The organism is Eubacterium pyruvativorans (assembly GCF_900102225.1).
GTDB lineage: Bacteria > Bacillota > Clostridia > Peptostreptococcales > Anaerovoracaceae > Aminicella > Aminicella pyruvativorans.
Genome location: NZ_FNBF01000017.1, coordinates 1 through 43,499, shown reverse-complemented (window position 1 = coordinate 43,499; position 43,499 = coordinate 1). Strand labels below are relative to the sequence as shown.

General features: G+C 50.3%; 53 protein-coding genes. 47 read left to right on the top strand and 6 right to left on the bottom strand.

Translation table 11 applies throughout. From position 1 onward, the window contains the following. Positions 1–161 precede the first annotated feature (161 nt). The 6 genes from BLQ24_RS06835 to BLQ24_RS06810 form a co-directional block, all read right to left on the bottom strand. A complete protein-coding gene (locus BLQ24_RS06835) occupies positions 162–1,208 on the bottom strand; it encodes a site-specific integrase (protein ID WP_176755881.1) in 1,047 nt (348 codons plus the stop codon). Between the two features lie 134 nt (positions 1,209–1,342). Then, complete coding sequence (locus BLQ24_RS06830; protein WP_090164002.1) at positions 1,343–2,137, bottom strand: dCTP deaminase domain-containing protein; 795 nt, start codon at positions 2,135–2,137, stop codon at positions 1,343–1,345. Between the two features lie 141 nt (positions 2,138–2,278). Next, complete coding sequence (locus BLQ24_RS06825; protein WP_143004271.1) at positions 2,279–2,587, bottom strand: hypothetical protein; 309 nt, start codon at positions 2,585–2,587, stop codon at positions 2,279–2,281. 126 nt (positions 2,588–2,713) lie between these two features. Beyond that, the gene (locus tag BLQ24_RS06820; protein WP_090163998.1) at positions 2,714–3,385 is read right to left on the bottom strand and encodes an NYN domain-containing protein; all 672 of its coding nucleotides are present in this window, start codon (positions 3,383–3,385) and stop codon (positions 2,714–2,716) included. Between the two features lie 488 nt (positions 3,386–3,873). Continuing rightward, positions 3,874–4,524 carry an ImmA/IrrE family metallo-endopeptidase gene (locus tag BLQ24_RS06815; protein WP_090163995.1) on the bottom strand — a complete coding sequence of 217 codons (651 nt, stop codon included), beginning with the start codon at positions 4,522–4,524 and terminating at the stop codon, positions 3,874–3,876. Beyond that, positions 4,521–5,012 (bottom strand): helix-turn-helix domain-containing protein, encoded by a 492-nt coding sequence (locus tag BLQ24_RS06810; RefSeq protein ID WP_090163993.1) that lies wholly within the window; start codon positions 5,010–5,012, stop codon positions 4,521–4,523. The genes BLQ24_RS06815 and BLQ24_RS06810 overlap by 4 nt, the downstream gene beginning before the upstream one ends. Before the next feature lie 185 nt (positions 5,013–5,197). Here BLQ24_RS06810 and BLQ24_RS06805 point away from each other — a divergent pair, with 185 nt between their 5' ends. The 47 genes from BLQ24_RS06805 to BLQ24_RS06565 all read left to right on the top strand — a co-directional run bounded on the left by BLQ24_RS06805 (position 5,198) and on the right by BLQ24_RS06565 (position 43,227). After that, on the top strand, positions 5,198–5,416 hold the full coding sequence (locus BLQ24_RS06805; protein WP_090163991.1) for a DUF739 family protein: 219 nt from the start codon (positions 5,198–5,200) through the stop codon (positions 5,414–5,416). A gap of 25 nt (positions 5,417–5,441) precedes the next feature. Next, on the top strand, positions 5,442–6,227 hold the full coding sequence (locus BLQ24_RS06800) for a phage antirepressor (RefSeq protein WP_090164014.1): 786 nt from the start codon (positions 5,442–5,444) through the stop codon (positions 6,225–6,227). 88 nt (positions 6,228–6,315) lie between these two features. Then, a complete protein-coding gene (locus BLQ24_RS06795) occupies positions 6,316–6,516 on the top strand; it encodes a hypothetical protein (RefSeq protein ID WP_090163989.1) in 201 nt (66 codons plus the stop codon). Positions 6,517–6,975: 459 nt separating this feature from the next. Next, positions 6,976–7,248 (top strand): hypothetical protein, encoded by a 273-nt coding sequence (locus BLQ24_RS06790; RefSeq protein WP_090163987.1) that lies wholly within the window; start codon positions 6,976–6,978, stop codon positions 7,246–7,248. A gap of 54 nt (positions 7,249–7,302) precedes the next feature. Further along, positions 7,303–7,713: a hypothetical protein gene (locus BLQ24_RS06785; protein WP_090163985.1), complete on the top strand. Its 411-nt coding sequence runs from the start codon at positions 7,303–7,305 to the stop codon at positions 7,711–7,713. Continuing rightward, a complete protein-coding gene (locus BLQ24_RS06780) occupies positions 7,710–8,882 on the top strand; it encodes a DUF2800 domain-containing protein (protein ID WP_090163981.1) in 1,173 nt (390 codons plus the stop codon). The genes BLQ24_RS06785 and BLQ24_RS06780 overlap by 4 nt, the downstream gene beginning before the upstream one ends. Before the next feature lie 16 nt (positions 8,883–8,898). Further along, positions 8,899–9,504: a DUF2815 family protein gene (locus BLQ24_RS06775; RefSeq protein WP_336433274.1), complete on the top strand. Its 606-nt coding sequence runs from the start codon at positions 8,899–8,901 to the stop codon at positions 9,502–9,504. An 11-nt stretch (positions 9,505–9,515) separates the two neighbouring features. After that, complete coding sequence (locus BLQ24_RS06770; protein ID WP_090163979.1) at positions 9,516–11,474, top strand: DNA polymerase; 1,959 nt, start codon at positions 9,516–9,518, stop codon at positions 11,472–11,474. A 3-nt stretch (positions 11,475–11,477) separates the two neighbouring features. Beyond that, the gene (locus BLQ24_RS06765) at positions 11,478–13,874 is read left to right on the top strand and encodes a virulence-associated E family protein (RefSeq protein ID WP_090163977.1); all 2,397 of its coding nucleotides are present in this window, start codon (positions 11,478–11,480) and stop codon (positions 13,872–13,874) included. A gap of 264 nt (positions 13,875–14,138) precedes the next feature. Then, entirely contained in the window at positions 14,139–14,468 is a 330-nt protein-coding gene (locus tag BLQ24_RS06760; protein WP_090163975.1) for a VRR-NUC domain-containing protein, read from the top strand. 7 nt (positions 14,469–14,475) lie between these two features. Further along, the gene (locus BLQ24_RS06755) at positions 14,476–15,864 is read left to right on the top strand and encodes an SNF2-related protein (protein WP_176755880.1); all 1,389 of its coding nucleotides are present in this window, start codon (positions 14,476–14,478) and stop codon (positions 15,862–15,864) included. Positions 15,865–15,932: 68 nt separating this feature from the next. Further along, a complete protein-coding gene (locus tag BLQ24_RS06750) occupies positions 15,933–16,130 on the top strand; it encodes a hypothetical protein (RefSeq protein WP_090163973.1) in 198 nt (65 codons plus the stop codon). A 38-nt stretch (positions 16,131–16,168) separates the two neighbouring features. Continuing rightward, the gene (locus BLQ24_RS06745) at positions 16,169–16,582 is read left to right on the top strand and encodes a DUF3310 domain-containing protein (protein WP_090164009.1); all 414 of its coding nucleotides are present in this window, start codon (positions 16,169–16,171) and stop codon (positions 16,580–16,582) included. Between the two features lie 206 nt (positions 16,583–16,788). Then, complete coding sequence (locus tag BLQ24_RS06735; protein WP_090163969.1) at positions 16,789–17,211, top strand: RNA polymerase sigma factor sigma-70 region 4 domain-containing protein; 423 nt, start codon at positions 16,789–16,791, stop codon at positions 17,209–17,211. A 292-nt stretch (positions 17,212–17,503) separates the two neighbouring features. Then, a complete protein-coding gene (locus BLQ24_RS06730; RefSeq protein ID WP_090163967.1) occupies positions 17,504–18,007 on the top strand; it encodes a hypothetical protein in 504 nt (167 codons plus the stop codon). A gap of 40 nt (positions 18,008–18,047) precedes the next feature. Beyond that, positions 18,048–19,262 (top strand): PBSX family phage terminase large subunit, encoded by a 1,215-nt coding sequence (locus BLQ24_RS06725; protein WP_336433273.1) that lies wholly within the window; start codon positions 18,048–18,050, stop codon positions 19,260–19,262. 9 nt (positions 19,263–19,271) lie between these two features. Continuing rightward, positions 19,272–20,678 (top strand): phage portal protein, encoded by a 1,407-nt coding sequence (locus BLQ24_RS06720; RefSeq protein ID WP_090163963.1) that lies wholly within the window; start codon positions 19,272–19,274, stop codon positions 20,676–20,678. Continuing rightward, positions 20,653–22,206, top strand: a complete 1,554-nt coding sequence (locus BLQ24_RS06715) for a minor capsid protein (RefSeq protein ID WP_176755879.1) — start codon at positions 20,653–20,655, stop codon at positions 22,204–22,206. The genes BLQ24_RS06720 and BLQ24_RS06715 overlap by 26 nt, the downstream gene beginning before the upstream one ends. Beyond that, positions 22,203–22,400: a hypothetical protein gene (locus BLQ24_RS06710; RefSeq protein ID WP_090163959.1), complete on the top strand. Its 198-nt coding sequence runs from the start codon at positions 22,203–22,205 to the stop codon at positions 22,398–22,400. Before BLQ24_RS06715 ends, BLQ24_RS06710 begins: the two co-directional genes overlap by 4 nt. Before the next feature lie 12 nt (positions 22,401–22,412). Beyond that, positions 22,413–22,769 (top strand): YjcQ family protein, encoded by a 357-nt coding sequence (locus BLQ24_RS06705; RefSeq protein WP_090163958.1) that lies wholly within the window; start codon positions 22,413–22,415, stop codon positions 22,767–22,769. Positions 22,770–22,946: 177 nt separating this feature from the next. Further along, a complete protein-coding gene (locus BLQ24_RS06700) occupies positions 22,947–23,594 on the top strand; it encodes a phage scaffolding protein (RefSeq protein ID WP_176755878.1) in 648 nt (215 codons plus the stop codon). Between the two features lie 14 nt (positions 23,595–23,608). After that, positions 23,609–24,595: a major capsid protein gene (locus BLQ24_RS06695; protein WP_090163954.1), complete on the top strand. Its 987-nt coding sequence runs from the start codon at positions 23,609–23,611 to the stop codon at positions 24,593–24,595. A 9-nt stretch (positions 24,596–24,604) separates the two neighbouring features. Further along, positions 24,605–24,946, top strand: a complete 342-nt coding sequence (locus BLQ24_RS06690; RefSeq protein ID WP_090163952.1) for a phage head-tail connector protein — start codon at positions 24,605–24,607, stop codon at positions 24,944–24,946. 355 nt (positions 24,947–25,301) lie between these two features. Beyond that, positions 25,302–25,763: an HK97 gp10 family phage protein gene (locus BLQ24_RS06680; protein ID WP_090163948.1), complete on the top strand. Its 462-nt coding sequence runs from the start codon at positions 25,302–25,304 to the stop codon at positions 25,761–25,763. Further along, a complete protein-coding gene (locus tag BLQ24_RS06675; RefSeq protein WP_143004269.1) occupies positions 25,741–26,184 on the top strand; it encodes a phage tail terminator family protein in 444 nt (147 codons plus the stop codon). Before BLQ24_RS06680 ends, BLQ24_RS06675 begins: the two co-directional genes overlap by 23 nt. Continuing rightward, complete coding sequence (locus tag BLQ24_RS06670; protein ID WP_090163942.1) at positions 26,174–26,353, top strand: hypothetical protein; 180 nt, start codon at positions 26,174–26,176, stop codon at positions 26,351–26,353. Before BLQ24_RS06675 ends, BLQ24_RS06670 begins: the two co-directional genes overlap by 11 nt. Further along, complete coding sequence (locus tag BLQ24_RS06665) at positions 26,353–27,654, top strand: phage tail sheath C-terminal domain-containing protein (RefSeq protein ID WP_090163940.1); 1,302 nt, start codon at positions 26,353–26,355, stop codon at positions 27,652–27,654. The genes BLQ24_RS06670 and BLQ24_RS06665 overlap by 1 nt, the downstream gene beginning before the upstream one ends. Positions 27,655–27,667: 13 nt before the next feature. After that, on the top strand, positions 27,668–28,156 hold the full coding sequence (locus tag BLQ24_RS06660) for a phage tail tube protein (protein ID WP_090163938.1): 489 nt from the start codon (positions 27,668–27,670) through the stop codon (positions 28,154–28,156). Between the two features lie 3 nt (positions 28,157–28,159). Further along, positions 28,160–28,636: a phage tail assembly chaperone gene (locus BLQ24_RS06655; protein ID WP_336433272.1), complete on the top strand. Its 477-nt coding sequence runs from the start codon at positions 28,160–28,162 to the stop codon at positions 28,634–28,636. A 177-nt stretch (positions 28,637–28,813) separates the two neighbouring features. Beyond that, a complete protein-coding gene (locus BLQ24_RS06650; RefSeq protein WP_090163934.1) occupies positions 28,814–30,886 on the top strand; it encodes a tape measure protein in 2,073 nt (690 codons plus the stop codon). Further along, positions 30,886–31,773: a hypothetical protein gene (locus tag BLQ24_RS06645; RefSeq protein ID WP_090163931.1), complete on the top strand. Its 888-nt coding sequence runs from the start codon at positions 30,886–30,888 to the stop codon at positions 31,771–31,773. The genes BLQ24_RS06650 and BLQ24_RS06645 overlap by 1 nt, the downstream gene beginning before the upstream one ends. Positions 31,774–31,782: 9 nt before the next feature. Further along, the gene (locus BLQ24_RS06640) at positions 31,783–33,348 is read left to right on the top strand and encodes a M23 family metallopeptidase (RefSeq protein WP_090163929.1); all 1,566 of its coding nucleotides are present in this window, start codon (positions 31,783–31,785) and stop codon (positions 33,346–33,348) included. After that, positions 33,341–33,673, top strand: a complete 333-nt coding sequence (locus BLQ24_RS06635) for a DUF2577 family protein (RefSeq protein WP_090163927.1) — start codon at positions 33,341–33,343, stop codon at positions 33,671–33,673. Before BLQ24_RS06640 ends, BLQ24_RS06635 begins: the two co-directional genes overlap by 8 nt. Then, positions 33,670–34,116, top strand: coding sequence for a DUF2634 domain-containing protein (locus BLQ24_RS06630; RefSeq protein ID WP_090163925.1), 447 nt, complete (start codon positions 33,670–33,672; stop codon positions 34,114–34,116). Before BLQ24_RS06635 ends, BLQ24_RS06630 begins: the two co-directional genes overlap by 4 nt. Beyond that, entirely contained in the window at positions 34,100–35,272 is a 1,173-nt protein-coding gene (locus BLQ24_RS06625) for a baseplate J/gp47 family protein (protein WP_090163923.1), read from the top strand. The genes BLQ24_RS06630 and BLQ24_RS06625 overlap by 17 nt, the downstream gene beginning before the upstream one ends. Then, on the top strand, positions 35,272–35,820 hold the full coding sequence (locus tag BLQ24_RS06620; RefSeq protein WP_090163921.1) for a putative phage tail protein: 549 nt from the start codon (positions 35,272–35,274) through the stop codon (positions 35,818–35,820). Before BLQ24_RS06625 ends, BLQ24_RS06620 begins: the two co-directional genes overlap by 1 nt. A gap of 1 nt (position 35,821) precedes the next feature. After that, on the top strand, positions 35,822–36,214 hold the full coding sequence (locus tag BLQ24_RS06615; RefSeq protein ID WP_090163919.1) for a hypothetical protein: 393 nt from the start codon (positions 35,822–35,824) through the stop codon (positions 36,212–36,214). A 224-nt stretch (positions 36,215–36,438) separates the two neighbouring features. After that, positions 36,439–36,771: a hypothetical protein gene (locus BLQ24_RS06610; protein WP_176755877.1), complete on the top strand. Its 333-nt coding sequence runs from the start codon at positions 36,439–36,441 to the stop codon at positions 36,769–36,771. A gap of 4 nt (positions 36,772–36,775) precedes the next feature. After that, a complete protein-coding gene (locus BLQ24_RS06605) occupies positions 36,776–37,036 on the top strand; it encodes a hypothetical protein (protein ID WP_090163916.1) in 261 nt (86 codons plus the stop codon). A gap of 13 nt (positions 37,037–37,049) precedes the next feature. After that, the gene (locus BLQ24_RS06600) at positions 37,050–37,721 is read left to right on the top strand and encodes a hypothetical protein (RefSeq protein WP_090163913.1); all 672 of its coding nucleotides are present in this window, start codon (positions 37,050–37,052) and stop codon (positions 37,719–37,721) included. 12 nt (positions 37,722–37,733) lie between these two features. Next, entirely contained in the window at positions 37,734–38,993 is a 1,260-nt protein-coding gene (locus BLQ24_RS10215) for a hypothetical protein (protein WP_090163911.1), read from the top strand. A 1,029-nt stretch (positions 38,994–40,022) separates the two neighbouring features. Beyond that, positions 40,023–40,325: a hypothetical protein gene (locus tag BLQ24_RS06590; protein WP_090163909.1), complete on the top strand. Its 303-nt coding sequence runs from the start codon at positions 40,023–40,025 to the stop codon at positions 40,323–40,325. A gap of 10 nt (positions 40,326–40,335) precedes the next feature. Continuing rightward, positions 40,336–40,692, top strand: a complete 357-nt coding sequence (locus tag BLQ24_RS06585) for a hypothetical protein (RefSeq protein ID WP_090163907.1) — start codon at positions 40,336–40,338, stop codon at positions 40,690–40,692. Between the two features lie 20 nt (positions 40,693–40,712). Continuing rightward, positions 40,713–41,993, top strand: a complete 1,281-nt coding sequence (locus BLQ24_RS06580; RefSeq protein ID WP_090163905.1) for a radical SAM peptide maturase, CXXX-repeat target family — start codon at positions 40,713–40,715, stop codon at positions 41,991–41,993. Next, positions 41,994–42,362, top strand: a complete 369-nt coding sequence (locus tag BLQ24_RS06575; protein ID WP_090163903.1) for a hypothetical protein — start codon at positions 41,994–41,996, stop codon at positions 42,360–42,362. It begins immediately after the preceding gene. Between the two features lie 3 nt (positions 42,363–42,365). Continuing rightward, positions 42,366–42,683 (top strand): holin, encoded by a 318-nt coding sequence (locus BLQ24_RS10500; protein ID WP_336433271.1) that lies wholly within the window; start codon positions 42,366–42,368, stop codon positions 42,681–42,683. After that, positions 42,676–43,227, top strand: a complete 552-nt coding sequence (locus BLQ24_RS06565) for an N-acetylmuramoyl-L-alanine amidase family protein (protein ID WP_090163901.1) — start codon at positions 42,676–42,678, stop codon at positions 43,225–43,227. Before BLQ24_RS10500 ends, BLQ24_RS06565 begins: the two co-directional genes overlap by 8 nt. Positions 43,228–43,499 lie beyond the last annotated feature (272 nt).

The window sequence follows — 43,499 nt, the reverse complement described above, 5'->3', positions numbered from 1 at the left end:
AGAAACCCCGCAAAGCACTGAATTTCAATGCCTTGCGGGGTTTCAAACGTTGGTACCGCCACCGGGACTCGAACCCGAGATTCAGCCGTGAGAGGAGCGAGCCGAACGGCTTGATTTCAAGGGTTACAGAGGATGGTAGCACAGGGGTACGCACAGGCGGTTTATTCCGCTACCCGTTTGCTCTGGTATACTTTCATCTTCTCTGCGGCATCGTCGATCTGGGAAGAATCGATGTGTGTATAAATATTCGCCGTGATCGAGATGTTGGCGTGCCCCATCAGTTTCTGGGCGGTCCGGATGTCCACGCCGGCACGGCACAGGTCTGAGCAGTATGTGTGCCGCAGGCAGTAGGGTGTCAGGTCGTCTGCGATCGGGTACGGCGGGATCAGCTGGTTCCGGTACACCCTGCATCCGGCCGTGATGTTCAGCTGCCTGAGGAAGGCCGTCCACCATCTCCGGCGGTTGCTGGTGGTGAGCTTGTGACCGGAAACCGTGAAAAGGTAGTCGAATGGTCCAGCATCCGGGATTCTGGAAATCAAATATTCGGGTATCGGCACGATGCGGTCCGCCGCCGCGGTCTTCGTGCCCCGGACGTGCAGCCGGTCGCCCTGGATATCCATTCCTTTCAGCTCCGCCGCTTCGGACGGGCGCAGGCCGCAGAGCAGCTGGAACAAAAAGTAGACCCAGCGCGGATCCGTGTCCGCGGTCTCGAGGATGTAGTGCCGTTCTTCCTCTGTGACAGCCCGGCGGTGACCGGTCGTGCCCTTCGGCACTGTCAGATGCTCTGACGGATCCTTGATGATGAGTTCGTTGGCTTCTGCCCGTGAGAAGACGAACCGCATCAGACCGCGTATCTTGCCGATGTAATCGGCGCTCATTCCCTCCATCGAGTTCAAAATCTTCTGAAGGTGCAACGGTTTCACATCCCGCACTCGCATATTTCCGATCGGCTCAATGATATACTTTTTCGCCCGGATCCACGTATTCTCCATGGCGATGTCGCTGAGATGTGGCGCCTTGTAAGTCTCGATGCATTCCTTCGTCCAATCGGACACCTTCGTGCTTCCGTTCAGAATAATTCTTCCTTCTTCCAGGTCCCGGCGCTTCAGTGTGGCCTTCTCGATCACTTCGGCCTCGGTGTCGCCATAGACGCTGTACCGGCTGCCGTCGAAGGTAAAGGTTTTTCTGTACTTGTATTTCTTCGGCATGGAAACACCTCCTTTACTTTGCATAGAAAAAGGACCGCCATTTCTGGCAGTCCTTTCTTATCTGGCGGATATTCTTCGCCGTCCACCGCGGACGATTCTTTTTTCATCCCCGCTTAGTGGAGGGGGATCTCCAATCAAACGATTACCAGCGCAATAAGTAGCGCAATCAGTAACGTTATATAAATAAATATGGCGGCTTTACTCTTCACTTCACGATGATTGATGAATAGAAGTATTGCACCAAGCATCAGTGTTATGGCGAAGCCAAGAGACAGGTTCAGATGAACAAGGCTGCTTCCCGTCGCCAGCCGTTTACTGGAAAAGTTCACCATAATCAGTGAAAAAATTGATACGAATATGCCCATCAAAGTAATGATATTAGCATAAATTCGATTTTCCTTTTCGTTTAAGTCCTCCTCCATATCTTTCATTTTCTTCATCCGCTTTTCGTATGCGGACTTATATTTCCCAAATCCTGAGTAATTCGTTTCGTTATTAAAGGACGCATCTGCGCGTTGACTGTAATCCTTTTCTGGCCGATCCTTGAGCTCTTCAAAGAAGATTTGAGCAATGGAATCGCCAGATTCGATTTCGATGGCGTACGAGGAGCAGTTGAAAACCCGCAGGATAATGCGGGTCTTATGCCCTGGGAAATAATGAGGGCCACTAACCAGAAGGCCCTGCCGGATCCGTGAATTTTTCTCTCCGATTCGGCCGAGAAGATCTACGGGCATCTGAATCACCTGGTTGGTGTTGACCATTGCCATTTCGCCGGGCTGTAGCGTGTAGTCATCAACTGTCTTGCCATCCCCCGCTATGATATTCTGTATAGTGAGATCGTGTGAGACGGGGCCAGTCATCTCCGGGTCATAACCGCTGACGAAAATTTCGCTGGCGCGTTCCTTGATATTCTTATCTACGTACAACATCGGTAAATCTCCTTCACTCCATGTAATTATAGCACTATGGAAAACCGAAATCCAACTGCACTGAAAATAAGACAAGGCTGCTTTCTATTGTTCAGTTGTCTAGGTACACCGCAGGGGCGGACTGCCCTGACTATCTAATTATCATATCCTAATAAATTGGAATACGGCATACTCCTTCGGAGTCTCCACGCCGGCGCCGCGGGCGGCATCCGCGAGAGATTTGTTATGTTCCTTCATCTCCTGCCGGATCGCCAGCCGCTTCTGGTTCTCCGACAGGTTATCGTAGTCATCGATCAGTTCCTGCTGGCGGGTCTTCACTGCGAAATAGGTCTGTCCCAGAGCGATGACCTCTTTCCGTGGGTCGCCATTCATGACGATCAGGTAGCAGGCATAGCGGGAAAGCTGATACTCGGTCACGCTTCGTTCTGCCCCGGACCCGATAGGGACCATTTCCGCGAGGTCACGAAAATGGTCGGAGACTATATTCCCGGCCTGGTTGCAAGATGCTATTGCTCGGTCAGAGAATAATATTCTGCTCGAATCTGTTCGAAATGATTAAAGAGAATTTTGACCATGTCAATCAGATTGTGTTGTTAGTTGTTTTGGAACCTTCGTTCGCACACCATCGATATGTTCGAATAAATCGTCTTTGATTGCCATTCGCATCGGGTCAAGAATGAAATCGACACCCTCTCTTCTTGCCTGTTTAGCAGCTGGAACGAAATCACTATCTCCAGATATAAGGATGATCCGGTCGACCTGCTTCTTGAATGCGAGAGAGGAAATATCGCAGGCGATTCTCATATCGACGCCCTTTTGACGTATCGAAAGAAAGAAGTCATTTTCAGTTAATTCATTAACCGAAATCCGGCCATCAAGGAGTTTTTTCGTGGAGTCAGGTTTTAGGTTGTAAACGGCCTGTTCTTCCGCAAGTCTCCCTAATCGAAGTGCGAATTTGCGCTGGTGTTTCAGTTCTTCGAAGAATTTCAACGCCCAAGTATAATCAGGTGTATTCTTCAAATTAACGGTGCGTTTTAAGAGTGGATGGAATACCCGTTTTGTGGACGGCGGGCAGTCATAGTAGAAAACACGATAGAGATATGAATTGTATTTTCGTTCTTCCACGATGTGTCTGCGACAATAATCTGAGAGTTCTTTGGCTCTTTTGTCCGGTGAGACATCTCCATAAAAGTGGAATGCCCTTTTTCTGTAAAAGGCCCCGTCAACAAGGATTGCTGTTCTTAGCATATGTTTCCTCCATAAAAAATATCCCAAGTTTCGTCACACCCCTTATGGTGGGGGGAGTACTCCTTGGGATACGCTTTCAATTTAACCGCACTAGCGGTATCTTTAATTTACCCTAAATAGGGCAGATTGTAAACCCTAGGAATATTTTTATTATATTATATTTTTCTATCCGTTAAGAAATATGAACTATAAGTTATTCTGAGAAATGCTTTCTGTTCGAATTAATTAAGTTTCAAAAACTTGCGACCAGGTTGCAACTAAATTTCTATAAGGTTGCAAGTTAGTTGATTTTTCTTCTCGAATAAATGGATTTTCAACAGGATAAAGCCACCATCACATCAGCCCGTACGCCTGCAGCGCATCCCGGAGGAACTGCTCGTCAACGTCCAGATAGTCGGCGATTACAAATAATTATGTACAGCTTTTATTAGTTGGTCACGAAATTGATAAATGTCATTTAATGAATCCAGTTCATATCGTGCGATTCTCTATCTATCAGTGCTGACCAGTGCGATCAGGTCAGACATCTGCACCCGGTCCATGTCGATCCCGCGTCTCTGCAGTGCCGTCCGTGACTGGAGGTACTTGCTGCTGATCTGGCCAGTGGAACAGTACATTGCGATCTCAAACTTCAGGCTGTGGACCCGGAAGCTGATCTGTGTCGTCGTGGCAGCATATCTCTTTGCCAGGGTGTGGAGGACAAGGTCTTCGCACCCCTGGCAGCGCTGGAAGGCAGACACATAGTCCGGGATGAAAATCCGGTAAGGCATTAGCAGCTCTGCCGCCGATTCGTTCGCCTCCCACTCGTAGAAGGCGTTCTGGCACTGGCTCGGATCATCGTAACAGGAAAGAGCAGTGTGGTGTTTTCCGATATGTCGGATGCAGTGTGTCATTTCATGAATTGCGACGAAGCCGTTCTCTGTTTCACCTCTTCGGCTGTTCAGGATGATAGCGCCGGCCCAGCCTTCCAGTGGGGCTGCCATGCCCCGGAGCCCAGGGGTCCGGAAAGGGGAGTATTCCACAAGATAGCCCAGAGACTGGGCGAAACAGATCGGATGTGTGAGAATATCATGGCCTGTAATATCGTGTTCCCGCCGGAAGCGGTCAATGTCATCGTATAATTCTTTCTTCGTCGTCATTTTCTGTTCTTCTTCAGGATATTGATCACGTCCCGGATATCATCCGGATCGATGCCGTTTGCCTGGGCTTCCTTCGCAAAGTTAAGGTACACGTCTTGAAGACCATACAAATTCTTATGTGGTTCTATATGAGGGTCTTCATCCCATAAATGATCATAAGCCTCTTTCGCTGCAGCAAGATCCCCGTTATTTGCCTCCACTAAAGCATCCCATTGAGCGCCGCAATATTCATCAAGTCGATGCTGCGGGTCATTTTCATAATCGTATTCTTCTTCATAAGGGTCGTCAGTCCACCCCATTAAATACGCCGGCGTTGTATCCAAAGCGTTTGCGAATGAAACCACCTTACTTTGTGGTATATCATTTACGCCGGCCTCAATTTTAGCGATGGTTGTTTTGCTTTTGTATCCTAGTCTTTCAGCTAAGTCGGATTGGGTAAGATGCTGAGCTAAACGGCGCTCTCTTATACGATCCCCAATTTCTGTCATAGTACAACCTGCTTTCTATCGAATGAAATATCAATATAAGTGTAGTTAAAGTATATCTTTCTGTAGATTAAAAATCAATTATTATTGAAAAAAAGAAAAATAATAGTTGACGCAAAATCACTAGGGTGATAACCTATCGGTGGATGATTTATAATCATCAATAAAAAGGAAGGAGGTGGAATAGTATGACGGACACGAATCTGCTTCGCAAATACATCGAAGAAAAAGGCTATAAACTCAAGTATGTTGCCGCATATTTAGGGCTTTCTGGGTATGGTCTTTCGTTGAAATTGAATAATGTCAACGAATTCAAGACATCTGAAATTAATAAGCTTTGCAAACTGCTTGGCATACAGTCTCTCCAGGATAAAGAAGCTATTTTTTTTAAGGAAAAAGATGATTAAAAATCATCTTGGGAAGGAGGAAAGCATGAACAACATCAAAACATTTACCAATGAAAAGTTTGGAAAGATCCGGACGACCGTGATTAATGGGGAACCGTGGTTTGTGGGAAAGGACATCACCGATAGGCTCGGGTACCGAAACGGTAGTCGAGATATCAAACGGCATTGTGCGGAATCCGATAGAAGAAAACTAATGATCTTCGACGGGAAGCAGAACAAGGGCTCCCTTGTCATCAACGAATCCGGCCTTTACAGCCTGGTGCTCTCCAGCAAGCTGCCGTCGGCGAAGGAGTTCAAGCACTGGGTGACGTCGGAGGTCCTGCCGGCCATCCGGAGAGACGGGGTGTACATGACCGATGAAAAGGCGTTCGAGGTTGTGCATAACCCGGACGGGCTGGCGGATCTGCTGCAACAGGCGGCGGAGCAGCTGAGGGAGAAGGATATCGAGATCGAAAGGATGCGGCCGAAGGAGATCTTCAGTGATGCCATCACCGCATCCAACACATCCATCCTGGTAGGCGATCTGGCGAAGATCCTGAAAGGGAATGGCGTGGATATCGGACAGAAGCGCCTGTTCAACTGGATGCGGGAGCACGGATATCTCATCAAAGGGCAGCGGTCCGACCGGAACATGCCGACGCAGCGTTCGATGGACATGGGTCTGTTCGAGATCAAGGAATCGTCCTACATTTCCGGAGACGGCGTGAACCACATCACGAAGACACCGAAAGTAACCGGAAAAGGTCAGAAGTACTTCGTCAACAAGTTCCTGGCCATGCAGGAAGCAGAAGAGGAGGAGATAGCGGAATGATCAGTAGGCCTGACAAACAAGCCAGAAAAGAAGGACTGAAGCCATCACCGCTATTCGAGGTGACTGTAGTACGAAGGAAGGAGGGCGTATGAGCAGGAAAAGTACACTGACGAATATGCTGCGGCAGGAGGCTGGCGCAGTCGTGATGACCCGTAGCCAGCTTGCCAGGGCGCTCGGTTATGAGGATCCGCACAGAATCGATAAATACATCCGACATCTCACGCCGGTAGTCGGAAAGAAGTACCTGATCTCAGAGCTGGCTGAAGAGATCATCAGAATAAGGAGGTAGAGGGCTATGTGTTGCGCACAGATTTAGAAAAGGAGGAAAGGAGGAATGCGAATTGAGAGCACAAAAAAGGCCCTGTCAGAGCCCGCAGGCTGCGGTGCCCCAATAAGGCCAAAAACCTATCACTATTATTGTACCACATGAGGTGATGAAAATGCTTAACAAAATACGACGCCTCGTAGTAAAAGCCATAACCTACCTTGCTGGGGCTGCTTTATTCTGCTGTTTGTGTGCAGATCCGGAGAGAAGCGATCCACTGGCAGTGGTAATGATCTTGCTTGTGTCGGGTGGGTGGCTACTGGTGGTCGCCTGGGGAAATGGCTGGCTGCTGGGGACTAAGGCCTGGCAGGAAAGAGAAAGTGAGGGACGCAATGACTTGTGTTGATTGCATCTACAAAAACACCTGCCCCGAGCGGTCAAGGAATTACTGCTGCACCAATTTCAAATTAAAGGAGAAAGATCATGGAAACCATAAACCTCGAAGAAATGTACCAGGAGAAACGAAACTACGTAGAACGTAATCTTTTATTCGCATTGATCCCGCTGGGCATGGATGTCGCATTCCTCGTGTATGACAGGGATGAAAAAACAAAATCCGAAGTGGTGATCATTCACTACTTTGGTGGACATGAGGACCGAATTAATGTGACTTGCAACTCGCTATCCGCTATCTGCATGGAGACGGTAAGACAAGTGATTACCCACGACGCTCGAGGATATATTCCCGAGAAATAATGGGCAACTGCTAAGGCTATCAATGGAATCAAATAAGCACAAAGGAGGTGCACCATGAAATTAATTATTGAAATGACTGCGGCTGAAGCGGATGAAGCCATGAGCCAGAATTTAATTCAAGCTCTGGTATACCCGTTTTCTTCCAGGGAAACGGTCCGGCAGCACACTGCTAAGAACACAGAAAAATCGGAGAGAGCACCGGAGTCGGCACCAGTAACTCAGGCCCTGGAGGACCCGGCGGTGCCGACGACAGAACAGTCACCCGCTCAGGCTGTGCCAACCTCGACGGTAACTTACACAGCAGCTGACCTGCAGAAAGCTGCTGTCAGTCTGATGGATCAGGGAAGGCAGGAGGATCTGCTTAACCTGCTGCAGCAGTTCGGGGTCCCGTCACTACCAGCCCTGCCACAGGAGCAGTACGGCAGATTCGCACTGGGGCTGAGAAAACTGGGGGCAAGGATATGAAAACAGTAGAGCATCAGGATAGAGCCCATGCCTTGCTGTCGGCCTCCGGGGCGCATAGATGGATGCACTGCACTCCATCGGCAAGGCTTGAAGCACAGTTTCCAGATTCATCATCAGAAGCTGCGAAGGAAGGCACACTGGCACATGAGATCGCCGAAGCTAAAACACTTAACTACTTCAACCCTGAGGAATACAACAAGGAATGGCTTAACAAACGCCTTGCTGAACTGAAGGTGGGGGAACTTTATTCACCGGAGATGGATGGTTTCACTGATGCGTACAGGGACTACTGCCGGGCGTCAGCTCTCGAGTGGGAGAATGCACCGCATGTAGGTGTGGAGCAGAAACTGGATCTTTCGACATTCGTCCCAGGAGGCTTTGGGACGGCCGACTGCATCATGATCGGCGACCAGAAACTAAGGGTTATCGATCTTAAGTATGGCAAAGGAGTTCCCGTGGAGGCAGAAGCAAATCCGCAGCTCATGCTCTATGCTCTGGGTGCATATGAGCACTACAAAATGCTCTACGACATCCAGGAGGTGGAAATCTCCATCTTCCAGCCAAGGATTGACAACACATCGAGCTGGAAAATGCACCTTAGCACCCTCCTTGACTTCGGAGGTGTTGTCAGGGAAAGGGCGGCGCTCGCCATCAAGGGCAAAGGAGATGCAACCCCTGGGAATTGGTGTCGCTTCTGCAGGGCAAGGGCTCAGTGCAGGGCAAGGGCGGAGAAAAACGTGGCGTTTGCCTTTAAGTCGCACGACTCCCCGGAGCTCATGACGCTTGATGAGATAGGCGGATACCTGGAAAGAGGCGAGGACGTGGCCAGATGGCTTAAGGACCTGCAGGAGTACGCTCTCAGTCAGTGCCTTGCAGGTCATGAGGTGGCCGGCTGGAAAGCCGTCGAGGGAAGAGGATCCAGAGACTGGACCGACCAGGAAAAGGCTTTCAGACGTCTCGAGGAGCATGGCATCGATGAGGCGATGCTCTACGAGAGGAAGCCACTCAGCCTGGCGCAGACTGAGAAACTCGTAGGAAAAAAAGACTTTGCTGACACCGTAGGCGACCTGGTAGTCAAGAAGCCTGGCAAGCCGACACTTGTACCCGAATCGGATAAGAGAACCGCAATAACTAACGTTACAACAGCCGCAGAGGCTTTTAAGAACTAATCAAGGAGGACTAATTATGTCAATCGGAGATATCACAAATGTTACAACTGGTGAAGTAAGACTCAGCTTCGTGCATCTTTTTAAGCCTTATGCCTTCCAGGCGGGGCAGGAAGAAAAGTACAGTACAACGGTCCTGCTCCCGAAGACAGATATATCTACCAAGCAGCGTATCGACGCCGCCATTAATGCCGCTAAGCAGAAAGGTGCGAACGGGAACTGGAACGGCGTGGTCCCGCCGGTGTGTGCAGATCCTATCTGGGATGGTGATGGAGTAAAGCAGGACGGAACGCCGTTCGGGCCTGAGTGCAAAGGACACTGGGTATTCACGGCAAGATCTTCCGAGAGCTATCCTCCGGAGGTCGTGGACAAGGTGGGGAATCCTATCATCAATCAAACCGATGTCTACAGCGGCTGCTATGCGCGGGTCAATGTCGAGTTTTACCCATACAACTTCAACGGTAAAAAGGGCGTCGGTTGCTCACTGGGCCCGGTCCAGAAACTGAGAGACGGAGAAGCCCTCGGCGGAGCCGCGCCGACAGCGGCTCAGGCCTTCGGAACTCCTGCGCCGAGCGTAGCAGTTGACCCTATCACAGGCCTTCCTGTTGGTAATACCCCGTTCTAAGGCGGTGCGCCATGAAGCATTTAAGTATCGACATAGAAACCTACAGCAGTGTTGACATTGGGAAGGCTGGCGCATACAGATATGCGGAGGGCGAGGACTTTGAAGTCCTCCTCTTCGCATATAAGATGGATGACGCACCAACGGAAGTCATTGACCTCGCATCCGGTGAGGCTGTGCCGGATGCGATAGTACAGGCACTCAGGGATCCGGAGGTTATCAAGCACGCATATAATGCGGCGTTTGAGTGGTGGTGCCTTAACCACGCCGGCTATGACACACCTATAGACCAGTGGCAGTGCACCATGATCCATGGCATGTACTGCGGGTATCCAGCAGGTTTGGAAGCAATCGGCGAAGCGTTAGGTCTGCCGGAGGACAAGAAGAAACTTGCTACGGGTAAGGCACTGATCAGATATTTCTGCGTCCCTTGCAAAGCCACGAAGTCGAACGGGGGCCGTACGAGGAACCTCCCTATGCATGATCCAGAAAAGTGGCAACTCTTCATCACCTACAACCGGCAGGACGTAGAGACGGAGTATGCAATCTCTCAGAGGCTTGATGACTGGCCTGTACCGGATCAGATCTGGACACAGTGGAGGCATGATATCGAACTCAATGCCCGTGGAGTAGCGGTTGACAAAGATCTCATCTCTGGCGCGCTTTACCTGAGCTCAAGAAGAACAGCTGAGCTGATGGGAAGAGCGAGGGAGATAACAGGGCTGGATAATCCTAATTCCAATGCACAAGCCCTTCGTTGGATGCAGGAGCGGGGTATTGGGATCAATAACATGCAGAAGGCCACAGTCAGTGATCTTCTGGAAAAGGATCTCCCTGGGGATGTCAGGGAGTTACTGGAGATAAAGCAGCAGCTCGGCAAGACATCGGTTTCGAAGTACGAGGCAATGGACAGAGCTGTCTGCGATGATGGGAGAATCCGCGGTCTGCTGCAGTTCTACGGAGCGAACCGATCCGGAAGATGGGCCGGAAGGCTGGTGCAGGTACAGAATCTGCCGCGAAACTATCTGCCTACACTTGACAGCGCAAGGGAAATGGTGAAGAAGCGGAATTATACCTGCATACAGGCCATCTATGGAAATATCCCTGATACGCTCTCACAGCTGATCCGGACGGCCTTTGTGCCGGCTCCGGGGAATAAGTTTATTGTGTCTGACTTTTCCGCAATCGAGGCGAGAGTGATCGCTTGGTTGGCGGGAGAGGATTGGGTGCTGGACGTATTCAAAGAAGGTGGTGATATCTACTGCGCTACAGCCAGTCAAATGTTCGGCGTCCCCGTCGAAAAACATGGAGTCAATGGGGATCTTAGGCAGAAGGGTAAGGTGGCAACGCTGGCCCTCGGATACCAGGGAGGCCCGCAGGCTCTCATCTCGATGGGCGCCTTAAAAATGGGCATCACGGAAGATGAGTTGCCGGGGATTGTAGACAAATGGCGCACAGCTAACCCGAACATCGTCAGCCTCTGGGGCCGGGTTGACAAGCTGGTGAAGCACACAGTAGAGACCGCACAGCCCACCTATCTCGGACGTGTTACCTTCCGGCTTGAAGGTGCCGCGAACGATCAGAGGGCGCTCACGATAGAGCTGCCTTCCGGAAGGAAGCTTTTCTATCAGGCACCGTATCTCGGAAAGAATCGTTTCGGGCATGATGCGCTCCATTACAAAGGAGTTAACCAGACAACGCGCAAGTGGGAAGACCACGAAACTTACGGTGGGAAGCTCACGGAGAACATCGTGCAGGCCATTGCAAGGGACTGCCTGGCGGTTACTCTTGAGAGAGTCATTGCGGCCGGGTATAAGCCGGTAATGCATATCCATGACGAGATCGTCATAGACGCTGCGCAGGATCAACATCTGGACGACGTGAATGCGATATTCTCTCAGCCGATTGACTGGGCACCGGGACTCCCGCTTAAGGGTGACGGCTTCGAAGCGGAGTATTACAAGAAGGATTAAGTTATGCTAAATGACAGACAGCTTACAATTACAACCGCCAGCAGCCGCAGATCCGTCAATTGGGAGCGCTCTACCATCATGTGGTCTGAACTCTGTGAACGCCTCAAGACGCCAGTGAGATCCACGGAGACATTGCAGGAGTACCTGGGCTATAAAAAGGCACGGCAGGATGATCTGAAGGATGTGGGAGGCTTCGTGGGTGGAAGTCTCTCTGGCCGCCGGAGGAAAGCCGATGCGGTGACGGGAAGAGACCTCGTCACCATCGACCTCGACACAATACCTCGCGCCGGAACGACCGACATCCTGAAGCGTGTCGGATCTCTCGGATGCGCTGCAGCTGTCTACAGCACGCGCAAGCATTCCGAATATGCGCCGAGACTCAGAATTGTTCTGCCGCTTAACAGGACGGTCACACCGGACGAGTATGAACCGATCGCCCGCAAACTGGCGGAGATGATCGGCATAGAATTCGCCGATCCGACTACCTTTGAGGCTGTTCGGCTTATGTACTGGCCGTCCTGCTCATCTGACAGTGAATATGTCTATGAGATCTATGACAACCCATTCTGCGATGCTGACGGCATCCTGGGACTATATGACGACTGGACTAATATTGCTTCCTGGCCGCAGGTTCCGGGCGCTGAGGCGCTGCAAAAAAAACGTTTGGCGAAGCAGGAGGACCCGCTGACCAAGAAAGGCCTTGTGGGAGCCTTCTGCCGGACCTACTCGATCACAGAAGCAATGGAAGCATTTATCCCCGGGATCTACGAAGCAACAACCTCTCGGGGAAGGTACACCTATTCCGGAGGATCCACCGCTGGAGGAGCTATTGTCTACGACAATGATCTCTTCCTATACTCTCATCACGCAACGGATCCGTGCAGCGGGCAATTGGTTAACGCTTTCGACATGGTCAGACTGCACAAGTTCGGAGACAGAGACGACACGGCAAGGGAAGGTACTCCGGTTAGTCGTATGCCATCTTTTTTAGCCATGAAAGAGCTTGCGGCAACTGATAAAAGTGTAACTGACCTTTTAGCCAAAGAGCGCATTGAAGAGGCTAATAAGGCCTTTTTAGAGGACATCCCACAGGAGGTATCGAAGGAAGAGTTATCCTGGGTATCCAAGTTAGCAGTAGACGGCAACGGCGCCATAAAAAAGACCATAAACAACGCCGTTCTGGTGCTGGAAAATGACCCGCTCATAAAGGGCAGGATCGCCGTCGATGATTTCGCCAACCAAGGCGTGGCTACTGGTCCGCTCCCATGGAATCCATGCGAGAGCCAGCGCCCATGGAGTGATGAGGACGACGCCAATTATGCTAACTACATGGAATCCTACTATGGGATAAAAGGCCGTGACCTGCTGAGCCAGGCGCTCACGATTGTTTCGGGCAGACATCGTTTCAACCACGTGAGGGACTATCTGCGTGGACTCAAATGGGACGGAAAGAAACGACTCGAATTGCTTCTCGTCGACTATCTCGGTGCGGAAGACAATCCATACACACGGGCGGTCATGCGGAAGTCACTTTGTGCGGCAGTAACCCGGGCGATGGAAGACTACGTCAAGTACGATTATATGCCGATCCTCACCGGGCCGCAGGGCATTGGTAAGAGTACCTTCCTCAGGATTCTCGGCAAAGATTGGTTCAGCGATTCCCTGACCACCTTTGAGGGGAAAGACGCGGCTGAAATGATACAAGGCGTCTGGATCAACGAGATCGGGGAGTTGACTGCGATGAATAAGCAGGAAACGTCAGCAGTCAAGCAGTTCCTGTCGAAGGTTGATGATATCTATAGGGCACCATACGGACGGAGGACTGCAAGATATCCCCGGCGATGCGTTTTCTTCGGGACATCTAATGAGTCAGAATTCCTGCGGGATATGACCGGAAACCGGCGTTTTTGGCCGGTCGATGTGGCAGTCAATGATCCGGTAAAGAATGTCTGGAATGATCTTCCGCAGGAGGTCGACCAGATATGGGCGGAGGCATACTTCTATTATGCGATGGGCGAAGCCCTGTATCTCCCCAAGGATATCGAGGCAATGGCTGAGTGCGCACAGAATGATCACAGCGAGGGCGGTGTACTCTTGGGCATTGTTCAGCAGTATGTGGATACCCCCGTGCCGGAGAACTGGCAGCAGATGGATATCCAGCAGCGGAGACTTTTCATGCACGGGAATATGCCTGTAGATGGGCCGCTTGTGCCTATGGACCGCATCTGCATAGCGGAGATCTGGACTGTAGCGCTTGGTGGTGATCTTAAGTATATAAAGCCGCAAAACAGGAATGAAATCAGTGCTGCTTTAAAGCAGCTTCCGGGCTGGGAACGAACGAATTCTACGATGCGATGCGGCCCCTTTGGGGTTCAAAAAGGGTACCAGAGGAAAGCCTGAATGTGGTTTACAAAAGTGTAAACCGCAAAAAAACCGGTTTACAACAGGTGTAAACCGCAAAAAATCGGTTTACATATTCGGTTTACACCGCAAAACGTTGAAAAATCAATAGGTATAGTAATTATGTAAACTGTAAACCAATACTATATAGAGTAAAAAAAATAAGAAAAAATAAGGCCCATATACGTCTTAAATCCTTAATGCGCCTTAATTTATAACTCTATACGCGTGCGCGAGGTTTGCGGTTTACTTTGGAGGGTGCACATGAAAGAACGAGATATAGAAAAAGTCCTTGTGGACGAGGTCAGGAAGGCCGGAGGCAGGGCCTATAAATTCACATCACCAGGCAACGACGGCGTGCCGGATCGGATAGTGCTTTTACCGAGTGGGCTGGTCATCTTCGTGGAACTTAAGACCGAGGTCGGCCGACTTACCCGGCTGCAACGGATCCAGTGCGAGCGGATCAGAGATCTCGGCCAGAAGGTCAGAGTACTGCACGGGCTGGATGAGGTAGCGGACTTCTTCCAGGAATTTGAGCTGACCGATGCCTCCGAAAGAATCCGCAAGCGAGCCGATAAGGCGGAGAGGAGGTGATGAGGTCTTGGAGTTTAAGCCTCATGAGTACCAGCGTTATTGCATCAGTCGGATAGTGGATACCCCGAAGCTGGGTCTCTTCCTGGATATGGGCTTGGGCAAAACAGCCATAGTTCTCTCCGCTGTGAAGGAACTCAAGTACGAGCGGTTCGCCGTCCGGAAGGTCCTTGTCATCGCACCGAAGAAGGTGGCCGAAGGTACCTGGACGAAGGAGAAGGATAAATGGGATCACACGAAGTGCCTGAGGATCTCGAGGGTACTCGGAAGCGAAAAAAAACGCATTATGGCCCTTCTGGAGACAGCCGATGTTTATATCATCAACCGGGAGAACACGGTGTGGCTGGTAGATTTTTTCAAGAATGACTGGCCGTTTGACATGGTGGTCATAGACGAGTCATCGAGTTTTAAGAGCCACAGGGCGAAGCGGTTCAGGGCGCTGTCTGCAGAGCTTCCGCATATCAAGCGGCTGGTGGAACTGACCGGAACGCCATCGCCGAATGGCCTTGCGGATCTTTGGTCACAGATTTACCTGCTGGATGGGGGGAAACGTCTGGGGGAGAGATACTCCGGCTTCCGTGAGAGGTATTTTGACGCTGGGCCGAGGCATAATGGCGTGGTCTATAAGTACACGGCAAAAGACGGCGCAGAACCTGCGATCCTGTCGGCCATTTCCGACATCTGTGTCAGCATGAAGGCGGATGACTACCTGCAGCTTCCTGATATCGTCATGGACGAGATTCCGGTGGTGCTTGATCCTAAGGGGGCGAAAGCCTATCAGGAGATGGAGCGGGATATGGTGCTGCAGATGCCGGAAGATGATGAGGACATTAGCGTCACCTCTGCGGCGGCACTGTCCAATAAGCTTCTGCAGCTTGCGAACGGAGCTATCTACGACGACGGCCATGAGATTCATGAGATCCACCGGTGCAAGATCGAGGCGCTTATGGAGCTGATCGAGAGTCTGCAGGGGAAGAGTGTGCTGCTGTTTTATAATTACCAGCACGACAGGACGAGGATCCTGAAAGAGTTGGCGAAGACTGACTTGAGAGTCAGGGAGCTGAAGACCACGCAGGATGAGGACGACTGGAATGCTGGTGAGATCGATATATTGCTTACACATCCGGCGTCCAGTGCCTACGGACTGAACCTGCAGCAGGGAGGGAATCATGTCATCTGGTTTGGCCTAAGCTGGAACTACGAGCTGTACACGCAGGCGAATAAGAGACTTCACCGGCAAGGCCAGAAGGAGAAGGTGATCATCCACCACTTGGTGTGTGAAGGAACGCGGGACGAAGACGTGATGGAAGCACTACAGCGGAAGGATGATGTGCAGCGGTATGTGATGGAAAGCCTCAAGGCACGGATAAAGAAAATCAGGGAGAGGAGCATTGGTTAACATCATGCCGACGTGAGGCCAATGCAAGAATATACGCATTTAATGTGTTAGGCGTGAAGGGAGGAAACATGAAAAGAGAAGATCTGCGAGACGGAGACGAGGTGTTCGTGCGTTGCACTTACTACAGCAAGGACAATACGGCTTTTAAGTCGGGGCGTATCATTAGGCTGCGGCATGGCGGGCGGATCATCGTGGACGCCACAGCGGAGGAATGCTATCTTGGAGAATCGCACTGTGACGGAAACAGCGGAAGAAAGAACGATTAAAACAGACTTATGCACAGGAGGATCACATGGAGGATCACATGGAGGATAGAGTAAATCATCCGGCGCATTATACGCTGCCGGGGTTGGGGGTTGAGAGTATTGACGTTATTAAGGCCGTGCTGGGTCCGGAAGGCTTCCGGAAATTCTGCCGAGGTTGCGCGCTGAAGTATCTGATCCGGGCAGACAAAAAAGGCGGAGCCGAGGATCTCCAGAAGGCGAGGGTCTATATCACCTGGGAGATCGAGACGGCTGGAGAAAAAGAAAAATCGAAAGATGCTGTGAACGAACCGAAACCTACATGGGATGCTGGAAAAGCCATCGCACTCTGGAATGCAGGGTGGATCGTTGATGCAATCCTGGATGAACTCCGATTGGACGGCAAGGCTCCGACGAAGGCGCAGTTCGTGGCATATATGGTGCAGCACCCGGAGAAATTCCAGGAGCGGAGGTAACAGATGCACAAGATTGCGCCGTGCAAGGGGTGCACATGGTGGCTGGGGAAACGGATCAGTCCCAACTGCCACGACACATGCCAAAGATTTTTGGATTGGCAGATGACGGTTCGAAAGGATCGAAGGCACCGGGAAGAAATTGACGAATACATTTCCGACGAAATCCGGAAAAAGATCCGACACCGGAATTTGAGAGGAGGGGCGAAGTGAATGAGGAAGAACTCAGGAAGATCCCAGGACTAGGGAGGGACATCCTGCGAAAGATTGAGCGCTTGTCTTACCTGAAGGCCAAGGCGGAAACCATCCCGGCGGTTGTCCCGAAGGAACGTGTGCAGTGTTCCCCGGTCGACCGGGGAAACCTTGCCGCCGACCTTGCGATTGACCTAAGTCGGGGAATTGCAAAGGAGCAGGAGACGCTTAGAGAGCTACAGAGTAGGGCAGAGGAGATATTCCAAGGGTCGTCCTCCTTGGACTTTGATGAGCAGCAGCTACTAAAGCTACGGTACCTGTACTGCATGAACTGGGAGGAGGTATCCGGGTATATGTACATGACTAACAGAGGCGTTAGAAAAATGCATGCGAGAGCACTTCAGAAAATTTTCCACGCACACGAAAAGTGTTCCTCATAGTTCCACCTGTTTCTGTGTTACTATGTATACTGGAAAATGCGAGAGACGGTGAGGGAAGTCTTTCGCACGATCTCCTCCTTCCAAACAGATAGCCAGCAGTATAGCGGGAGACTGACGCAACGTAATGCGTCAGTCTCCCGTTGTCGTTGATGGTTAGATACTTAGGGGCTCCATTTTACCTGGAGCCCTTTTGTTATACCCCGGCCGCCCCGATCAACGATACAGGGTACGTGGGTGATTAAAGGCGTGCATGCGAGCGGCCGGAAATAATTAGATAAGCAGTGGTGAGGTAATGGCGAATGAGAAAAACTTAATACCCTTCACATCTGACCAGAGCCGAGAAAAAGCCGTGAAGAACGGCAGGAAGGGCGGAATAGCTTCAGGGAAAGCAAGAAGACGTGCAAAGTCGATCCAGGAGATGACGAGGCTTGTGCTGCAGCAACCGCTTAGCAGTGAGGGGAAACTGAGGGTCAAGAACGGAGATCTGGATCTATCGGACATCGACGAAGATGATGTCGTCGGGCTGCTGAGCGTGGTTGTAGGATTATTTTCTGCCGCTTCTGAAGGCAGCAGTCAGGCAGCGGAGACACTCCGAAAATGGTATGACGGTAACCGGGTGCGGAAGAAGGAACGCCTTGAACAGGAAAAGATGGAAGCAGAAATTGATGCACTGAAAGCAAAAATAAGAGCCCTTGAAGGCACAGAGGATGACACCTCAGATGACGGCTTCCTGGAGGCTCTTAGAGGCTCCACAGAGGATGACTGGAAGGATGATGACGATGACCCTCCGGCATAATTCGACTTTTCGGTTTCGATCCTTTTCCCGGCGGCAGCGTATGGTCCTGAACTGGTGGATGGCCGATCGGTACAAGGAGCAGAACGGGATCATAGCGGACGGAGCGATCAGGTCGGGAAAGACGGTATGCATGTCGTTATCCTTCGTCATGTGGGCGATGGAGCAGTTCGACAATGCAAATTTTGCCTTGTGCGGAAAGACGATCGGATCGCTCCGGCGGAACGTGCTAATGATCCTAAAGCTCATGCTCCGGGGAAGGGGGTATCTTGTTGAGGATCACAGGGCTGACAATCTGCTTACAATAAAACGCAGTGGTAAGCAGAATTATTTCTACCTCTTCGGCGGAAAGGATGAACGCTCGCAGGATCTGATCCAGGGCATAACATTGGCGGGGGCTTTCTTTGACGAGGTCGCTCTGATGCCGGAGTCTTTTGTCAACCAGGCTACAGCGAGGTGCTCCGTGGAAGGGTCGAAGTGGTGGTTCAACTGCAACCCCTCGGGGCCGCATCATTTTTTTAAGCAGAACTGGATCGATCAGCGGAGACAGAAGCACCTAATCTACCTGCATTTCACGATGGATGACAATTTGTCGTTGTCGGAAGAGATTAAGAATCGGTACCGGGGTATGTATTCTGGCGTCTTCTACAAGCGTTACATTCTCGGCATGTGGGTGGCTGCAGAAGGATTGATCTACGACATGTTCGATGAGGCACGGCATGTTGTGCCGGCCAAATATGCTACACCGCAGGGGACGATGCACGTATCTTGCGACTATGGTACCCAGAACCCGACTGTGTTCTTGCTGTGGGCTAAGGTCGATGGCAAGTGGATGGCCATTCGGGAATATTATTATGACGGTCGGAACAACAAGAGGCAGAAGACAGATAGCGAATATGCGGAGGATCTGAGCACCTGGCTCGGAGGCATTGCACCTGTGAGCATCGTAGTCGACCCGTCCGCTGCCTCTTTTATAACGGAGCTAAGAAAGCACGGGTATGCAGTGAAGAAAGCACGGAACGACGTGCTGGACGGCATCCGGTATGTGGCTACGCTGCTGAATGAAGACGAGATCGCGTTCTCTGACAGCTGCACGAATCTGATCCGGGAGTTCCGCTCTTATGTGTGGGACGAGAAAGCGGTCGAGCGTGGGGAGGATAAGCCGATCAAGCAGTTCGACCATGCGATGGATGCAATGAGATATTTCTGCTATACGATCATCCGGAAGAGCTCCGGATCAGTATCTGTTTTGAAATAGGAGACAGCAATGGAACTTAGTGTAATGAAAAGTGTCATACAGCGCTATGAACCTTTCCAGGCGGAATTCATCCGCAGGGCGCAGGTCTGTGAGCGCTACTATCTGAATGATACAGACATCATGCACAAAGCAAAGAATGATGATGGGAAAGACGGAGAAGAGTCTCCGCTCCGTAATGCGGACAACAGGATCCCGCGGAATTTCCACGGCCTGCTGGTGAATCAGAAGGCGGCATACGCTTTCACGACCCCTCCAGCATTCGATGTCGGCAATCAGTCGCAGAACAGGCTGATCGCGGACACACTGGGCGACCGGTACGCGAAGAACTGCATGGATCTCTGTATCAACGCGGCTAATACAAGCGTCGGCTGGGTGCACTACTGGATCAGTCCGGAAGAGGGCTTCAATTGGGCGGTCGTTGATTCGAAGCAGGTCTATCCGATCTTCAATGGCGACCTGGATGAGAAGCTGCTGGCAGTGCTTCGTGTCTATAAGCTGTTGGATGAGAATGACGGACAGACTTATGTCGTCTATGAGTACTGGACAGACACTGAATGCCAGGCATTCCGCAGGAGAGCGGCAGACACCGTGGACGAAGGCCTTATGATGTATGACATGTTCGCGGATCCGATGACTGGAGACCCGACAGATGAGTACCAGCACGGGCTCGGAGCTGTGCCGTTCATCCCGTTCTTCAATAACAACACGCATACGGATGACCTGGCTAATACCAAGGACTTGATAGACGTTTACGACAAAGTGTATTCCGGGTTCATCAATGACCTTGACGACATTCAGGAGCTTATTTTCGTGCTCTCAGGGTACGGTGGAACAGACCTTGCTGGATTCCTTAGTGATTTGAAAAAGTATAAGACGATCAAACTGGATGACACGGAAGGCTCTCCGGGGGTATCGACGATCTCGATCGAGATCCCGATCGAAGCACGCAGCTCTGTACTGGATGCCACCAGAAAGGCGATCTTTGAGCAGGGACTCGGCTTTGATCCTCGTCCGGAGACGTTCGGCAACCAGTCAGGCGTGGCTCTGAAATTCATGTACGCTTTGCTGGAGATGAAGGTCGGATTCATGCAGACAGAGTTCATGATCGGCTTCAATATGCTGGTACGCGCTATCCTTGCAGCGCATGATCAGAGTGCTGGGGCTATCCATCAGACATGGCGGCGCACTGCTATCCAGAATGACCAGGAGACCGCGGCGATCTGCAAGGAATCTGTCGGAGTGATCAGCACGCGCACAATCGTGGCCAACCATCCATTCGTTACAGACGCGGAAGCAGAACTGAAGCAGATGGAGAAGGAAAAGCAGGAAGCCATGGATCAGTATGCGGAGGCGTTCCCTCAGAACAATAATCCGGTAAAGGATGATGGCGATGACGACGAAGAAGGCGAAGAATAGAAGCGCAGACTACTGGAAGAAGCGGTCCATCGAGTTGGAAAATGCGTCTCACCAGCGCGCTGTGAGCACTTATAAAGAGATCGAAAAAGCCTTTCAGTCCGCACAGGCGGACCTGGAAGAGAGCATCAGCAAGTGGATCGTGCGTATCGCCCGGAACAACGAGATCTCTATTACCGATGCTAAGCGGCTGCTCGACGCTGATGAGCTTGAGGAATTCCACTGGACGGTAGAGGAGTACATCAAGCGCGGCGAAGAAAACGCCGTAACGCAGCAGTGGATAAAGCAGCTGGAAAACGCATCGGCGAAGGTGCACATCCAGAGGCTGGAGGCATTGAAGATTGATACGCAGAACGCGCTGGAGAACGCCTATGCGATCTATAACTCCTCTGTGGACGATATGGCCCGCAAGGTGTACGAAGACGGCTATTATAAGACAGCCTACATGCTGGAAAAGGGGACCGGCCTCGGCAGGAAGATTTCTACGATTGACCAGCGTAAACTGAGCAACGTGATCGTGAAACCCTGGGCCGTGGATGGAAAGAATTTCTCCACGCGGATCTGGGAAGATAAGTCCCGGACGATCAACGGGCTGCATCAGGCGCTCACGCAGGCGGCGATCAAAGGCGGAAAACCGGACGACGCCATCAAGGCGCTGACGCCGCTTGTCAGAGATACCGTAAAGAAAAAGAAATTTGCAGCAGGCCGTTTGGTTCAGACCGAACAGGCCTATTTTCATGCACGCTCTTCGCTGGACTGCTTCAGCGAACTGGGCGTCGATAAATTGGAATTCATCGCCACACTGGATAGCAGGACCTCTGAGATATGTCAGAGCATGGACGGTGTGGTGTTTGCGGCGAAAGATGCAGAGATCGGCGTAAACGTGCCGCCGCTCCATCCGAACTGCAGATCCGTCACGGCTCCATACTTTGAAGACGATGCGGGCCAGGGCATGCGTGCCGCGCGTGATCCGGAGACAGGGAAGACCTACTATGTGCCGGACAACATAGCCTATAAGCAGTGGCGAGGGGAATACGTTGGCGAACCAGAAGATCCTCTTATTGCTAAATATGGGGAAACAAGAGAAATCTTAGGAGAAAATACTCCGAGTATTGAAGAGTATCGTAGGATTCAATATAATAAAAATAGAAAGTCAAGCTTCGATTCGTACAAGCGAATGATAAGGAGCGGAGAGCTCACGCCATTGGCAACATTTGAATTATTTGAGAAAACCGAGAAGCAACTTCGAAAAGAATTGAAGAATCTAACGACATCAAATGGCATCGCAATAACTGGATATTCCAAACATTGCGTGGCGAGAGTAGTAGGATCAGTTGAACAACGGAGAAACGGCGTAGAAGTATCAGATCTGGTTGAGGCATTAAAATCTAAAGAATCGAAAATAGGAAAAGTGAAGACGCGAAAAGACGGTAATAAAAGCCAGAGATTTATATCGCATTCGGCGATGGTCACTGTCAATCCGGATACTGGGATTGTTATTCAGGTGAACCCGTATAGGAGAAGGAAATGATAAAAGCTTCGGATAAGCAGAAAACTATGGTGTCCAAGTACTTAGGAACCGAATACCAGGACATAGATACTCTGCTTGAGGATTTGGATGAAAAAATAACAGAAATTGGGTTTGACGAAAATTTTGAATTCCTCAATGAGACAGGAATCCAGCTGCAAACTCTGTTCGATCAGTTACTAATGCAGAATTCTTAGTGGGGAGCAGATATGGCTAAAGATGATATGTTCGTCATTATGTATAAGATTCTTGCCTACTTGTACGAATGTATGAAACGGGGGAAGAAGGCAAACCCTGAGAACATTTCGTGGGATAGCGAGATGTTTTCCATTCCAGAAGAGTATTGGAAGAAGATCTTGGTAGAACTCATTGAAAACGGATATATCAAAGACGTCTATGTCGTTAATTCGATCGGATCGCGTAGCGGAATCAAATTCGGAACGGATCCAAGCGTCACGATGGCTGGCGTCCAGTTCTTAGAAGAGAATTCCATGATGGCGAAAGCGAAAAGCGTACTCGGCTCATCGTTCCAGACGGTTCTCTCCAGGCTGATTGGTCTGCTGTAAATTGCATATCGTTTATAAACCGGCCTTCGGGTCGGTTTTTTAGTGCTGCCAGCATTGCACGCTGGTGGCACTTTTTATTGCCTCGGGCACGGCGAATAAACTGCCTGACGTTAAGCCCATGACAAGGCTGATAAAACAGTCATGCGCAATCCGCGCGATTAAAACGGAGGTATGAATATGAAACTGGAACAGCTACTCGGCGAAGACCTGTATAAGCAGGTAGCCGCCAAGATCGACGAGGTCAACAAGGACAAGGAACCCGTCGACAAAGTGAGGTTCGTTGATCTCTCTGAAGGCGCGTATGTGTCGAAAGACAAATACCAGCGGCTGGAGTCTGAGAAGACTACATTGCAGGAGCAGTACGACGCACAGGCGACCACGCTGAAAGACCTGAAGAAGAACAACGCAGAGAACGAAGAACTGCAGCAGCAGATCAGCAAGCTCAATGACGACCTGAAAGCCTCGCAGAAGAAAGGACTGGACCTCCAGAGGGAGTACAGCCTTAAGGAGGCGATTTCAAAGGAAGGATGCGTTGATCCGGACTATCTGATCTATAAAGCTGGCGGTCTTGATGGATTCACGTTCGATAAAGATGGGAACCCGGTAGGCGTCAGCGAAATGATCGGAAAGTACAAAGAAGACAAGAGCATGGCTCATCTGTTTGCGAAGGCGGCAGACCCTTACAAGCCGCAGGGCGGCGATGGGGCGAGTGCGGTCAATCCGTTCGCAAAAGAGACATTCAACCTCACGAAACAGTCAGAGCTGTTCCGCGACAACCCGGAGCAGGCTCGAGCACTTGCGGCCGATGCCGGGGTAAAGCTTTAAGGAGGTAAAACACAATGGCAGGAACTACACTTGCTGAAATCATCCAGCCTGAGATCTGGGTGCCTTATGTAATTAGACTGACAGCGGAAAAGTCCGCACTGGTTAGAAGCGGGATCATCCAGAACGATACGCAGTTCGACAGCCTGGCTTCCCAGGCGGGTCCGGTCGTCAATATGCCGTTCTGGTCGGATCTGTCCGGCGAGTCCGAAGCAGTCAAAGAAGGAAAGGACCTGACAGCAGACGGAATCAAAGCGAAGAAGGATGTCGCGGCCATCATCAGAAGAGCGAAGATGTGGAGCTCCACTGACCTGGCTGCAGCGATGTCCGGTTCTGATCCGTCCGCGGCTATCGCCTCCCTCGTTGCTGACTTCTGGGCGAGAGACATGCAGCATGAACTGATTGCATTGCTTAATGGTATCTTCGGCACATCCGAAACTGTTACAACGGCTCCGGGTGCAGAGAACCAGCTGGATATTTCCGGCGGCACAGGCAATGCAGCGAAATTCTCCGCTTCTGCGTTTATCGATGCTGAGCAGCTGCTGGGCGATAATAAGACCACTCTGTCGGCAGTCGTAATGCACTCCGCTACAGAAGCTGCACTGAAGAAGCAGAACCTGATCGAGACGATTCAGCCGTCCAACGACGTCGGCTTCGGCGTTTACCAGGGCAAGAGAGTCATTGTTGATGATGGCTGCCCGGTAGACACAAGCAAGGGAGTTTACACGACGTACCTGTTCGGATCCGGCGCAGTTGCACTGGGCAATGGTTCCCCGGTCGGCTTCGTTCCGGCAGAAACGGACAGAGACAAGAAGAAGGGCTCCGGCGTTGACTTCCTGATCAACAGAAAGCAGTACATCATGCACGTCCGCGGCATGGCGTTCCAGAACGTGAATACAGAGTCCGAAGGTCCGACGAGAGTTCAGCTGGCAGACCCGGCTAACTACAAGGCCGTGTATGACCATAAGCTGATCAGAGTCGTATCTTTCAAGCATAAGCTGTAAGGAGGCACTATGGCCGAACTGGAAGATGTGAAAACTCTACTCGGGATTACCGATGACACAAAAGATGATCTGATCCAGTTTGCCCTTTATGACGCAGCGGAGATCATCCGGAGCTATTGCAACATTAGCGTTGTCCCGGATGATCTCGATAGTACGTTGATCCGTATGGCGATTGAGATTTTTCGGAGTGAACAGATCGGCACAGAAAAGCCCACTGGATCGGTGATGTCTATTCACGAGGGGGACACGCAGATCACTTATGGCGCCCAGTATGACGCTGCATACAAGGAATCTCTGCTAAAGAACCATGCAAAAATCCTAAATCGCTTTCGAAGGGTGGTGTTTCGATGAGTGGATCCGACGCTCTCATGATGCTTTGGGCGGACAGAATGACGGTAAGCGTCATGGAATCGTATAAACGGGGAAATGGCTCAACGGGTCAAAAACCTGTCGTAAAGATCAAAAATGCGCCGTGCAGGCTGTCGTTTTCAAATCTCTCCGTAACAGATGCCACAAAGGACGTGGCGCAGATTGTCCAAAGCGCGAAATTGTTCTGCGCTGCAGAGTTTGACATCCCCGCCGGATCTCAGATAGAAGTATCGCATGCTGGTAGGAATTTTGTCTTCAAACGGTCCGGTGCGCCAGGGGTCTACCCAATCACCAACCATCAGGAGATCCCACTGGTCCCGACAGAGAGGTGGGCGTAATGACCGTAGAGTTGGAGGGTCTCAAGGAATTTCGAGAGTCTTTGAAGCAGCTGGAGGATGGCACGGACGAAATCGCAAGAGCTTGTGCAAAAGAGCTGGCGGCACGGATGCTTGCAAAAGCGGTCAAGCGGACTCCGGTTGGCCAGTACCCGGAATCCAGTGGGAAGCGCGGCGGGACGCTTAGAAGAGGCTGGACCGGAGGAAAGGGGGCGGCCAATGTCCTTCCATCATTGGACGTGCACTACGCATCCGGAAACTACTCGATTACCGTTGCAAATCCCGTAGAATACGCATCCTATGTGGAGTACGGCCACCGGACGAGAGGCGGGAAAAGCTGGGTCCCAGGCAGATTCATGATGACAATCTCTGCAAAGGAGGTGGAGCAAAGTGCTCCAGCGGTGTTAGAGCAGAAGCTTAGAAAGATGTTAGGTGACTATTTTGACGGAAGTAAAGGTCAGTAGTGTAATTGACGGGGTCTGCCTCGCTATAACAAACGCTTTCGAGGATGCGTACCCAGTGTACACGGATTTCGTGGAACATGGTTTTTCCCCGGGTTCCTTCTACGTGAAGATGGGTTCCTTCTCGGATGATCTGTTTCGGTGGAACAGATTTCGGCGCAGACACACCATGCTGATCCAGTATGTTTCGGACGAAACCACAGAGGCTGTTGAAGATTGTTGGAATGTAGCCAACACCCTTCGGCAGGTGCTCGAGAAGATCCGGATTGGCGAAGAATTAGTAGAGGGCTACGGGTTCTCTGCGGAAATGTATGACGGAGTGTTGACTGTGACCATTGATTATGACTGCTTCGTTGATAAACAGGAAGAAAACGATCCAGAAATGAATTCCGTAGAAACAGGGGTGAAAGCAAATGGAGAATAAACAGAAAACAGATCCGGAAATCCTCTACTCCAGAGAACAACTCTCCGCATCGAAGGCGCTGCGGAGGTATGAGGATTTCGTGATTGCGTGTATCGGCGAAGATGAGAAATTGAGCCTTTCAGCTGCGCAGGTTCGTATTGCCGAGAAGATGAAAGAAGAGGTGAAATAATGGCATTTGGTGGGGGCGTATGGGCTACGCAAAATAAAATTTTGCCCGGCGCATACATTAATTTTGTTTCTGCCGCGAATACAGACGTCAGTCTGTCCGACAGAGGGATTGCCACTATCCCGGTACTGCTGAATTGGGGGCCGAGTAATACTGTGCTCCCGGTGACGATAGACCGCTTTCGTAGAGACTGCTTTGATTTGTTTGGTTACGAAATCGATGCCGATGAGATGGTGCTGCTTCGTGAGATTTTTAGAAACGCCCAGTTGGTGTACTTCTACCGTCTGAACGGGGGCGGTGAAAAGGCTGCGAATGCTTACGGGACGGCGCGTTATGCGGGGACTCGAGGAAACGATCTGAAAGTGACAATTTCGGTCGATGTTGACGACGCACATAAATTCGATGTCACAGCATACCTGGGGGCAAAGACTGTAGATTATCAGGTCGTCAGTACCGCCACAGAACTGAAGGACAGTACCTTTATCATCTGGAAAAAGGACGCCGATCTTGCGGCTGTTGCGTCCGCTCCAATGACTGGTGGAACGAATGGTCAGCCGACAGTCGAGACGTGGAATTCGTATTTCCAGGTGATGGAGAGCTATTCGTTTAATGCGATGGGGGTCCCTACATCTGACGAAACCATAAAAAGGGCGGCGACGGCCTATGTAAAGAGAATGCGTGAAAGTATCGGGAAAAAGTTCCAGGTTATCCTGCATAAGTACGCAGGGAATTACGAAGGCGTGATTAATGTTGATAATACCTGTGCGACTGGGAATCTTTATGATGCTGTGTTCTGGGTTACAGGTGCGGAAGCTGGATGCAAGGTTAATGCCTCCTGTATGAACAAGTACTACGACGGGGAACTCGACGTAAACGTGGATTACACACAGGCAGAGTTGGAGGACGGTATTACTGCAGGGAAATTCCTGTTCCACAAGGTGGGCGATGAGACACGGGTCCTGATGGATCTTAATTCTCTGACCACTTTCACTGCGGACAAGAGCAACCTGTTCCAGGAGAATCAGACGATTAGGGTATGTGACCAGATTGCGACAGATATTGCCGTACTTTTTAACAACAAGTACCTCGGGAAAATCCCGAATGACGCAGATGGCCGCTCTGCACTCTGGGTTGACATTTGTAAGCACCATGAGGAACTGCAGCGGCAGCATGCGATTGAGGGTTTCCAGGACAAGGATGTCACGGTAGCAGCCGGCAAAGACAAGAGATCCGTTGTAGTTGAGGATAATATTATTGTGGTAAATGCCATGGCAAAGCTCTATATGGCTGTTGTAGTGGCGTAGATGGAGGTGCCTAATGCCTAACGATAACTGGGTGACCATGCTTGGCGCGGATACCGTAAATGCACACATGGCGAAGTGCTTCATCACCATTGGTGACGAACGCTATAACGCAATGAATGCCATTAATGTGTCCGCCAAGGTGGAGAAGGAGAAGAAGGAAGTGCCTATTCTCGGGCAGACGGGGAAGGGGCACAAATCCACATCCTGGAAGGGATCCGGTTCTGCCAAGTTCCATTACAATTCCAGTTTCTTCCGTAGAAAGATGCTGGAATTCATGGCGACAGGGGAAGACTTTTATTTTGATATGCAGATCATCAATGAAGACCCTACATCGAAATCTGGTCGTCAGGACATTACTTTGATCAACTGCAACTTTGACTCTGCCGTGATTGCCGCTTTCGATGCTGATAGTGACGATCCCCTTGAAGAGGAGATGGATTTTACCTTTGAGTCCGTTAAAATGGGCCAGGAATTTACCCTCCTCCCTGGGATGAGTATGTAGCATATGCGTGTGGGCGCTTCGGCGCCCCAAAGAATTAGGAGGATGAAAATGTCAGATCTGTCTCTTTTTATGCGATCTAACAAGAAAGAACGTGCAAACGCAAAGTTTGCAGTGACAAAGTCGCTTTGCGATCATGACGGGAACCCGCTCGAGTGGACCATTAGACCACTTACGACGGAGGAAAATAATGAGATCATGGACGATTGTACACGTGATGTGAAGGTCCCGGGGAAACCGAACATGTTCCGGCCCAAGCTGGACAACCAGAAATATCTGGTGCGCCTTATGTGTGCGTCCGTGGTCGAGCCGAATCTGAATGACAAGGCACTGCAGGATTCTTATGATGCAGGGGACGCATGGGAGTTGCTTACCAGAATGGTGGACAACCCCGGAGAGTTTAGCGAGTTCGGCGAATTCCTGCAGGCGTTCAACGGATTTGCGCCGCTGGAGGAGGACGTAGAAAAAGCAAAAAACTCATAAGAGAAGACGGGGAGAGCGAACTGGCATCTTACTGTCTTCTCAAGTTCAACATTCTCCCACATGAATTCTTGAATCTACCGCAGCGTGAGAAGGCGTTCGTGATTGCAGCAATAGAACTTTACGAAAAGGAATGCGAAAAACAGCAGAGGGACGCAGATAGAAAACTGAGGAAGTAGGATGGCAACAATTCAAACGACAATCAATCTTGCGGATCGAATGTCCGGCCCGATTAAAAACATCATATCCTCTGTCGATAGTATGATAACTTCCATGGATCACGCAAATGCGGCTTCGCAGAATATCATTAACACTGCGGCGCTCCGGACGGCGCATTCTGAACTTGGGCAGGCCAGGGCGCAGCTTGACGAACTGTCCGCTTCGATTGATCGGTCCCGGTCTGCGCAGGAAAATTTGAATCGGTCGTTCGCGACCGGAGGAAATGCCGCAAGCGGTCTGACTGGTAAGATGATGGGTCTTGTTTCTGCTTATGCGGGTCTACAGGGAATTAAGGCTATCGCCGGTGCGTCGGATAATCTTGCGACGATGCGTGCGCGAGTCGATCTAATGAATGACGGTGCGCAGTCGACGAACGAACTGATGCAGATGATTTATAACAGTGCACAAGATGCCCGAGGGTCTTTCGACTCCATGGGGTCTGTCGTTGCGAGGTTTGGAAACAATGCGAAAGACGCTTTTGGTTCGTCCGCCGAAGTTGTGCAGTTCGCGAGTATTATCCAAAAGCAGATGAAGATCGCCGGCGCCACGACAGAGGAAGCAGCGAATGCTGAACTGCAGCTGTCGCAGGCCCTTGGATCCGGAGTACTGCGTGGCGATGAGCTGAACTCGATTTTCGAGCAGGCCCCGAATCTGATCCAGTCCATTGCTGATTATATGAATGTTCCAATAGGACAGATTAGAAGCATGGCTGCCGAAGGGAAACTGTCTGCCGACATTGTGAAAAATGCGGTATTCGCTTCACAGGATCAAGTCAACGCCCGGTTTGCGAGGATGCCAATGACTTGGGGTGATGTGGTGACCACCACAATCAATCACATCCAAAACGCATCACAGCCGCTCCTCAATCTCATAAACGCCATTGCCAACAATTGGGACACCATTAAGCCCATAGCGATCGGAGTTGCGGGGGCAATCGGCGCCTATGCGACAGCCCTTGTAGTACTTAATACTGTGCAGGGCATTCAAAATGGACTGCAGACTATCGCCGCGGCGAGGACAGCAATGACCGCTGCAGTGCGGGGAGAAGAAGCCGAGATGACGTTCATGGAAACCGGAGCACAATACGGATATAACGCCGCACTGCTTGCCTGCCCGCTGACTTGGATTATAGCGGCTACACTTGCCGCAGCCGCGGCGGTTGTTCTTTTCGCTGGGCATATAGCCTATGCGGGAGGCGTGGCAACAACCACATTCGGAGTGATCTGTGGATGGGTTAATGTGCTCATCCGTTTTTTCATTAACTTGGGAAAGTCATTTTTTTCAATCATGGCTGCGATCGGAGGAGCCGCCGGTGCGACATCACAAAACATAAATATCGCCTTCCACAATGCGCTCGGAAGAGTTGCTTCTGAGTTCTACAGTCTGAGGGCGAATGCCTTGTCCGTCATCGCCGATATTGCCGACGGGCTAAGCAAGCTGCCATTCGTCAAGCTGGATGTTAGTGGCCTTCGGGCGGCCGCCGGTTCTTTCCGCAGCAAGGCCTCGAAAGCAAAAACCAGGAAACAATATGTTTCTATCGCAAAATCAGCTAAAGGCGCATACCTTGCGCAAGGCGGTAATGCCTTCAAGGGCGGTTGGGCGAGTGCAGCTTATGCGAATGGCGCAGCATGGGGGGACCGAAAGTGGGCGACCATCGCCCCAAATGTATCCAGCGTCAACAAAACACTTAAGCAGGGCGTGAAAAGCTTTAAGGCGGCGCCGAGCAAAGCAACGACGGCCACGAAAGGGACGAAAGGCTCGAGGACAAGTGCAAGTCGTGGGACGGGGAGCCACAAGATGAGCAGTGCTGTACAAAGTGCAGCGTCGGATCTCTCACTGATCCGGAAACTGGCGGAGAAGCGTGCTGTTGGTAAGGTTCTCAACGCAACCGTGAAGCTGGACATGAAAGGAATGAAGAACTACTTCAACAATAAGCAGGATATCGATGGATTCGTTGATGTCGTGGTCGACAAGATCACGACAGGGCTCAACGAGAAGCTGGACACTTCCGCAGAAGGGGTTGGTGCGAACTAATGTATAGGATCTACGTCGACAAAATGCTGTTCCCTGTTGCGCCGGCTACCATTGATACGACCATCAACAACCGAAATGAAAAGGTGGATCTCGCTAACGGGAGAGAAATCACCCGGATAAAATATCCGGGGCTCACCGAAATTACGATGGAATTCAGGCTCCCCAATAAGCCGCTTAATGTCGCATGGATTCAGTACGAGGACGGCTTTGTCCCTGCGCAAGAGTTTTTGGATAAACTCGAGAGCCTTAAGAAGAGGGATCGCCAGACGGGTTTTGATTTGACTATCATCCGGGAATTTGGAGAAAGTCGTCCTGAGGGAATGGCAACTACGATTAATTTCAAGCATGAAACAATCTCCGTGTCGCTCGAGGATTACAAGATCAAGGAAGATGCGGAGGAAGGGTTCGACTGGATCGTTGAGTGTACCTTTAAGCTGTGGCAAAAATGGGGGACAAAAACGATCAAGCTGAAAAAGCGCAACGGTAAGACGGTGAAGTTCTCCAAAGGCAAGAAGCGGAAGCGAAAGAAGCGCTACAAGAGTACGATCAAAACGAAGAAAGGCGAAACGCTGTGGCAAATTTGTAAGCGGGTTTATGGTTATGGCGACACCTGGGCTAATGTCGCAATTAAAGCAAACAAGGACGCTCTTAAGAAAGCGGCAAAGAAACTTGGGATAAAGCATTACAGCGGCGTTACTTCAGACTGGAAGTCAAAACGGCTGCCGGCAGGAATCACAATTCATCTGCCGGCGGTAACTTACAGTCCGAAAGCGAAACCTGTCACTGCAAAGGCGATCCAGAAGGACTTTACAGGCGTGTACAACAGCCTTTCCAAGTCGCAGCGCACCGTTCTCATCAATGCCTATAAGAAGAGGCACAATAGATAAGGAGGATAGATGAGTACGTTTATTTGGCCTGTTCCGTCTTCGAAAACAATCACCTCCGGCTTCGGGCCACGAAGGAGCCCGGGGGGGATCGGGTCGACTAATCACGACGGTGTGGATATCGGGTGCCCAGTAGGCACGGCTGTTATCGCTGCTCGATCCGGGAGGGTTGTCCGGTCCTGCTGGTTCGGGGGCTACGGGAATTATGTTGAGATTGATCATGGGGGCGGAGTCCACACGTTCTATGGTCACCTGAGCCGCCGGAAAGTTGGTGTAGGACAAATTGTGAGTGCGGGTCAGGTTATCGCCGCTTCCGGCAACACCGGGGCCAGTACGGGGCCGCATCTGCACTTCGGGATGCACATTAACGGTCAGAGGGTAAATCCTCTTAGCCATGTTCGATCGTCCGATACGAAGGGATCCTATACAGGGGGATCCGTAAGTAGAACGAGTCCGGCATACTCGGCTGCTGGGAAGAAAACGCCGGTAAAGAAGAACAAGCCAATCACTAAGATCAAAGTAAAGTCGGTATCAGGGAAAGTCGGGAAGCGGAAGCCCACAGCGTTGTACACGTACAAATCTGTGGAAAAGACAGGCGTTGAAGTTTTAATGCAGCACGGTGAATCGCTATTCGAGCCTGTAGTAAAAGGGCACGTCACTATTGAATGGACTCGCCGGGATTCTCCAGGGAAAATGACGATCACAGTGTTGCTCGACGGAAAACTGAAGCTTTCTCTGGGGGATGCTGTTCGGCTCCGATATAACGGGAAAAATATATTCCTCGGATTTCTGTTTCACTTCTCTCAGACTGCGGAAGGTGAAGCAAGTTTGACCTACTATGATCAGCTCCGATATTTCAAAAATAAAGATCTGCTTAAGTTGAAAAAGGGAACCTACTCTGCGGCGTTGAAGCAGATCTGTAAAAAATATGGACTAAAAACGGGGACGGTAGAAAACACCCGCTGGGTGCATCCTGCGAAGATCGTGGACGGAACAATCTTTGACGCCTTGGGGGAATATGCGGACATGACCACAGCACACACGCAGAAGTTGTATGTGCTCTATGACGAGTTCGGAAAGATCACGCTGAAATCTCTCGCTAAAATGAAATCGAACGTCTACATTGACGCAGAGCAGCTCGAAGACTTTGAGTACAATGCTTCTATCGATGATGGAACTTACACCTGCATTAAGCTGTATAAGGACGATTCCTCCAGCGGTACCCGGAAAGTGTGGGTACGCAACAACACCGCTCTACAGGCGAAGTGGGGGACGCTTGTTTATACAGAGAAAACAGATGAAAAAGGAACGAAAAATATTATGACCAGGGCGAAGATCTTATCCGGGCTATATGGAAGCGCACAGAGATCTCTGACACTCAAGGGTTGCCCGGGCGACATATCGATTCGCGGAGGATCCCTCGTCTACGTCACGCTTAAATTAAATGATACCGAGATCGGGAAAGGCGGGAAGAAAAAACATGCCGGAATGATGGTGGTGGAATCGGTCACGCATAATTTCGAAGGCGCAATCCACACGATGGATCTCAAGGTTATCGGAGGGAAGTTTAATGCATGACATGAATGACTTGTATCGTGCGGTCAAACGAGCTGGAAAGATGGCGGCCGAATCCGGCCGGCCGGCAGATATTGTGTACGGAAAGATCAAGTCTTTAGCTCCACTGAAGATCCAGTGGGGCACACTGGTTTTAGACAAAGATTTTCTGGTCCCCACAGCTCGATTTTTGTACGATACAGAAGAGCATCAACTTGCAGTGAAGGATAATCAGTACGGCGGGTATGTCTTGGTTCCGAAAAAAATTAAGGTTGGTGACAAAGTTGTCATGCTTGTGAAGCCTGGCGGCCAGGAGTTCCTTGTGATAGATAAGGTGGTGAAACAATGACACCTGTTTATAATGAAATCCTAACGGATGATATTGATGACGACACATTAGATACAGATTCCGACTCCACCCAGCCGGGACTTACCTGGCTTCTCGATCCGGATACAGAAACCATATCATCGAAGATGATTGATGATCTTGACGCCGTAAAGCAGGCTGTTTGGGTCATGCTGCAGACGATGCGTGGGGAGCATGAGATCTATTCAGATGATTTTGGGACGGAGATATATGATCTGATCGGGGATCCAATCCCCCTCGCTTATGCAGAGATCGAAGACGATATCCGAGACACTCTGCTGGAGGATGATCGGATTTCCGATGTTACAGATTTTGAACTTTACAAAGATCGCATCAGTCTCTTAGTGACGTTTAGGGTGGTCACCAATATTAATGGCGGAGAAGAGTTTGAAAGCGGGGTGAGAATGAATGGCGAATCTGATTGACAGCATCGGTGATTCTGAAGTTGTAGCAGGATCGACGGACCTTTCGATGGACGAGACATTCGAATTTATTCTTAATCGGATGCTGGAAAACGTCCCTGATGAAGATGAGGGAGGACTTCCGATTGATAAGCGTGAGGGATCTGTAATCTATAATGCCCTGGCGCCTGTGGCCATTGAGCTGACGAATCTCTACGACTACCTCAGAATTCTGGAGAATGACTGCTTTGCTGATACTGCAGGGCTGGAAGCTCTGACACGCATTGCAATGGAAAGAGGGGTAGCTTATAGGGATGCCACAAAGGCCATCTTAAAAATTAAGGCTGCGCCGACCACGGTTAACCTCATCGGATGTAGATTCATGATTGCAGACACGGACCTTGCCTTTGATGTGAACGCAAAAGTTGAGGGGACTGCAGATCTGTGGCTTGCAGAGTGCGAAACTTCTGGGAGCGCTGGTAATGTAACGGAGGGCGACCTGGTCCTCGATGAGGTTGGTGAAGAATCCGTTGTGGACGATTTAGAATCCGTATCTATCTCTGGGATCCAGACGATGGCCTATGACGCTGAAGATGTGGAGTCCTTCCGGACACGGTACTTCGAATCGATCAAAGCAAGCCGCTTTGGAGGGAATATAGCGGATTATAAAGAATTCTGCTTGGCGCAAACCGATGTTGGCGGAGTGAAGGTCACACCGCACTGGAATGGTGGGGGAACTGTTAAAGTGGTCTTCATCGACCGCAGCTATGCGAAGCCGACTGCAGAAATGGTTAACGCCCTGCAAACTGCGATCGATCCGGTGGAGAACTCCGGACTTGGATATGGGATGGCACCGGTTGGGCATCGAGTTACTGTGGAAGCCGCCGAGGAAGTTGCGATAAACGTGACAGCAAAGATCACCTATCTGAGAGGGTATGATTTTGACCGTGTAAAAACGGATCTTCAGAATCAGATCGGCATTTATCTGCTATCTCTAAGGGAGAATTGGGAAGCCGGCGATATCATTGTACGTAAAAGCGGAATCGAAAATGCCTTGCTCTCAGTTGATGGCATCGCTGACTGCTCCATTAGCTCACTGAACGGAGGGACAGATAATATCGTGCTTTCGCTGAATCAGATACCCGTTTTCGGGGTGATAACAGAAGGGAGAGCCGGCTAATGAAATTGATTGATTATCTCCCGGAGTTTTTGCGCAGATATCGAGAGTATCGATATATTTTTGACTATGGAGACCAACCGGAAATTACTCGAGTGGAATCGTCAGCGGAGGACCTCTACAACAATATGTTTGTGCTATCCGCAGATGAAGCGGGAATCCGGCGTTATGAGAAAATGCTGCACATCAGCCCCGCAGTGGGGGCAGAGATCGAGGAAAGACGGTTTACAATTCTCGCGATCCTTAACACGCAGCTGCCTTACTCCGAGCGAAAACTGCAAGAGATCCTCATTAATTTATGCGGATCGGCGGGCTTTGTACTCAAGGTAGACCCAGGGAAATACTCGGTCAACGTCAAGGTTGCTCTGAAGAGCAAAAACATGCTGGGCACTGTGTCCGACACGTTAAGAGAGATCCTTCCCGCAAATCTTGTCTGCGGTGTGGAACTTGCTTACAACCAGTGGGGACTGTATGATCCAAAAACCTGGGGAAGCCTCTCAGATATAACCTGGGCTGACATGAAAGAAACGGACTGGACGAAGGGAGCATAGGGTGAAAACAACATCAAATTATGGTCTGAAAAAGCCCGAAAAAACCGACTTTGCGTTGATTGAGGATTTGAACGCCAATGCAGACATCATCGATGCCAAACTTAAAGAACTTGAATCCTCTAACAAGAGCATTAAGAGAATCACAGATTTACGCGTTGCGAGCACCGCTTGGGAAGACGACACCAGTGTGCCTGGATATGCTGCTCGGACGGATATCCCTGTGGAGGGTATTGATGGCGATTGGATGTGTTTCGAAGGAAGGACTTCCGATCCATCGAGAGTTGATCTCTACCAGGAAGTTGATACAATGAACAATGCCTTGCGGATTTGGATCAAGACAAAACCAGATCACGAAATCGTTTTTGAGTCATTTAGTTTCGTGAAAATTAATTAGTGGCTTCGGGATCCCGAAGTCATTTTTTCTTGCGGAGAGAGGAGGAACGATGCGATCTTCGGTTTTCAACTATAACGATGGCGCCGGGGTATATGTGGGGGCCACTGCTCCGAGCAATAAAAGGATGCTCTGGATCGATACCAGAAATGGTGGAATCGCTAAGTATTTCGACGAGATAAAATCCGCCTGGACAGTGGTGAAATCAGTATGGGGGTAATTGATCTGTGAGCATGAAATCTGCGGACAACGTAATCAAGCGTGGGAGCACGAACAGGAATATTTTCAAGCTGCCGGCTGAAATATCTCTTGAAGATGTGAAGATCCTTGTGTTGTTTTACCAGAATCGAGCAATGGTTGTGCGGAAGGAAACTGAGGATGTCACCATCAGCACTGACGACCATACAATCAGCACAGAACTGTCCGAGTCGGATACGCTGAAATTTGTCGCCGGAACGGCAGAACTTGAGGTTTGCATCAAGTATCCGTCAGGCCACACTTTGAGATCCCACATTTATCGAGTGATGATTGAGGAAACGCTGCTCAACCAGGAGGTGTGAATGGATGCATGAAAAAGATTTGGCGAGATTTGAATTGGATGAAATATCGTGTACTCATGCGTTTGACTTGAAGGAGTTTAACACGAAAGGGTCATACGATCTGTCCAGGAGTAACCTGATGGTGGTTGATCGGACACTCGCCGATTACAACCACCTAGAGAATCTGCCACAGATCGAATCAGTGGAACTTCGGGGCAATCGAAGAATTGAAGAGTTTGGTATGACAAAGGCCCAGAACACAGACATTCTGAGCCTTTTTAAGTAGAAAGGGAAAACACATGTCGGCATTCGAGAAAATCTTGGATTTCCAGGAGTTGGCCTTATACGACTCATTGATTAAGCAGTTCATCACAACGCAGCTTGCCGGATATGTAAAGGCGGAGAAGGGCAAGGAGCTTTCCGCAAACGATTTAACGGATGATTTGCTTGCGAAGTTGAACAGTGTTACCAACAAGCTTGATGTTAGTGGTGACGGGTCCGGTGTGACCATTTCGCCCACGGGCGCAACCACGAGGATGAATCTTTCTCCAGGAAGCTCCCTGGCTGTGATCGTTGGGCAATTGATGAAATGGTATACAGATTTATCTTCCGTAGCGTGGAGTGGGAACTACACGGATCTGAAGGGCACCCCGACCATTCCGAGAGACAACAAAGATTTAGCCAATGGCGCAGGATACCAGACGGCTGCCGATGTTGCCGCAGCGATCCAGGCGGCCATCGCAGGAGAGTATGTGACGGTAGACGTTCTCCCGGACACCGGAGAGACCGGAAAAATCTATCTCGTGCCGAACGGTGGAGCCGCTCCCAATGTGAAAAATGAATATATTTGGCTTACCGAGTTGAATAGTTTTGAAATGATCGGGACCACACAGGTAGACCTGTCTGGGTATCTGAAGACGGAAGAGGTTACCCTGGCAACAAACGACGATATCAACGGCCTGTTTGCATAGGTGGTGATCTGATTGGCAATTACAAAGCTGATTAATATAGACACCTTAAAAACGGCGGTAGATAAGTTGAAAACATTGATAGCAGGTAAAGCAAATCACACCGTACACAAAGACATCAACGTGATTGGAACTACTAAGTCTACTGAATCGATTGGTGATGAACAGTTAGTGTTTCCAAAAGGAGCTATCTTCTCCGGGACTGCATTAAGCGCTGGACTTACCACCAGAGGAATATGCGGGGTTACTTCTCCTGATGAAAACGGAGGATGTGAAAAGGAAAGTGTTTACATCAACTTTGACGGCGACACTGAGTACAGATACCAAAGACAGCTGGTTTTACAGGCAGGGTCGCCGGGCGCGCATTATGGATACAACCTCTATCAGTACGCCGCCGCTCGTGGCGATGCAGTCAAGGGATATGTGGACAATGCCACCGTTGCTGCGGCGAAAAAAGCAACTAATGACTCTGAAGGTAATGCAATCAACACGACTTACAGAAAGGCCGCTGAATCCTACACAAAAGCAGAGGTTGATGCAGCAGTAAGTGGCAAAGTCAGCAAATCCGGCGATACAATGACCGGAAAACTTACAGCTCCCAAAATTGAAACCGGAACTGATGAGGCAAATTACTTTCAATCAAAGAAATTCCGTGGCGAAGGAGATGCCTCCACATATTACCATGCCATTGATTTTGGATATTCTGGACATAATCAAGTAGACCTCTATGAATGGGGTGGAACGTGGAATTTTTATCAAAATCAAAGTGGAAAGAAAGGCGGCTCACTTGTAGCATCAATCCAGCCTGACGGGGTGCATGCTACGCTGAAGGGCAATGCCGACACTGCTACCAAAGCTACTCAGGATGCTAAAGGCAATGTCATTGATGAAACATACATAAAAGCCACAGACGCCTACACTAAATCAGAGACCGACGAAAAGCTGAGCGGGAAAACTGATAAAGCTACAACTCTTGCTGGGTATGGGATTGGTAACGCCTATACAAAAGAAGAGACGGATGCTAAGAATGCGTTGAAAGCAGACAAAGCAACAACGCTCTCCGGTTATGGTATTACTGATGCATACCGCAAAGAGGATGTATACACAAAAACCGAAGTTAACGAGATGATCGGCGGAGCCGGAGGTGTCATCGTATCCGCAGAAGCTCCATCAAAAACTAACGTGCTGTGGATAGATACGGGCAACGGCGGCATCGCAAAATATTATGATACAAGTAGTAAGGCTTGGACGACAGTCAAGTCTGTCTGGGGGTGATTTAACTGAGTGATTTTACGGCGGAATCTATGAACAACCTTAAAACTCTAACGAAATCAGAAATGAGCCGGCGTAAAGGGTATGGCAGCCTGGAAGAATACGCCGGCTCAAACTATGATTTTGCTACATCACCTGTAAAGGACGGGGTTATCCTTGCAGATCAGGGAGACAAGACCGTAAATCTCCTGCTTATGATTAAGGACATTACCGGAGTGGACAAGACGCAAGCAGGTAAGATCCTGCCAAATCCGGAAAGTATCCTTAATGCGGTAAACAGCTATGCGTCAGAAACGATGGAGGGCGAAACATCCTCATGCAGAGGGGCTTGCACGGGGCTGTGCGCCGGAAGTTGCATTGGCGGGTGCAATGGTTGCAGTGGTAAGTGTGACTCGGGATGCCAGGGGTGCACGGCAAGTTGTGGCTCTGGTTGTGCCGGGTCAACTATGAGTGCTTAAAAGGAGGTGATGGCGATGGCGTCAAGCTGTCCGTGTGTAGGCAAATGCTCCGGCTGTACCGGATGCGGAAATAATTGCCAAAAGAATTGTGGGAGTGGTTGCACTGGTGGATGTGATGGTGGATGCTATGGAGATTGTGAAGGAACATGTAAGGCGCACTGCGCTGCTAATGGTTGTACCGGGGTGTGCAGTGGATGTACGGGCTGCGGTCACTGTGATACGGGGTGCTCTACTGAATGTACGGGATGTACCGGGGGTTGTCAGAGCAATTGTTCTTTGTGTTCAGCGACGTGTACCGGTGATTGCACGATGACATGCACCGCCGCCTGTAAAACTGGTTGTGGAGATTGCTCCGGGTGCACGGGCACATGCACTGGATGTCAGGCGTGCAGCGGGTGTTCTGGTTGCTCAACCGGGTGTGGCGGTGGTTGCAATACGGGATGCTCGGGATCGTGTAAGTTATCATGCAGCGGAAACTGCTCATCAACGTGTTTTAACGCCTGTACTGGAGAAAGTACCGCAGTCATGGCAAGTAAATTAACTACAACTACTAAGTAGAGAAAGAGGTAAATGTATGAAGATTGTGCTGAAGGATGGAACCACATACGCTATCGCTAAGTTCCGTGAAGGGTATTCCACTGAAATTGATGGGTCGAAGAAGCTTTATGCCATCATTTCATTGACCGATGATGTGAGTGTATCGAATCTGATTTCGACGTTTACGGAGGAGAATGTTGCCGATTTTACAATCAGCACTGACGACGCTAAGACTGCGAAGAAGTATGGCTATGGCAAGGTTGCAGACATCTACAGCAACATGACGGATTATTCCCATGTGACAGAAGTCAGACTGGAAGAACCGTCCAAGCAGGCATAAAGGAGGAAAGATGAAGCAGTATTTGAGAGATATCCCCGAGGACGTTGTTAACACCATCGAGAAGGCAAATTACGAGTACGAAACGTTGAAGGACAATGTGGCTTTCCTTCTTGACCAGCATCAGAATGACCCGGATTTCCTGGCAAGCGATATTTTCAATCGCTACCAGAACGCAGAAATCACAGCGAAGATGCAGTATGAACGGTTGAAGAAGGAGTTTGAGAAGAAGTTCGTCCCGAAGGAGTTTTCGGGGCATCAGATTAGTTGGTCGCTGGAATACAACACGAAGGTGCTTACTATTACGAAGATGTGCGATTGCGAGGTGGAGCTGTGCGGAGACACGTTGAACAATTTCAGGATCGCTTAGCACGGCTCTATCCGGAGCTGATGCGGAGCAAGACGGAGACAATTAACGGTAAGCCGATTCATGCGCTTTCCATGCCTGTAACGTTCCAGGTGACGGATGCTTGTAACCTGTGCTGCTCCTACTGTTATCAGATCAACAAAGGCCACCGGGTAATGAGCCTGGAAACTGCGAAAAAGTCCATCGACCTGATCATGTCCGGCGAAAAAGGTTTCCACGAGTACATTAACCCGGAGAAGTCCCCGGGAATTATTCTGGAATTTATCGGCGGGGAACCGTTTCTCCAGGTAGATTTAATTGACCAGATTATCGACTATTTCCGGGAGAAGGCGGTGGAGAACTACAGCCAGTGGGCGAACCTGTTTATGGTGAGCATCTGTAGCAATGGAACGTTGTATAAAGACCCGAAGGTACAGCAGTTTCTGAAGAAACATAGACAGCATCTTAGTTTCTCTGTCACGCTGGACGGAAATAAAGAGTTGCACGACAGTTGCAGAGTGTTCCCGGACGGCTCCGGGAGTTATGACCTGGCTTATTCCGCTATCAAGGACTGGATGAGCAAGGGCTACTACATGGGCAGTAAAATCACGCTTGCCCCGGCCAATGTGTCCCACACCTTCGATGCTTCGAAACACATGTTCGAAATGGGGTACGACGAAATCAACATCAACTGCGTGTACGAAGAGGGATGGACGCTCGACCATGCGAAAATCCTGTACGAACAGCTGAAGATGGTGGCTGATTATATGCTGGAAAACGACTACGAGGACTACTATTACGCCATGTTCGACGAAGCGTTTTTCAAACCAAAGGACCCGGAGGATGTGCAGAACTGGTGCGGTGGTGATGCATCCATGCTTGCGATTGACCCGGACGGAAAACTTTATCCGTGCCTGAGGTACATGGAGTCCTCCCTCGGCGGACAGCAGGAGCCGATGGTGATTGGTGACGTGGACAACGGAATGATGATGAGACCAGAAGAGCGGAAGCGTGTAGAATGTCTCCGGTGCATCACACGGCGCACACAGTCCACGGATGAGTGCTTTAACTGCCCGATTGCAGAAGGTTGCTCATGGTGCTCTGCTTATAACTATCAGACCTACGGGACGGCGGACCACCGGGCGACATTTATCTGCCCGATGCACAAGGCACGGAGTTTAGCTAACGTGTATTTCTGGAATTTGTATTATCGTAAGCACGGAGAGGATAAGCATTTTGAAATGCACTGCCCTGAGGAATGGGCCGCGCCGATCATTGGAGAAGAAGAATACAACATGCTACTGGAATTGTCCGGAGGGAATTAAATGCATACGCAGATTATCATTACACCCGCAACGATATTCCAGTGGTTGATGATCATCGCCGGAGGAATCATCACGATAGGCGGGGCGATTAAGGTTGTTGTCGGATGGTGGAAATCACTCCATGCGCCTGACGCAAAGAGGGACACGCAGTTGAGCAAGTTAAGAGCAGATGTAGAAAAAACACAGGAAAAACTGGAGGATCATGACGTGGCTCTGCGGGAGCAGGGCCATGCGATTGATCTGAGCATGAAGGGGATGCTGGCGCTACTCGACCATGCCCTAAATGGGAACAACATCACGCAAATGGAAGACACGAAGGAAGAAATCCGGGATTATCTCCTGGATCGTAAACTCAAAGGGAGGGAATAGGATTTGAAAGAAAGAAAATGGATTGAAGCAGCCGGAATCCGTGCAATGAAGACATTGGCACAGACTGCAGTAGCCACGATTGGAACAGCGGCAGTACTGGAAGCGGTAGACTGGAGGATGGTGCTGTCGGCGTCAGTGCTGTCGGCAATTTTGAGCCTTCTGACGAGCATCGCCGGACTGCCGGAGGTCCAGCCGAATGACAGGGACGACATCGAGCTCAAAGCGGATGACGTCACACCGGAAATGGAGCGGAAAGCCGCAGAGATCGCGGCGCAGGCTGACGACGAGGGAGAGTTGAAAGAGGGTGCGAAAAATGAGTAAGTTGGTAGCGCTTAACTGCGGCCACGGCACTACGACCAATGGCGTGTGGGACCCAGGCTGCACTTATAAGGGAAAGTCGGAGGCGGCTCTTATGCTGCCGATCACCAAGGCCGCAGTCAAGTATCTTCGTGGCTCCGGGGTGCAGGTCCAGACGGATGCGTTTTCTGGTAACAATAGAAACATGGTCAGTGATGTCCTTCTTGCCAACAGGACCGGGGCAGACATCTATGTGTCTGTCCATTGTGATTACTACCCCGCACCAGCGGGCATCCTGCCCCTGTATCTCTCCGGCTCCGGAAAAAAGATGGCAAAGAAGATGGCGAAATGGGTCAAGAAATATACAGGATGTAAATCTCGGGGTCTCGCTAAGAGACCGGACCTCTACGAGCTTAAGGACAGTGATGGTGTTGCCTGCATCTTCGAGTGCGGCAGCATCCGGGCGGACCTGAAGAGTTTTGAGAAGAAGGCTGACGAATACGGCCGGGGTATTGCCCATGGAATTTGCAGTTATCTGGGCGTCAAATTCACAGGCAAGAAAAAATAAGGCGTATACGCATAAAAATTCTTTTAAATGGATAGTGCGTTTTGCCAGTTTCTGTATATATTTGACCACGAGTCAATAAAGTCTGAAAAATGGGTCGCACATCGGGTCGCACACCATAGCACACCAAAACGCACCTTTTTACAACTGAAATTAGCGGTAAATGGAAATTGTAAAATAAAACAGAAACCCCGCAAAGCACTGAATTTCAATGCCTTGCGGGGTTTCAAACGTTGGTACCGCCACCGGGACTCGAACCCGAGATTCAGCCGTGA

Excerpts from the sequence above, each read along its gene's own strand:
- BLQ24_RS06575 (WP_090163903.1), top strand. The coding sequence starts at position 41,994 with ATGCATACGCAGATTATCATTACACCCGCAACGATATTCCAGTGGTTG.
- BLQ24_RS06730 (WP_090163967.1), top strand. The coding sequence starts at position 17,504 with ATGGCGAATGAGAAAAACTTAATACCCTTCACATCTGACCAGAGCCGA.
- BLQ24_RS06775 (WP_336433274.1), top strand. The coding sequence starts at position 8,899 with ATGTCAATCGGAGATATCACAAATGTTACAACTGGTGAAGTAAGACTC.
- BLQ24_RS06565 (WP_090163901.1), top strand. The coding sequence starts at position 42,676 with ATGAGTAAGTTGGTAGCGCTTAACTGCGGCCACGGCACTACGACCAAT.
- BLQ24_RS06590 (WP_090163909.1), top strand. The coding sequence starts at position 40,023 with ATGAAGATTGTGCTGAAGGATGGAACCACATACGCTATCGCTAAGTTC.
- BLQ24_RS06760 (WP_090163975.1), top strand. The coding sequence starts at position 14,139 with ATGAAAGAACGAGATATAGAAAAAGTCCTTGTGGACGAGGTCAGGAAG.
- BLQ24_RS06815 (WP_090163995.1), bottom strand. The coding sequence starts at position 4,524 with ATGACGACGAAGAAAGAATTATACGATGACATTGACCGCTTCCGGCGG.
- BLQ24_RS06600 (WP_090163913.1), top strand. The coding sequence starts at position 37,050 with ATGTCGGCATTCGAGAAAATCTTGGATTTCCAGGAGTTGGCCTTATAC.
- BLQ24_RS06655 (WP_336433272.1), top strand. The coding sequence starts at position 28,160 with ATGCGTGTGGGCGCTTCGGCGCCCCAAAGAATTAGGAGGATGAAAATG.
- BLQ24_RS06705 (WP_090163958.1), top strand. The coding sequence starts at position 22,413 with ATGGCTAAAGATGATATGTTCGTCATTATGTATAAGATTCTTGCCTAC.
- BLQ24_RS06810 (WP_090163993.1), bottom strand. The coding sequence starts at position 5,012 with ATGACAGAAATTGGGGATCGTATAAGAGAGCGCCGTTTAGCTCAGCAT.
- BLQ24_RS06665 (WP_090163940.1), top strand. The coding sequence starts at position 26,353 with ATGGCATTTGGTGGGGGCGTATGGGCTACGCAAAATAAAATTTTGCCC.
- BLQ24_RS06585 (WP_090163907.1), top strand. The coding sequence starts at position 40,336 with ATGAAGCAGTATTTGAGAGATATCCCCGAGGACGTTGTTAACACCATC.
- BLQ24_RS06605 (WP_090163916.1), top strand. The coding sequence starts at position 36,776 with ATGCATGAAAAAGATTTGGCGAGATTTGAATTGGATGAAATATCGTGT.
- BLQ24_RS06780 (WP_090163981.1), top strand. The coding sequence starts at position 7,710 with ATGAAAACAGTAGAGCATCAGGATAGAGCCCATGCCTTGCTGTCGGCC.
- BLQ24_RS06715 (WP_176755879.1), top strand. The coding sequence starts at position 20,653 with ATGACGACGAAGAAGGCGAAGAATAGAAGCGCAGACTACTGGAAGAAG.
- BLQ24_RS06825 (WP_143004271.1), bottom strand. The coding sequence starts at position 2,587 with ATGGTCCCTATCGGGTCCGGGGCAGAACGAAGCGTGACCGAGTATCAG.
- BLQ24_RS06765 (WP_090163977.1), top strand. The coding sequence starts at position 11,478 with ATGCTAAATGACAGACAGCTTACAATTACAACCGCCAGCAGCCGCAGA.
- BLQ24_RS06820 (WP_090163998.1), bottom strand. The coding sequence starts at position 3,385 with ATGCTAAGAACAGCAATCCTTGTTGACGGGGCCTTTTACAGAAAAAGG.
- BLQ24_RS06750 (WP_090163973.1), top strand. The coding sequence starts at position 15,933 with ATGAAAAGAGAAGATCTGCGAGACGGAGACGAGGTGTTCGTGCGTTGC.
- BLQ24_RS06645 (WP_090163931.1), top strand. The coding sequence starts at position 30,886 with ATGTATAGGATCTACGTCGACAAAATGCTGTTCCCTGTTGCGCCGGCT.
- BLQ24_RS06770 (WP_090163979.1), top strand. The coding sequence starts at position 9,516 with ATGAAGCATTTAAGTATCGACATAGAAACCTACAGCAGTGTTGACATT.
- BLQ24_RS06785 (WP_090163985.1), top strand. The coding sequence starts at position 7,303 with ATGAAATTAATTATTGAAATGACTGCGGCTGAAGCGGATGAAGCCATG.
- BLQ24_RS06745 (WP_090164009.1), top strand. The coding sequence starts at position 16,169 with ATGGAGGATAGAGTAAATCATCCGGCGCATTATACGCTGCCGGGGTTG.
- BLQ24_RS06680 (WP_090163948.1), top strand. The coding sequence starts at position 25,302 with ATGACCGTAGAGTTGGAGGGTCTCAAGGAATTTCGAGAGTCTTTGAAG.
- BLQ24_RS06630 (WP_090163925.1), top strand. The coding sequence starts at position 33,670 with ATGACACCTGTTTATAATGAAATCCTAACGGATGATATTGATGACGAC.
- BLQ24_RS06720 (WP_090163963.1), top strand. The coding sequence starts at position 19,272 with ATGGAACTTAGTGTAATGAAAAGTGTCATACAGCGCTATGAACCTTTC.
- BLQ24_RS06620 (WP_090163921.1), top strand. The coding sequence starts at position 35,272 with ATGAAATTGATTGATTATCTCCCGGAGTTTTTGCGCAGATATCGAGAG.
- BLQ24_RS06725 (WP_336433273.1), top strand. The coding sequence starts at position 18,048 with ATGGTCCTGAACTGGTGGATGGCCGATCGGTACAAGGAGCAGAACGGG.
- BLQ24_RS06625 (WP_090163923.1), top strand. The coding sequence starts at position 34,100 with ATGGCGAATCTGATTGACAGCATCGGTGATTCTGAAGTTGTAGCAGGA.
- BLQ24_RS06795 (WP_090163989.1), top strand. The coding sequence starts at position 6,316 with ATGAGCAGGAAAAGTACACTGACGAATATGCTGCGGCAGGAGGCTGGC.
- BLQ24_RS06580 (WP_090163905.1), top strand. The coding sequence starts at position 40,713 with ATGCGGAGCAAGACGGAGACAATTAACGGTAAGCCGATTCATGCGCTT.
- BLQ24_RS06800 (WP_090164014.1), top strand. The coding sequence starts at position 5,442 with ATGAACAACATCAAAACATTTACCAATGAAAAGTTTGGAAAGATCCGG.
- BLQ24_RS06710 (WP_090163959.1), top strand. The coding sequence starts at position 22,203 with ATGATAAAAGCTTCGGATAAGCAGAAAACTATGGTGTCCAAGTACTTA.
- BLQ24_RS06830 (WP_090164002.1), bottom strand. The coding sequence starts at position 2,137 with ATGTTGTACGTAGATAAGAATATCAAGGAACGCGCCAGCGAAATTTTC.
- BLQ24_RS06700 (WP_176755878.1), top strand. The coding sequence starts at position 22,947 with ATGAAACTGGAACAGCTACTCGGCGAAGACCTGTATAAGCAGGTAGCC.
- BLQ24_RS06635 (WP_090163927.1), top strand. The coding sequence starts at position 33,341 with ATGCATGACATGAATGACTTGTATCGTGCGGTCAAACGAGCTGGAAAG.
- BLQ24_RS06660 (WP_090163938.1), top strand. The coding sequence starts at position 27,668 with ATGCCTAACGATAACTGGGTGACCATGCTTGGCGCGGATACCGTAAAT.
- BLQ24_RS06650 (WP_090163934.1), top strand. The coding sequence starts at position 28,814 with ATGGCAACAATTCAAACGACAATCAATCTTGCGGATCGAATGTCCGGC.
- BLQ24_RS06695 (WP_090163954.1), top strand. The coding sequence starts at position 23,609 with ATGGCAGGAACTACACTTGCTGAAATCATCCAGCCTGAGATCTGGGTG.
- BLQ24_RS06640 (WP_090163929.1), top strand. The coding sequence starts at position 31,783 with ATGAGTACGTTTATTTGGCCTGTTCCGTCTTCGAAAACAATCACCTCC.
- BLQ24_RS06835 (WP_176755881.1), bottom strand. The coding sequence starts at position 1,208 with ATGCCGAAGAAATACAAGTACAGAAAAACCTTTACCTTCGACGGCAGC.
- BLQ24_RS06670 (WP_090163942.1), top strand. The coding sequence starts at position 26,174 with ATGGAGAATAAACAGAAAACAGATCCGGAAATCCTCTACTCCAGAGAA.
- BLQ24_RS06690 (WP_090163952.1), top strand. The coding sequence starts at position 24,605 with ATGGCCGAACTGGAAGATGTGAAAACTCTACTCGGGATTACCGATGAC.
- BLQ24_RS06805 (WP_090163991.1), top strand. The coding sequence starts at position 5,198 with ATGACGGACACGAATCTGCTTCGCAAATACATCGAAGAAAAAGGCTAT.
- BLQ24_RS06790 (WP_090163987.1), top strand. The coding sequence starts at position 6,976 with ATGGAAACCATAAACCTCGAAGAAATGTACCAGGAGAAACGAAACTAC.